Consider the following 48,393-nt stretch of genomic DNA (forward strand, 5'->3'; position numbering starts at 1 on the left):
TCGTTCTGCGCGTCGGGGTCGTGGCGTTCGGCGGGCGAGATCTCGCGTGGCGGCCAGCTGACCGAGCCGTCGTCGGCGACCTTCATGCCGGCGCCGCCCGCCGCGTCGAGGGCGGCGCGCAGTTCGTTCTGCGCGGCACGCATCGTCTCGCTCGCCGAGTCGAGCGCGGTGGCGATGTTGCGGGCCTCCGCGGACGCGGCGCGCAGCACGTTGCTCTGCACGTCGATGCCCCGGATCGCGCCGTCGGACGCCTGGCCCTGCCAGCCGTCCGCGAGTTGCAGCCGCGGCCCGCGCACGCGCGCGTTGTAGTCGCGTTCGACCTGGTCGAGATGGGTCGCCACGCGCCCCCAGACGTCGGCGGCGTTGGAGAGGCCGTCGAATCTCGCGTCCCGCAGGTCCGGCAAACTGACCATGCTCGCCCCCGAGTCGGTGTGGTCGTCGGTCAGCGCGGCTTGGGCAGCGAGCCGGCCACGTTCTGGTCGGCGGCGCTGTAGGAGGCCGCGTTCTTCTGGAGGGTGTCGGCGATGCCGTGGATGTCACCGGCGACCTTGCGCAGCGCGGTGCCCCAGGCGTGGCAGCAGTCGGCGACCGCCCCAGCGGTGTCCCAGCCGTGCAGCTGGCCCGCGACGCCGTCGGCGCAGCCCTCGACCTGCCCGGGGCTGGAGTTCAGGTCGTCCGAGACGCCCTGCGCGGCGCGCGACAGCGCGGTCAGCTCCTCGGGAGTGACGGCGATCTTCGAGCCGGCGTCCGGCTTCGACAGGTCGGGCTGCTTCTGGTAGGTCGGCTTGTCGTAGCCGCCGGCCAGCTCAGCGGCGTCCGTCCACTTCTTCTTGATCCAGGACCCGGCGTCCTCGACCCCGCCGACAACCGGGTCGATGGCGTTGTCCTTGATCCAGGACCCGGCGTCCTCGATGCCGCCCACGGCGGGGTCGAGCACGTTGTTCTTGGTCCAGGAGCCCGCGTCCTCGATGCCGCCCACGGCCGGATCGATCACGTTGTTCTTCGTCCACGACCCGGCGTCCTCGACCGCGCCCACGGTCGGATCGATCACGTTGTCCTTGATCGGGTCGACGACCTTGTCCTTCACGACATCCGTGACGATGTCGATGGGGTTCGGAATGTGCGGAAAGCCAAAGCCCATCACGCGCCCCCGCAGCGTGCGACGCCGACGCCCCGTGCCCCGGCTGCGACGGAGGCTAGCAGCGCGACCGGATGGTCGGGAGAGGTTCCGCTTCTCTTTTGATCACCCAACACCCTTGTGGGAGAAGCGCGTTAACCGAGCAGCCGGCGGATGCGGTCTTCCGGGGCCTCGCCTTCGATGTGCTCCGGCGGGGCGGGCGGGGCGGGCGGGGCGGGCGGGGCGGGCGTGCCGGGGCCGGGCTCGGGGTCGGCCGGGGGTTCCGGCGGGTCGGGCACGGCGAGCGCCGGGGTGTTCACCATGACCGCGAGCGCGGTCGGCGGCAGCGTCGAATTCACGGCCAGCTCGAATCCGGTCCGCGGGTGGGTGGCGACCAGCGCGGCCGTACCGGTGTCCTCGTGGACGGCGAAGTACGCGACGTTCCAGCGCCTGGCGACGGCCTCGTCACGCAGCCGCGTGACGAGGCCGATGTGCTCGGCGAGTGGTACGTCCATCACCTGGGCTCCGGCGGTGTACGCGTAGACCGCCGGGTCCGGGACGCCGTCCGGCCCGTCGCAGGGTGCTCCCTGGATCCCCCGCCAGACCGGCTGCCGGTCAGGCCCGAAGACATCGCCGACGAAATCGACGAGGGGGCGCGCGGTGTCGGCGACTTCGTCCTTGCTCATGGTGCGCATTGCGGCTCCACTCCGTCAGGACTCGGCTTCCCGGTAGCAGGCGGGTGACACGAAGACCGCCAGGTGGCGGGCGACCACGTCGGTACCCGGCGTCACGGCACGCGTCGTCGGCTGAGCCCAGACATGCTGGTTGTCGGTGTCCTTCTCGCCCTTGCGCCCGATCACCTTGATCGCCGCACGGTTGGTATAGGGGATGTCGGTCTCCAACGGACGAATGACGGTGAATCCCACCGCAGGCAGCCTGCTGCGGATCGCCTCGATCTCCTGGTCGATCTGGGCATCCGTCAGCGGCTTGGAGATGAACTGCGCGGTGAACCGTTTGGCTTTTCCGGAGTTGAAGGAGTCGCTCTCCTTGCGGCAGCTTTCGACCAATTCGCGGAAGTCTCGGCTGTCGTCGGGCGGCGGGTGCATGCCGAGTTCGGCGATGTGCGCGCTGCCGCCGAGTGCCGCGTCCAACATGGCCGCGACTTCCTGGCGGATCTGCTGGTCGTTGCGCTTGTGCAGGGACTTCAGGTCCGAGTCCTCGGAGTCGATGATCCCGCAGCCGGCCACAACCAAGCACACCGCCGCCGCAACGGCGCCTGCCGGCACGTACGAACGCCGCGAGCCGGGCCTGGTCATCGCCCTCCCTGGGTCGGGGCGGTGCCCCGGTTGAGGTTCACGTCCTGGTAGTTCCCCACCGTGATCGCCCCGATGTTGCGGATGCTGTCGCTGCCCGGGTCCCAGTAGCCGCTGTGTCCGCTGGTGTCGACGTTTTCGGCGTCGGAGTTCTGCGCGCGGGTGAGCGCGCCGATGATGCGGTTGCTGACCACAGTGGCGTCGTCGCCGCGCTTCCGCTCGGCCGCCTGGGCGGCGTCGGCCGCGGCGGCGTCCGCGGGGGCCGGCGCCTGGCTCGGCGGCCAGCTCACGGAGCAGTCGTCCCCGACCGTGAAGCCTTCTTGACGGGCGGTCTCGAGTGCGGCCCGGAGTTCGGACTGCGCGGCTCGGAACTCCTCACATGCCGAGTCGACCGCGCGCCGACGCACGCGGTCAGCGCCGCGCCCGCGTCCCATCCGGCCAGTTGCCCGGGGACCTCGTCGGTGCTGCCGCGCAGCACTCCGGCCTTCGGTTTGAGGGCGTCGGCGACGTCCCGTGCCGCCTTGGACATCATCTGGAGTGTCTCCAGGGAGACCTTGACCGACGGTGCGTCATAGGAAGACAGGTCGCCGTTCGGGTGAAACGTCGGCTTGGAAGGGCCCTCGGTGACCGCTTCCTTCACCTCGTCGTACGGGTCGCGGGCCTTGTCCCAGGCCCACGACGCCTTGTCCTTCACCCACCCGCCGGCGTCCTCGACCGCGCCCACGGACGGGTCGATCACGTTGTTCTCGGCCCAGGAGCCGGCGTCCTCGACCTTGTCCACCACCGGATCGACCACGTGGTCTTTGATCGGATCGACGACCTTGTCCTTCACGACGTCCTCGACGACGTCGATCGGGTTCGGAATGTGCGGAAAACCCAGACCCATCACGCGCCCCCGCTGCGTGTTCCCCGGCGCCCCGCGCGGCGGTTGCGAGGGAGGCTAGCAGCACGACCGGTTGGCCGGGGGGAGTTCCGGATTTCGCCTGAACGACGAAGTGCCCCGGACCGCAAGGCGGTTCGGGGCACTTCGGCAGGCGGGTGCCTGGGGGTCGGGCGGGGTCAGCGCTCGTCGTTGACCCAGCTCATCATCTTGCGGAGCTCCTTGCCGGTGGTCTCCAGCTTGTGCTCGGCGTCGGCCTTCACGTACTCCTTGTACTTCGGCAGGCCCGCCTTGTACTCGGCCATCCACGCGTTGGCGAACGTGCCGTCCTGGATCTCGGCGAGGACCTTCTTCATCTCCGCCTTGGTGTCGGCGGTGATGATGCGCGGGCCGGTGACGTAGTCGCCCCACTCGGCGGTCTCGGAGATCGACCAGCGCATCTTCTCCAGGCCGCCCTCGTACATGAGGTCGACGATGAGCTTCAGCTCGTGCAGGCACTCGAAGTAGGCGATCTCCGGCTGGTAGCCCGCCTCGACGAGGGTCTCGAAACCGGCCTTGACCAGGGCGGCGGTGCCGCCGCAGAGGACGGCCTGCTCACCGAACAGGTCGGTCTCGGTCTCCTCGGTGAAGGTGGTCTTGATGACGCCGGCGCGGGTGCCGCCGATGCCCTTGGCGTACGAGAGCGCCAGATCGAACGCCTTGCCCGAGGCGTCCTGCTCGACCGCCACGATGCACGGAACGCCGCGGCCCTCTTCGTACTGGCGGCGGACCAGGTGGCCCGGGCCCTTCGGGGCGACCAGGGCGACGTCGACGTTCGCCGGGGGCTTGATGAAGCCGAAGCGGATGTTGAAGCCGTGGCCGAAGAACAGCGCGTCGCCGTCCTTCAGGTGGGGCTCGACCGCCTCGCGGTAGACATCGGCCTGGACGGGGTCCGGCGTCAGGATCATGATGACGTCGGCCTCGGCCGCGGCCTCGGACGGGGTGACGACGCGCAGGCCGGCCTCCTCCGCCTTGGCGCGGCTCTTCGAGCCCTCCAGCAGACCGACGCGCACGTCGACGCCGGAGTCGCGCAGCGACAGCGCGTGGGCGTGGCCCTGGCTGCCGTAGCCGATCACCGCGACCTTGCGGTTCTGAATGATGGACAGGTCGGCGTCGTCGTCGTAGAACAGCTCGGCCACTGGGGTTTCTCCTTTAGACACGAAATGCGGGTCGCGACCCGGCGGCCAGTCTTTCAAAAGTCCGCCGGATCGGTTCCGGTGGTTTGCAGTGTGAGACCGGCCTGCTCACACGGCGCTCCTGGGGCACCCGGGCGGTTGCCCGCCCGGGTGCGGGGGTCACGCGCTGCGCTCGACGGGGCGCAGCGAGCGGTCGGTGATGGAGCGGGCGCCGCGACCGATCGCGACGACGCCGGACTGCACCAGCTCCTTGATGCCGAACGGCTCCAGCATGCGCAGCATCGCGCTGAGCTTGTCGCCGCCGCCGGTCGCCTCGATGGTGACCGCGTCGGGCGACACGTCGACCGTCTTGGCGCGGAACAGTTGGACGATCTCGACGATCTGCGAGCGGGTGTCGTGGTCCGCGCGGACCTTCACCAGCAGCAGCTCGCGCTGCACGGAGTGCGACGGGTCGAGCTCGACGATCTTGAGGACGTTGACCAGCTTGTTGAGCTGCTTGGTCACCTGCTCGAGCGGCAGGTCCTCGACCGCCACGACGATCGTGATGCGCGAGATGTCGGGGTGCTCGGTGGTCCCGACGGCGAGCGAGTCGATGTTGAAGCCGCGGCGCGAGAACAGCGCGGTGATGCGCGCCAGGACACCGGGCTTGTTCTCGACGAGGACCGAGAGGGTGTGCTTGGTCATGATGGGGCTACGCCTTCCCTTGGGTCCCGGTCACTCTTCGCCGTCGCCGAAGTCCGGGCGCTGGTCCCGGGCGGCGAGGATCTCGTCGTTGGACGTGCCGGCCGCGACCATCGGCCACACCATGGCGTCCTGGTGGACGACGAAGTCGACGACCACGGGGCGGTCGTTGATCTCCATGGCCTGCTTGATGGTGGCGTCCAGGTCCTCGGGGCGCTCGCAGCGCAGGCCGACGCAGCCCATCGCGTCCGCGAGCTTCACGAAGTCCGGGATGTGCTTGCTGTGCAGGTCGGTGTTGGAGTAGCGCTGGTTGTAGAACAGCGTCTGCCACTGCCGGACCATGCCGAGGCTGCCGTTGTTGATGATGGCGACCTTGATCGGGATGTTGTTCAGCGCGCAGGTGACCAGCTCCTGGTTGGTCATCTGGAAGCAGCCGTCGCCGTCGATCGCCCACACCGTGGTCTCGGGCATGCCGACCTTGGCGCCCATCGCGGCGGGGACCGAGTAGCCCATGGTGCCGGCGCCGCCCGAGTTGAGCCACGTGTAGGGCTTCTCGTGCTTGATGAAGTGCGCCGCCCACATCTGGTGCTGGCCGACGCCCGCCGCGAAGATCGTGTCCGGTCCGCTGATGGCGCTCAGCCGCTCGATGACCAGCTGCGGCGACAGTGTCCCGTCCTCCGGGACGTCGTAGCCGAGCGGGTAGCGGTCGCGCCAGTCGTTCAGCGCGGTCCACCACGCGGAGTAGTCGCCCTTGCGGCCGCCCTCGTGCTCGGCCTGGACGGCGACCACCAGGTCGGCGATGACCTCGCGGGCGTCGCCGACGATCGGGACGTCGGCGGTGCGGTTCTTGGAGATCTCCGCCGGGTCGATGTCGGCGTGGACGATCGTCGCGTTGGGCGCGAACGTGTCGAGCCGGCCGGTGACCCGGTCGTCGAAGCGGGCGCCGAGCGAGACGATCAGGTCGGCGCGCTGCAGTGCGGTGACCGCGGCGACGGTGCCGTGCATGCCCGGCATGCCGAGGTGCTGCGGGTGGCTGTCGGGGAACGCGCCGCGCGCCATCAGCGTGGTGACGACCGGCGCGCCGGTGAGCTCGGCGAGGACGCGCAGCTCGGCGGACGCGTGGGCCTTGAGGACACCGCCGCCGACGTACAGCACGGGCTGCTTGGCCTCGGACAGCAGGCGCGCGGCCTCGCGGATCTGCTTGGCGTGCGGCCGGGTGACCGGGCGGTAGCCGGGCAGCTCGGGGGTGCCCGTCCAGACGAACTCGGTGGTCGCCTGCAGCGCGTCCTTGGAGATGTCGACCAGGACCGGGCCGGGGCGGCCGGTGCTGGCGACGTGGAACGCGGCGGCGATCGTGGAGGCGATCTCGGCCGGGTCGGTGACCAGGAAGTTGTGCTTGGTGATCGGCATCGTGATGCCGCAGATGTCCGCCTCCTGGAAGGCGTCCGTGCCGATCGCGCCGCTGGGGACCTGGCCGGTGATCGCGACGATCGGCACCGAGTCCATGTGCGCGTCGGCGATCGGCGTCACCAGGTTGGTCGCGCCGGGGCCGGAGGTGGCCATGCAGACGCCGACGCGGCCGGTCGCCTGGGCGTAGCCCTCGGCGGCGTGCCCGGCGCCCTGCTCGTGGCGGACGAGGATGTGCCGGACCTTGGTCGAGTCGAGCAGCGGGTCGTACGCGGGGAGGATCGCTCCTCCCGGGATGCCGAAGACGGTGTCTACACCGGCGGCTTCCAGGGAGCGGATCAGCGCCTGTGCTCCTGTCACCTGCTCAGTCATGGGATTTCGTCTCTTCTCGATCGCGGTCGGCATGTCTCGTCGTGATCGCTGCGGGCATCGGGCTTCCGGGCCGGTTCACCGCAACAAAAAACCCCTCGTGCCGTCAGGCATGCGAGGGGAGGCGCGTGGGCTGTCGGGTGCTCAGCTCACGCGCGCCGTTACTACGAGAATGCGGGTCTGCATGCCCCGACCTTTCCTCCGAGCGTGGGTGCGTGTCAAGCAGCGGCCATTCCGGTCTCATCATACGGACTGGATGTCCATTCTGGGCTAGCCTTGCGGCCTTTGCACGGGCAGTACGGCCGGACGGTGTTCGCCCCGGCCGACAGCCGGTTCGCCGACGCCCCCCAGAGTGCCACGGCGCAGCACCCGCAGCACGCCGTCCTCCTCAAGCGGCCCGGAGTACAGGAAGCCCTGGCCGCGCTGGCAGCCCATGTCGCGCAGGATGACCGCCTGGTCGGGGGTCTCGACGCCGGCCGCCACGAGGGTGAGGCCGAGGTCGAGGCCGAGCCGCACGATCGTCGAGGTGAGCGCGGTCAGGTGCGGGCAGGAGCCGACCTCGGCGACGAACGAGCGGTCGATCTTGAGTGTGTCGATCGGCATGCGGCGCAGGTACGCGAGCGACGAGTGGCCGGTCCCGAAGTCGTCGACGGACAGCCGGACGCCGAGCCGCTTGAGCGCCACGATGCAGTCGATCAGCGCGTCGGCGCCCTCGCCGCGGACGTTCTCGGTGATCTCCAGGGTGAGCGCCTGCGGGGGCAGCGCCGAGCGGCGCAGGACGTTGTCGACGAGCTCGACGAAACCGGCGCCGGTGAGCTGCCGCGCGGGCAGGCTGAGGCTCGCGCCGACGTCGTGGCCCGTGGCGCGCCAGCGGGACGCCTGGTCGACCACCTCTTCGAGGACCCAGCGGCCGAGCGGGGTGGCGGGCGCGTCGGCGCCGCCGGACAGCCGGATGAACTCGGCCGCGCCGACCAGCGCGCCGCGGTCGTCGCGGCGCCGCAGCAGCGCCTCGACGTCGCGGACCCGGCCGGTCGCGAGGTCGACGACCGGCTGGTACATGACGGTGAGCCGCTTGTCGTGCAGCGCGCGGCGCTGCCGGGCCGCGCGCTCGACCCTGCGCACCGCGTCGATGTGCATCTGCGGCGCGTAGACCTCGACGCGGCCCTTGCCGCCGGACTTGGCGCGGTACATCGCCAGGTCGGCGTTGCGCATCAGGTCGGCCGGGTCGATGTCGGGCGTGGAGAACGCGATGCCGATCGACGCGGCGACGCGCACCTCGTGGTCGCCGATCCGGTACGGCGTGGACAGCGTGGCCAGCAGCCGCTCGGCGATCTCCCGGATGGCGTGCGGCGACGCGTCGCCGACCAGCAGCGCGGCGAACTCGTCGCCGCCGAACCGCGCGACGGTGTCGCCGACCCGGACGGCGTGCTCCAGCCGGCGCGCGGCCTGCACCAGCAGCTCGTCGCCGACCGCGTGGCCGCCCGCGTCGTTGACCGCCTTGAAGCCGTCGAGGTCGAGGAACAGCACGGCGACCGTGGGGGTGACGCCGCGGCGCTGCGCGAGGGCGTGCTGGATGCGGTCCTCGAACAGCGCCCGGTTGGGCAGGTCGGTCAGCCGGTCGTGGAACGCGTCGTGCTCGAGCTGGGTCTGCAGCTTGACCCGGTCGCTGACGTCGCGGCTGTTGAGGATGATGCCGTCGCCGTAGCGGTTGACCGCGGACTCGGTGTGCAGCCACGCGCCGGCCGCGGAGCGGATGCGGCACTCGACGCGGGTCATCGAGGGCTGGCCGGCCTCGTCGAGGAAGCGGCGCACCTCGGCCTGGACGCGGGCGTTGTCCTCGGGGTGGATGAGGAGGTCGAGCCGGGTGCCGGCGAGCTCCTCGGGCTCGAAGCCGTAGACGCGGCGGACGGCATGGCTGACGTACTGCAGCACGCCGTCCTTGGCCGCGATCATGATGACGTCGCTCGACCCCTGGACGAGGGAGCGGAAGTGGCTCTCCTGGACCGCGAGTTCCTGCGCCATGAAGACGTTGTCGACGAGCGTGATGCCCTGCCGCAGCACCAGCACGACGAGCACCGAGCCGCCGGCGACCAGCACCACCGGGTCGAGCGCGTGCCCCGCGACGGCGTCGCCGAGCACGCCGGCGGTGCACACGGCGGCGGCGATGTACGGGGTGAGCGCGGACAGCATCGAGAAGGTGCGGTGCCCGCCGCTGGGCGGTCCTTCGGCGGCCGCGTCGTCGCCCATCCACGGCGCGACGGCGAGCAGCACGCTGCCCGCGAACCAGCCCGCGTCGAGCAGTTCGCCCGAGCGGTAGCCGCCGTGCAGCCCGGGGGTGGTCCACAGCGCGTCGCTGACGACGGTGACGGCGAGCGCCACCAGGGCGACGTTGAGCGCCGCGCGGTCCGCGTCGCCCGCCCGGATGCGCAGGCCGAGGACCATGCTCACGAGCAGGATGTCCATCACCGGGTAGGCGAGGGTGAGCGCGATCTTCAGCGCGTCGGACCGGTCGCCGTGCGCGGATCTGGCGAGCGCCATGCTCCAGCCGAGGGTGAACAGCGAGCCGGCGATCAGCCAGCCGTCGAGCACCAGGCACGACCACGCGGCGAGGCCTTGGGGGCGCTGCGCGACCAGCAGCAGGCCGATGATCGCGGGCGGCGCGAAGAACAGGAAGAACCAGTCGGCCGGACCGGGGGTGGGGACGACGGTGCCGAGGACGATCTCGTACCAGCCCCAGATGCCGTTGCCGATCGCGACCATGCACGCGGACAGCCCGAGCAGCGCCCAGGACAGCCCGGTGCGGCCGGGCAGCCCGGCGGCGCGGACCACGCACGACACCGCCGCGGCGCCCGCGGCCGCGGACAGCCCGAAGTCGCCCATGGTGAGCGACACCGCGGGGCTGCCCCAGCCGAGGAGCGCGCCGACGGCATAGGCGAGGCACAGGGGAACGGCGACGGACAGGGCACGCCGCCTGGTACGGGTTCCGGACAAGGCCAGTGGTCACGCCCGCTCGGAGCGCCCGCCGCGGGTCGCTCGGGGGCGGCTGGGACGCGGCTCGCTACGCGCCTGCTGCGCGCGGCTGCTGACGGCGCGGTAGTCCCCCGGCATGGACGGCTCCCCTCCTCGCCCGACCGGATCCGACCGGTCGCGGCGCAGAACTGACGGTTTGGTTACCGACGTCGACGCTGCGGTGCGTCCGCTCGTGTGCCGAGGCCGGCCTGCCCCTCCCGGGCCCGATACTGCGCACCCCTCGGCGTTCCACGATTCGGACGATACACCACTTCAGTTACTGTGTGCTCGCTTCCCAAAACACAGAGTAACTAACTTTCCCCACCCGCACGCCCTGTTCCAGCGAAGTTGTGCCGATGTGCGGGGGCGGGTGCCCGGACGTGCGCAAACGCGCACGCGCCCGCATTTCCGCAAGGTCCCGCCACGCGGGAGACCGCCGCCGCGCCAGCCGATTCGCGCCGTTACCCTCCCCCTGACGAACCTTGGAGGGGACAGTGGCGAGCGCCTCTGCGATACGCGCGCGGTTGCATGGCGCGACCGACGACGGCCCGGCGACGCTGCGCGCGTACCTGACCGTCGCATTCATGGCGGGGTGCGTGATCGTCTTCGCCGCCGAGGTCTACGCGAGGCGGTGGATCAGCGACGACGGGCTGATCGCGGTGCGCCAGGTGAAGCAGATCCTCGAGGGCGACGGGCCCACCTACAACGTCGGCGAGCGCGACGAGGTCAACACGAGCGTGCTGTGGACGTGGATCCTCGTCGCGGCCGGCTGGCTGTTCGGCGGCGACCTCGCACTGCTCGCGGTGTGTGTCGGCGGCCTGCTCTCGGTCGCGGCGCTCGCCGTGGCGCTCGACGCGTCCCGCGGCTTCCAGCGGTCCCGTGGCTCGGACGCGCTGCTGCTGCCGGCCGGCGCGCTGGTGGTGCTCGGCGTCATCCCCTTCTGGGACTACGGGACGTCGGGCCTGGAGACCGGCCTGTGCCTGCTGTGGGCGGCGGGCTCGTGGTGGCTGCTCGTCCGGGCGCGGCCCGAGCACGGGACGGTGCGGCGGTACGGCACGGCGGTCGTCCTCGGCCTGGGCCCGCTGGTGCGGCCCGACTTCGCCCTGGTGTCCGCCGTGTTCCTGGTCGCGATGACGATGCTGACCGGCGTGCGGTGGCGCGGCGGCCTCGCGCTGACGGGCGCCGCGGCGCTGCTGCCGGTGGCGTACGAGGTCTTCCGCGCCGGCTACTACGGCATCCTCGTGCCGATGCCGGGGCTGGCCAAGGAGGCGTCCGGCTCGCACTGGGACCGCGGGTTCGGCTACTTCAACGACTTCCTCGGCACGTACAAGCTGTGGCTGCCGCTCGCGCTGTTCTGCGTGCTGGTCACGCATCTGTACGGGCGCACCCGCCCCGACCGGCGCGAGGCGGTCCTGGTGGCGGCGCCCATCGCGGCCGCGCTGCTGCTGTGCGCCTATGTGGTGCGGGTCGGCGGCGACTACATGCACGCCCGCATGTGGCTCACGCCGACGCTGCTCATGCTGCTGCCGCTGCTGCTCGTCCCGGCGACGCGCCCCGTGGGGGTGATCGTCGCGCTGCTCGGGCTGTGGGCGACGGTCGCGGGGGTGGACGCGCGCACGTCGTACCGCAACATGACGTGGGGCCCGCAGATGATCACCAACGAGCGGGAGTTCGAGGCCGCGTTCTTCGAGGCGCGGCATCCGGTGAACAGCCGGGACCACACCACAGGCGCATGGGGGCGCTACCTCGTCCCGCTGGTGGAGAAGGCCCGGCGCAGTCCCGTTCCGGTGCTGCTCTACATGGCGCACAGCAACCAGACGGACTCCGACTACCTGACGACGATCCCGCTCGCACCGGGGCGCGGGAAGAGCCTCGCGTTCTTCTGGGACAACCTCGGCATGACGGCGGCCATGCTCAAGCTCGACGAGGTCGTCGTCGACCGCAACGGCCTGGCGACGCCGCTCGCCGGGCACCTGCGGCTCGACAAGCCCGGGCGGGCCGGGCACGAGAAGTCGCTGCCGCTGACGTGGGTGCTCGCCAAGTACGCCGACCCGGCCGCGGTGGTCGCGCTCCCCGACGACGCGAACATCGACAAGGACGCCGTCGTGGCCGCCCGGCACGCACTCACCTGCGGGGACCTCAAGGACTTGGTGGACTCCACCGAGAAGCCGCTGACGGCCGGGCGCTTCTGGAAGAACCTGACCGGCTCGTGGGACCGCACGCGGCTTCGGGTGCCGTCCGACCCCTTCGAGGCGGAGCGGACGTTCTGCGGCACGCCGCAGGAGTGACGCCCGGCGGCGGGAGGGCTCGGGGCCGGTCCCGCCAGGTCCCGCCTAGTCCCGGCGCAGGACGACGACGCCTGAGCCCTCCGCGACCTGCCGGAAGCCCTGGCCGCGCAGGTACTCGAGCCAGGTGCGGACCCACTCGCCCTTGCCGTCCCACGAGTCGGCGACGACGTAGCCGGGTCCGGGCAGCACGGTGGGGAAGTTCGTCACGCGGGTCCGGCTGGTCAGCCTGGGCGCGAGGCGTTCGGTACTGCTGACGTCGGCGCCGTCCGGGATCGCGCCGAGAACGCGCTGCGCGCCGCGGACGTCCGAGGAGACCTTCCAGCTCTCGCTGTGCAGCAGGTCGATGAGCGGGAAGTCCCGGCACAGCGTCAGCGACACGGCGAGCGGCACGATCGCGGCCTTGGCCGCGTACCGGCGCAGCCAGTCGCGCCGCGACGCGCGCAGGGTGACGACGGCGTCCGCGAACGCCGCGAAGACGATCGGCATCAGGACCGCGCTGTAGTGGAAGGCGATGCCCCAGTAGTACTGGTTGCTCGACGTGAACCGCCACAGCAGCGTCGGTACGACGAGGGCCAGCAGCGGCGAGCGCAGCGCCAGGAAGCCGGTGGGCAGCAGCAGCGTGAGCAGCGTCATCCACTTCTCGCGCGGGAACAGCAGGTTGTGCGGCAGGTCCAGGACCAGTCGGCCGAGCGGGACGTCGCCCGCGGTGGTGTCGGAGGCGGTGTTCCCGACGTGCGCGGGGCCGCCGTCCAGGCTGCTCCAGAACGGGTAGGTGCCGTGCGCATTGACCGACGGCAGCACGACGAACACCACCAGCGCGAAGGCGACCGCGCCGGCGCCGACCGCGACCGCCGCCCACCGCCACTGCCTGCGCAGCGCCAGCCAGCAGCCCGCCGCCAGCAGCGTCAGCGCCAGGTCCTCCTTGACCAGCACCAGCGGCAGCAGCCACAGCACACCCGCGCGGTACTCGGCCTTGAGGAACCGCTCCAGGCCGAACGCCAGCATCGGCACGGCGAAGCAGACCTCGTGGAACTCGAACGCCACGGCGCTCTGCAGGCCCCACGACAGCGCGTACGCCGCCCCGAACGCGGCGCCGCCGAGCGGGCCGAAGACGCGGCGGCCGATGCGCGTCACCGGCACGACGGACAGGGCGATCAGCAGCGCCTGCGCGACCAGGAGCGTCTGCGGGGACGGCACGAGCCGGTAGAACGGGGCGAGCGTCGCCAGGATCGGGTGGAAGTGCTCGCCGAGCACGTTGAAGCCCGGCTCGCGGATGTCCGAGACGGGCGCGCGGAAGTGCGCGTAGTTGCGCACCACCTGCTCGAACAGGCCCAGGTCGTAGGCGTGCGTCTCCATGCGGCGGTGCTTGAGCAGCGAGTACGTCGCGTAGAGGGTGAACGCGCCGAGCGCGATGACGTAGGGCACGGCCCGCGCCCAGGGCTCGGCGCGTGCGGTGCGCCCGGACGGGCCGGGTACGGGCGCAGGCCGGCCCGGGGGGACGCGGGGACGCGGCGGTCGGGCCGGTGCCGCCGACCCCGCCTCGTCCAGCCGTACCCCGCCGTCGCCGACCTGTGTGGCATCGATGCCCATGCCGCCCCGTTCCTCGTCCCCGGCGGCCGTGCCCGCCCCTACCCTGACCAACCGGATACGGGTCGGACAGGTCACGAGGTTGTCATCCGCGGCTCGCCGGACGCGCGGGGGGAGGGCCTCAGCCGCCGTGCACGATGTTCGCGAGCGGCGCGCCCGTCGCCCAGGCGGTCACCTGGTTCCGCACCAGGCGCATCGCGCGCGGCAGGAACGCCGACGAACTCCCACCCACGTGCGGGCTGATCAGCACACCCGGCGCGAAACGCAGCGGGTGGTCCGCGGGCAGCGGCTCGGGGTCCGTGACGTCGACGGCGGCGGTGATCCGGCCCGTGGACACCTCGGCGAGCAGCGCCTTGGTGTCCACCACCAGGCCCCGCGCCACGTTCACCAGCAGCGCGCCGTCGTGCATGCGCGCGAGGAACTCGGCGTCCACCAGGCCGCGGGTCTCGTCCGTCAGAGGCGTGCACACGATGACGACGTCGGCGGCGGGCAGCAGCGCGGGCAGCTCGCTTATGGCGTGCACCGGCAGGCCGTCCGCCGTCGTCCTCGCGCTGCGCGCGACCCGGACCAGGTCGACCTCGAAGCCCGCGAGGCGCCGCTCGACGGCCTCGCCGATCGCGCCGTAGCCCACGATCACGACCGTCTTGTCGGCGAGCGCCGGATAGAAGCCGTCCCGCCACTCCCCCGCGTCCTGGCCGCGCACGAACGACGGAATGCCGCGCAGCGACGCCAGCGTGAGCGCCACCGCCAGCTCGGCCGTGCTCGTCTCGTGGATCCCACGGCCGTTCGCGAGCACCGCGCCCGGCGGCAGGTAGGGCAGCACGTGCTCGTAGCCGGCGGTCAGCGTCTGCACGAACCGCACCTGCGGCATGTCACGCAGCAGGCGCAGCGGCGCCGGGTCGAACGTGTACGGCAGCACGTAGAACGCGACGTCGTCATGCCGGGTCGGCGGCGCCGAGAAGCCGTCGTAGACCTCGATGTCGAGGCCGGGCGGCAGGTCGCCGAGGGCGGCGGGCTCGTAGGGGATCAGGAGCCGGTCGGGTCCGGCGCCGGCCGGGGGCGTGGGAATGGCCATGCGGGGCACTCTACGAGCGCGGGCCCCGTCGCGCTGCGGCGGCGGCCTCCCCCGCGACGGACCCGACCCGGACGGTGGTGACACATGACGGCAGCCGGACCCGCGCCCGACCGGCGCGCGGCCCGCGGCAGACGCGCACGGCCGGCCGCCGCACTGCTCGCGGCCGCGGTGCTGGCCGCCCTCCCGGGCTGCACCTCGTCCTCCTCCGACGGGGCCAAGCCCGCCCCCGTCGCCGACGGGTCACCCGCCCCGGTCACCCTGCCGCCTGGGCCCACCGCCACCGCGCTCGGGGAGGTCACCGTCACCGGGGACGTCGCGACGGGGCTCGACACGCCGTGGGGCGTCGCGGTCCTGCCGGACGGCGACGCACTGGTCGCGTCCCGCGACACCGGCACGGTGTCCAGGATCCGGCCGGGGACGCCTGGGGCGGTACGGGTGGGGAACGTGCCCGGCGTCGTGCACAACGGGGAAGGCGGGCTGCTGGGGCTCGCGCTGTCACCGGACTTCGCGCGCGACGGGCTGGTGTACGCGTACTACACGACGGCGCACGACAACCGGATCGCGCGGATGCGGTACACCGGGGACACGCTCGGCGCGCCCGAGGTCCTGCTGTCGGGCATCCCGGCGGGCAGCGTGCACAACGGGGGCCGGATCGCCTTCGGCCCGGACGGCATGCTGTACGCCGGCACCGGCGAGTCGGGCGACAAACCGCTCGCCCAGGACCCGGGCTCCCTCGGCGGCAAGATCCTCCGCCTCACCCCCGACGGCGCCCCCGCCCCCGGCAACCCGTTCCCCGGCTCCCCCGTCTACAGCCTCGGCCACCGCAACGTGCAGGGCCTCGCCTGGGACTCGGGCGGCCGCCTCTGGGCCAGCGAGTTCGGCCAGAACACCTGGGACGAACTCAACCTGATCACCCCGGGCGCCAACTACGGCTGGCCGATCGTCGAAGGCCACGCCGGCGACCCCCGCTTCGTCGACCCCCTCGCCCAATGGCCCGTCGCCGAGGCCTCCCCGAGCGGCATCGCCATCGTCGACGACGTCATCTACGTCGCCTCCCTCCGAGGCACCCGCCTCTGGCAGGTCCCCATCCGAGGCACCACCCTCGGCCCCGCCACCGCCTACCTCCAAAACGCCTACGGCCGCCTCCGCACCGTCCTCCCCGCCCCAGGCGGAGGCCTCTGGCTGACCACCAGCAACACCGACGGCCGAGGCACCCCAAAACCCGGCGACGACCGAATCCTCCACCTGAAAACCACCTGAGAACGAGCAGGCGAGCAGGCGAGCAGGCGAGACCAACGACTGCGGCCGCCGACGTGAACCGCCGCGCTCCACGCGGGGACGGGCAGACAGGCGCCTGACCGCAGACGCACACCTGCACCCGAGACAACACGCCCCACCGGAGCGGCCCTCACCGGCATCCGGCGCAGCAGACCTCAGGCTTGCGCGACGGTGGCGCGGCGCGGAACTCGCCGGTACCTGGAGCCGTACGCAGACGGCCCGTGCCGTGCCTCCAGCGCCGAACGCCGCTCACTCGCGCAGAGCGGAGCCCGCCAGGCCGAGTCGACGAGTCGGAACGGCCCACGTCAGCGCGCCGACTCGTCCACACCGTTGGGCCACCTCTCCCGTCCCCGCGCGGAGCGCGCCAGGACGGGTCGGAGTGGCCCTGGCCCGGCGCATGCGGCCGCAAATCGCCTGAGCGGCGCCGCAGCGCGCGGGCCTGTGCGGGCGGGGGCGCGTTGTGCGGGACTCTCCGGTGCCCGGAGCCGTGCGAAGGCGGGCCGTGCCGTCTCCAGCAGCCCACCCCGTCCCTCGCGGAGCGTGCGGCGGGTCAGGCTGAGTCGACGAGTTGGAGGCGGTGGGCCAGGGCGGCGGCTTCGCCTCGGCTGCTTACTTCCAGTTTGCCGAGGATGTTCGAGACGTGGACGCTCGCGGTTTTCACGCTGATGAAGAGTTCTTCGGCGATCTGGCGGTTGCTGCGGCCGTCGACGACGAGTCGTAGGACGTCGCGTTCGCGGGGGGTGAGCATGGGGCCGTCGGCGGGGTCGGGGGCAAGGGGGTCGCGGGGGCCCGGGGTGGTGGGGGTGCCGTCGAGGGGGAGGCGGGCGCGGCGGGCGAGGAGTTCGGTTTCCTCGGTCAGGGGGCGGGCGCCGAGTGCGGCGGCGGCGGTGTGGGCCGCGGAGAGGACGTCGGCGGCGCGTTGGCGGTCGCCGGCGGCGATGAGGGCGGTCGCGAGGCGGCTGCGGACGCGGGCGAGGATGTACGGCTGGGAGTTCTCCTCCCAGGCGGCGACGGCCTGTTCCCACAGGTCGACGGTCGCCTCGCCTTCGGCGCGGGCGAGTTCGGCGCGCAGGTTGACGGCGTGGGCCTCGTCGAGGGCGCAGTCGCGGGCCAGGGCCAGCGCGGCGGTGCGGATCCGCTTGAGGGCGTCCTGCCGGGCCTTGAGTTCGGCGCCGCCGCGCGGGTAGCCGGCGAGTTCGGTGACGTCGCCTTCGGCGCGCGCGGCCTCGACGAGGAGGGGCCAGGCGTAGCGCTGCGCGCCGGCCGGGAAGCCCGCGTTGAGTTCGGCGCGGATGAGTTCGCGGACCTCGGGCAGTTTGCCGAGGCGGCGGGCGACGGCGACCTCGAGCGTGCGGACCGGTATGCGGAACTGCGGTTCGACGAAGCTCGCGCCGGAGATGACGCGGGCCTGGTCGAGGCAGCGGACGGCGCGCGCGATGTCGCCGCGGGCGAGCGCGACCTCGACGTTGAGCCGGTGCGCGTGGCCGAGCGTCTCCGGCTTGGGGTCGTGCTCGAACAGTTCGTCGAGGAGCGCCTCGGCCTCGTCCCATTCGCCGAGCGAGATCAGGCTCTCGGCGAGGTTGCCGATGGAGAACGCGCCGAAGCCCCGTACCAGGCGGTATTCGCGGGCGATGTCGAGCGACCTGCGGGCCGCGTCGACGGCGTCGGCGTGCCGGCCGAGGCCTTCGTAGATGGACGACAGGTTGCTGAGCACGAGGCACATGACGTCGGGCTCGGCGACCTTCTCCGCGATGGCGCAGGCCTCGTCGAAGGTGGCGAGTCCGGCTTCGATGTGCCCGAGGCTGATCTGGAGGTTGGCGAGCGTCTTGAGGATGGTGGCCTCGTCGGCGCGGCTGCCGACCTGCCGGGCGATGGCGAGCGCGTCGCGGGCGGTGGCGACGGACTGCTCGGTGGGGTCGTCGAGCATCTGGTCGCGGGCGATCTGGCCGAGCACGCGGGCGTGTTCGATGGACGGCGGCAGGTCGACGAGGAGGGCTTCTGCCTTGCGGAGTTCGGCCAGGCCGCCGGCGCGGTTGCTCATCCGGAGCAGGTTGGCGCGGCTGGTCCACAGGTGGGCGGCGAGCCGCGGGTCCTGCTGGGGGTCGATGAGGTCGAGCGCCTGGCGGGTGAAGGCCAGGGCCTTGTCGAAGGCGTTGTCGAAGCGGGCCGGCATGATCGCCGCGATCAGTAGGTCGAGCAGGGTGATGCCGGTGAGCTCTTCGGGGTCGGCGACCTGTTCCCACAGTTCGAGCGCGCGTTCCAGGAGCCGGAACTGCTCGCCGAACGCGTAGCGGACGCGGGCCGCTTCGGCGGCGGCGAGCACGGCCGGCAGCGCCTCGGTGGCGCGCCCGGCGTGGTACCAGTACATGGCGAGCCGGCTCGCGTACTCGTCGCTCGGCACGAGGTCGGGCCAGCGGTCGAGGACTTCGGCGTACCGCGCGTACTTGCGCATGCGCTCGCCGGGCAGCAGGTCGTCGCGTACGGCCTCGCGCACGAGCGCGTGCCGGAAGCAGTAGCCGTCCCCGGCCCGGTTGGGGATGAGGACGTGCCTCGACACGGCGCTGCGCAGCGCGTCGTCGAGTTCGGAGGGGCCGAGCCCGGTGACCTCGGCGAGCAGCCGGTGTCCGACGGTGGGGCCTCCGACGGCGGCGAGCCGGACCACCCGCTGGGTGTCGTCGGGGAGTTCCTCGACGCGTATGAGCAGCAGGTCGCGGAGCGTGTCGGAGAGCCCGTCGAGCCGTCCGCAGCGCACGCTGCACGCGAGTTCCTCGACGAAGAACGCGTTGCCCTCGGACTTCTGGTGGATCTGCCGGATGAGCCGGCGCGGCTGCTCCTCGCCGAGGATGCCGCGCAGCTGCTCGCCGACCTGGGCGCGGGTGAGCCGGCCGAGTTCGAGGCGGCGCACGGTGCGGGTGCGGTCGAGTTCGGCGAGGAACGCCCGCATGGGGTGCCGCCGGTCGATGGCGTCGGCGCGGTAGGTGCCGATGACGAGGATGCGGCCGCGGCGCAGCGAGCGGACGAGGAACGAGAGGAGTTCGCGGGTGGACGCGTCCGCCCAGTGCAGGTCCTCGAGGGCGACGATCAGGGTGCGCTGGCCGCCGAGGCGTTCGAGGACGCGCAGCATGAGTTCGAAGAGCCGGGCCCGGTCGTAGTCGCCCGAGGTGTCGCGCGCGTGCGACGCGTTGAGGTGCGGCATGACCCACGACAGGTCCTGTTCGCGGCCCGCGACGGCGGCCTCGAGTTCGTCGCCGAGGACGTCGCCGAGCACCCGCATCGCGGCCGACACGGGCGCGAACGGCAGGCCTTCGGCGCCGAGCTCCAGGCAGCCGCCGAGCGCGACGACAGCGCCGTCAGCGTCGGCCTGGTCGAGGAACTCCTGGAGCAGCCTGGTCTTGCCGACGCCCGCCTCGCCGCCGATGAGCAGCACGCCGGGGACACCGGCGTCCGCCTCCCGTTTGGCCTCGGCCAGGCGCGACAGCTCCGGGAGCCTACCGACGAAGACGGGACTGACGGCGAGTGTGGACACGGGGTCGAGCATGCCATGAGGAAGCGTCACAAAGCCCCTCCATTTCTCCGCAGGCGGAATGCGATCGCGCAGGTCAATGCCGAGGGGCCCAGCCGCGGTACGCCGCGTCCGGGCCCCTCGTCTCCGGTACGGGCCGACCGGCGCTCGGGCGGTCGGCCGTGGTCCGGTTCACACCGCGGGCCGTACTGACCCCGCGACGCCGGCGCATATCCGTGAACTCGCCTCGGCGGCGGCGCGCTCCTGGCGCCGGGCCTCGCGCCGGGCCCGGAGCGCCCGCGCGACGAGCCGCTCGTGGGCCGCGGCCCGGTGCATCTCCTGCTGGCGGATCTGGAAGAGTTCGTACTGGACCATGGTGTCTGGGACTCCTTGTGGTGTTTCCCGGCGGTTCCGGGCATGTCTCAAGGTTCGCGTCCCAGTCGTGGGCGGAGCATGGGGCGGATGCCGCATCTTGCGCCGCGGGCGCGGCGAAGGGCCGCGGCTAAGACGCCCTAAGACGGTCTAAGACCCCGGTGGTCTCTGAGGCCCGTCTGAGGCGGGTCCCGAGGACCTCATATACGGCCCTCCACGTCGCGCACCCCACAGGCAACTCCCCTGTTCACAAGGCTTGGGGGCTGCCATGATGCGCCGCGTGCACGAGTCACACGAGTCATCCGCAGCACCGCCTTCCCCTGAGGAGGGCGTCTTTCTCATCGGGTCGTCTCTTCCATCCGACGCTTCCGAGGACCGCGACGCCGATCCTCCCCGCATACGCATACACACCGGCCCCCTGATGGCGTGGATGGTCATGCTCGGCCTGGTCGCCGGTGCCGGCGTCGGCTACGCCGTACAGTCCGACCGCCCCGCGGCACTGCCGCCGCTGGTCGCGGCGGGCCCGCGCTACCCGCAGCCGCCGGCCGACGCGAAGCCGGTGCAGCTGCCCGCGGGCGAGGACGCGCTCGTCCGCCGCGACGGCGACCTGCGCGAGCTGCTGCTCCCCAAGCCGCCGGGCGCCGCCGATTGGGAGTTCCCGCGCAACATCGACGGCTGGCAGTCGCTTGCCATGAACGCCGACGACACCACGCAGCCCGCCCGCCGCTTCAGCGCGCTCCAGCGCGGCGGCGTACGGCGGATCGCGGTGCGCCAGTGGACGGCGGACGGCGTCGACGTGGACATCCAGCTGCACCAGTTCGGCCGCGACACCAGCGAGGCCAGGGACCAGGCCGAGTACATGGCGCACACCGGCGTGAACCCGATCTACCAGGCGGGCACGAGGCGCGACCTGCCGGGCACGCACCTCGGCAAGCTGTACATCTGGAACCCGCAGGACGGCAGCGAGTTCTACCTGGGCTGCGCGAGCGCCTACCGCGGCGACGTGCTCATGGTGATCTGGTTCCAGGCGAAGTCGCCCATCGACGGGGACAAGGCGTTCGACGTGGCCGTGGCCCAGGCGGCGAAGCTGTGAACGCACGCGTGGTGCAGTGGCTGGTGACGGGGGCGGTCGCCGTCGCGCTGGTGATCGGCCTGGTGGTCGGCGGCATGGCGTACGTGCTGTGGCACGAGGACGGGCCGCCCGCGCCGCGCGCCGCGGTGCCGGTCGTCGAACGCAAGCCGGCCGCCCCGGCCGCGCCGGGGGTATTCGCGTTGCAGCCGGACGGCACGCACCGCGGCGCCGTCGTCGACGGCCTCGCGCTCAACATGGACGCGTGGACGTGGGGCCCGGACGACCAGGAGTTCGGCTCCTTCGGCCCGCTCACGAAGGAGCAGTTGCAGGCGCAGGCGGACCGGCTCGCCCGGCGGATCGGGGCGCCCGGGCTCGACGCGGTGGACGCCGACTGGAAGGCGGCCGCGTTCCGCACGTTCCGGCACCGGTTCAACGGCTTCGACGTCAAGATCGTGATCACCCAGGAGACGCCCGAGGCGGCACGCCGTGCGAATGATGGCGCGAAATCGCTGCTCTCCCGCATGGGTGCGACCGCGTTCGACACCCGAGCCGAGGCCGACGGCGCCTGGTGCTTCGCGCACAAGGGAAAGGACCCGAAGGACCTTGAGGACGTGATGTGCGGCGCCGTGGTCGGCGACACCGTCGTCCGGCTGAGCGGGTCCGGCGCACCGGCGGAGAACGGGAGCGGGCGGGCGATCGAGCCGCACAGCCTCATCGCGGACCTGCTGCGCGCCCAGATCGACCAGCTGAAGCAGACCGGGGGCGCGAAGGCATGAGCATGCACAAGTCCGCCGCTTGGCGGCTCCCGATCGCCCTGCTCGTCCTGGTCGCGGTGGCCACCGCTACCGCCGTGCTGGTCACACTGCCCGGTCGGGAGAAGATGCCCCGGCTCGGCACGAAGTCGGACGGCCGCTACGACTTCCCGCGCCTCGCCCTCCCGCCCGTGCCCGCGCCGACCGTCCAGGACGGCGGCGACCTCGACGCCAAGCAGCTGCACAGCGCCGACCCGCGCACCCTGCTGCTCCCCGCGCCGAAGGGCGCCAGGCCGGCCGAGGGCGGGCCCGCGGCCGGGAGCTGGGTGGACACGACGGCGTTCGGCAAGGCGTACCTGCGCCCCGAGCAGGTCACCCCGCTGGTCAACGACATCGGCGTGCGGAACATCGCCGCGACGTCGTGGCGCACCGCCGACGGTGTGCGCACCGAGATCTACCTGCTCTGGTTCGAGGGCCCGGCCGGGCGCAAGCAGTTCGACCAGGACATCGCGAGCGGCCAGGTGCCGGCCGCGCTCCAGGACGAGTACGACCTGTACGTGCTGCCCGAACCGCTGCAGCGCACCACCGCGGTCGACCAGATCAGCGGCCGGGTCGCCAAACGGCCGGGCGCCGACGGCAGGTTCGCCCGCGTCGCGTACATCGACAACGGCGACATGGCCGCCGTGGTGGTCTCCAGCGGCCCGCCCGGGCTGCCGCGCGTCGGGTTCGACCAGACCGTCACGCTGCAGGCGCAGTTGCTGCGCTTCTGACCGCGCCGGCGCCGCAACGGGCACCGGAACGGCCACCACCACGGCGAAGGGCGCCGGCCCCCGTGAGGGGACCGGCGCCCTTCGGCGTCGTACCGCCGACCGTGTCCGAGTCGACAGGCGTCAGGAGACGCCGAGCTTCTCCAGGATCAGCTCGCGTACCCGCGCCGCGTCGGCCTGGCCGCGCGTGGCCTTCATGACGGCGCCGATCAGCGCGCCGACCGGGCCGAGGTTGCCGGCCTGGATCTTGGCGACCGCGCCCGCCTGGGCGGCGATGGCCTCGTCGATCGCGGTGCCCAGCGCGCCCTCGTCGGACACGACCTTCAGGCCGCGCTTCTCGACGACCGCGTCGGGGTCGCCCTCGCCCGCGAGCACGCCCTCGATGACCTGGCGCGCCAGCTTGTCGTTGAGCTCGCCCGCCTTGACCAGCGCGGCGACCCGCGCGACCTGCGCCGGGGTGATCGGCAGCGCGGTGACCTCGACGCCCCGCTCGTTGGCGTTGCGGGCCAGCTCGCCGAGCCACCACTTGCGGGCCGCGTCCGAGTCGGCGCCGGCCGCGACGGTGTCGACGATCGCGTCGACCGCGCCGGCGTTGACCACCGACTGCATGTCGAAGTCGCTGACGCCCCACTCGGCCTGGAGCCGCTTGCGGCGTGCCGACGGCTTCTCCGGCAGCGTCGCGCGCAGTTCCTCGACCCACTCGCGGGACGGCGCCACCGGCACGAGGTCGGGCTCCGGGAAGTACCGGTAGTCCTCGGCCTCCTCCTTCACGCGGCCCGACGTCGTGGTGCCGTCGTCCTCGTGGAAGTGCCGGGTCTCCTGGACGATCGTGCCGCCCTCGGAGAGCACGGTGGCGTGCCGCTGGATCTCGAAGCGGATCGCGCGCTCCACCGAGCGCAGCGAGTTGACGTTCTTCGTCTCCGAGCGGGTGCCGAACTTCTCGCGGCCGTGCGGGCGCAGCGACAGGTTGGCGTCGCAGCGCATCTGGCCGAGTTCCATACGGGCCTCGGAGACGCCGAGCGCCTTGATGAGGTCGCGCAGTTCGGCGACGTACGCCTTGGCGATCTCGGGGGCCAGCTCGCCCGCGCCCTCGATCGGCTTGGTGACGATCTCGATGAGCGGGATGCCGCACCGGTTGTAGTCGAGCAGCGAGTAGTCGGCGCCGTGGATGCGGCCCGTCGCGCCGCCCACGTGGGTCGACTTGCCGGTGTCCTCCTCCATGTGCGCGCGCTCGATGCCGACGCGGTACGTCTTGCCCTGGACCTCGACGTCGAGGTACCCGCCGAAGGCGATGGGCTCGTCGTACTGCGAGGTCTGGAAGTTCTTCGGCATGTCCGGATAGAAGTAGTTCTTCCGGGCGAAGCGGCACCACTCGGCGATGTCGCAGTTCAGCGCGAGGCCGATGCGGATCGCCGACTCGACGGCGGTGCGGTTGACCACCGGGAGCGCGCCGGGCAGGCCGAGGCAGGTCGGGCAGACCTGGCTGTTCGGCTCGCCGCCGAACTCGGTGGAACACCCGCAGAACATCTTGGTGTTCGTGCCGAGCTCGACGTGCACCTCGAGGCCCATGACGGGGTCGAACGAGGCCAGCGCGTCCTCGTACGACATCAGGTCGGTCGTGCTGCTCACAGTCCCTCGATCTCCCCCGCCGCTTCCTGCTCCTCGCGCAGCGCGCGGATGAGCAGGGCGAAGCCGGTCACCACGGCGGCGGCCGAGATGATCGCGTCGGCCATCTCCAGGCGGTCGTGCTTGCCCTTGGCCTCCTTGATCTGCTTCATGACGCCGATCGCGCCGAACACCTGCATGCCGAGGCCGATGAACTTCCCGGCCTTGCTCTTGGGGGCCTTCTTCTTGGCCATCTGAGTACTCCTGTCGGGGTTCAGAACGTCAGCGGCGGCGGCGTCACAGTGCCGGTGCCTGGTCGAGCAGCGGGGCGCCCCACTTCGCGAGGAAGCCCGCCTCGACCGCGGCGCCGACCTTGTAGAGACGGTCGTCGGCCATGGTCGGCGCGATGATCTGCAGGCCGACGGGCAGGCCGTCCTCGGGCGCGAGCCCGCACGGCAGCGACATCGCCGCGTTGCCGGCCAGGTTCGACGGGATGGTGCACAGGTCGGCGAGGTACATCGCCATCGGGTCGTCGGCGCGCTCGCCGATCGGGAACGCGGTGGTCGGCGTGGTCGGCGAGACCAGCACGTCGACCTGCGCGAACGCGGCGTCGAAGTCGCGCGCGATGAGCGTGCGGACCTTCTGCGCCTGGCCGTAGTAGGCGTCGTAGTAGCCCGACGACAGCGCGTACGTGCCGAGCATGATGCGCCGCTTGACCTCGGGGCCGAAGCCGGCCTCGCGGGTCAGCGACATGACCTCCTCGGCGGAGCGGTCGCCGTTGTCGCCGACCCGCAGGCCGTAGCGCATGGCGTCGAAGCGCGCGAGGTTGGAGGACGCCTCGGACGGCGCGATCAGGTAGTACGCCGGCATCGCGTACGTGAAGTGCGGGCAGGAGATCTCGACGACCTCGGCACCGAGCTCGCGCAGCAGCTCCACGGCCTCGCGGAAGCGCTGCTCGACGCCCGGCTGGTAGCCCTCGCCGCCGAACTCCTTGACGACGCCGACCCGCAGGCCGCGCACGTCGCCGCTGCGGGCGGCGCCGACCACGTCCGGGACGGGGGCGTCGATCGAGGTGGAGTCCTTCGGGTCGTGCCCGGCGATGGTCGCGTGCAGCAGCGCCGCGTCGAGCACGGTGCGGGCGCACGGGCCGGCCTGGTCGAGCGACGACGAGAAGGCCACCAGGCCGTAGCGGGACACGCCGCCGTAGGTCGGCTTGACGCCGACCGTGCCGGTGACCGCGCCGGGCTGGCGGATCGAGCCGCCGGTGTCGGTGCCGATCGCCAGCGGCGCCTCGAACGCGGCGAGCGCCGCGGCGCTGCCGCCGCCCGAGCCGCCGGGGATACGGGTCAGGTCCCACGGGTTGTGGGTGGGCCCGTACGCGGAGTTCTCGGTGGAGGACCCCATGGCGAACTCGTCCATGTTGGTCTTGCCGAGGATGACGACGCCGGCCTCGCGCAGCTTCGCGGTGACGGTCGCGTCGTACGGCGGGACCCAGCCCTCGAGGATCTTCGAGCCGCAGGTCGTGGGGACGCCCTTGGTGGTGAACACGTCCTTGAGCGCGAGCGGGACGCCGGCCAGCGGGCCGAGCCTGTCGCCCTTGGCGCGGCGGTCGTCGACCGCCTTCGCGGCGGCCAGCGCGCCCTCGGCGTCGACGTGCAGGAAGGCGTGCACCTTGCCGTCGACCTCGGCGATGCGGTCCAGGTGGGCCTGTGCCACCTCGACGGCGGAGACGTCGCCGGACGCGACGCGCGCGGCGGTCTCGGCGGCGGTGAGCCTGGTCAGGTCGGCCATGGCTACTGCTCCTCCCCAAGGATCCGCGGGACGCGGAAACGCTGGTCCTCGGCGGCCGGCGCACCGGCGAGCGCCTGCTCGGGGGTGAGCCCCGGGCGGATCTCGTCGGGCCGCATGACGTTGGTCAGCGGCAGCGGGTGCGACGTCGGCGGGATGTCGTCGGCGGCGACCTCGCCGACGCGGGCGACCGCGCCGATGATGTCGTCGAGCTGGGTGGCGAGGTGGTCGAGCTCCTCGGCCCCGAGCTCCAGCCGCGACAGCCGGGCGAGGTGGGCGACCTCCTCGCGCGTGATGCCAGGCATGCAGCGATTCCTTATGGGGGTGGCTGGGGAATTGTTCGGTCCCCGCCATCCTAGTTCCCGGCACGTTGCGGGCCGATTTCATATCCGCCCCGCCGTGCCGCACGTCGCCGGTCCGCGCCGCGTTCCGCGCGTCGTCGCGCGTTATCCGGTCACCCGGGTCGGGTGGTGCGGCGGGCGGGCGAGGTCGGTGACCTGGCCCTGGCGCGGCTGCTCGGGGGCGCGGCGCTGCGGCGCCATGCGGGCGCCGACGCCGTGCCGGACCAGCCACGCGGTGGCCTCGTCGCGGGGCAGCGCGCGGGCGATGAGCCAGCCCTGCGCGCTGTCGCAGCCCAGGTCGCGCAGCCGGTCCCAGGTCGGCTCGTCCTCGACGCCCTCGGCGACGACGCGCAGGCCGAGCGAGTGGGCGAGGTCGACGGTGGAGCGGACGATCGCGGCGTCCTCCTCGTCGGAGGTCAGCCGCGCGACGAACGAGCGGTCGATCTTTATCTCGCTCACCGGTATGTGCCGCAGGTGCACGAACGAGGAGTAGCCGGTGCCGAAGTCGTCGAGCGAGAGCCGGACGCCGAGCTTGCGCAGCGCGTCCAGGCTGTCGGCGGCGCGCTGCGGTTCCTCGAGCAGCACGCGCTCGGTGATCTCCAGGTGCAGCGCGCCGGGCGGCACGCCGTAGCGCAGCAGGCCAGCGGCGACGGTGTCGGCGAACGCGGGCGCGTGGATGTCGCGGGCCGACACGTTGACCGCGACCGGCACGTCGATGCCCTCCTTGTGCCAGCGCGCGACCTGCGACAGGGCCTCGTCGACGACGTACCGGGTGAGCCGCGGCATCAGCCCGGTCTCCTCGGCGAGGTGCACGAACTCCTCGGGCGAGATGTAGCCGCGGTCCGGGTGGCACCAGCGCACCAGCGCCTCGCAGCCGTCCACGCGGCCGGTCGTGAAGGACACCTTGGGCTGGTAGTGGAGTTCGACCTGGTGGACGTCGAGGGCGCGGCGCAGGTCGCCGAGCAGCAGCAGCTTCTCGCGGGTGTTGACGTCGCGCGCGGGGTCGTACAGCTCGACGCCGCTGCGCATCCGCTTGGCGAGGTACATCGCGACGTCGGCGTACTGGAGCAGGCCCTGCATGCCGGTGGCGTGGTCGGGGAAGACGGCGACGCCGACGCTGACCTCGATGTCGAGGGAGAGGTCGTCGAGTTCGAACGGCTCGCCGAGCACCTCGACGACCTGGCGGGCCAGCGACATCGCGACCCGGTTCGCGGTCAGCGGGCCGGCGTCGGAATCGGCCGGATACAGGTCGGGGACGAGCACCGCGAACTCGTCGCCGCCGAGCCGCGCGACGGTGTCGCCGCTGCCCACGACGCTGAGCAGCCGGCGCCCTACCTGCTGGAGCAGGCGGTCGCCGGCCAGGTGTCCGAGGGTGTCGTTGACCTCGTGGAAGCGGTGCAGGTCGAGCAGGAAGAGGGCGACCTTGCCGCGGCCGCCGGACTCGCGCAGCGCGCTGTCGCCGCGTTCGAGCAGCAGCCGCCGGTTCGGCAGGCCGGTCAACGCGTCGTGCCGCACCTCTTGTTCGCGGTCGAAGCTGACCCGGGTGCTCTGGTAGAGGCTGTACAGGGGTATCGCGAACAGCGGCAGCACCCACGGGCTGGTGTACTCGACGATCGCGATGAGCGGGGCTATGCCGATGAGGGCGCCGTGCGCGATGCACCGCGACCGCATCTCCTCGCGGGCCAGGGTGCGCGCCCGCATGCCGCGCCAACTGGCGCGCAGCAGCCAGCCGATGCCCTGCGACACCATCACCAGGCAGCAGCCGGCGGCCAGGACGACGGGCAGTTCGATCGCGGCGAGGTGCCGCGGCGTGCCGCCCTCGGGGCGTATTCGGCACAGGTGCAGCACGAGGTCGGCGGCGACGAAGGCGAGCACGTAATGGCCGACGGTGTACGCGATGCGCCACAGCGAGTCGCGGCGTATCAGCCCGGCGAGGGCGACCGGGATGGTCTGCCACAGCGCGGCGAGCACCCAGCCGTGCACCAGCAGCAGGCCGTAGGTGACGGCGACGGACGGCATGGCGCCGGGCACGTACAGGCCGCGCCGGGTGAGGCCGGTGTGCACGCCGTCGAGGACGACCAGCGCCAGCATGATCCAGACACCGGGGTCGCGCAGCGGGACCGGGTCCCGGCCGCTGAGCGCGAGGTGCGCGACGGCCGCGACGAGAACGAGGTTTCCGATGCCGCCGACCGCCACGGCGTTGGCGACGAAGTGCCCGGGGCGCGCGACTCGCGACAGATCCGTTCGTCCGATCCGACGCATGCACATGCTCCCTGCGGCTCTACCGGGCGGTTCCCCGTCCGGCGGGCCGGACTGCCCGGCCGCGGCAAGGGGTACGCAAGACGTTCCGCGACCGGGCGGCAAGCCCGGCGCGAACCGGGTTCCCGATCAGGGTAGGACGCGGATCGTGAAGTGGGGAGCTTTATCGCCAAGGTCGAATCGGAACACTGCCTTCCGTTTCCCTTGCCGCACACGGCACCTGACGGTGCGTCAGGTGCCGTGACCCGCTCCGGGGCGGCGGCCGGTCAGCCCTCCGCGGCGGCCTCGTCCGCGGATTCCGGGGTCTCGCCGGCCCGCGCCGCGACCCAGGCGCGCGCCGCGTCCGGACCGTCGGCGAGCAGCACCGCGAACCCCTCGTCGTCGAGGACCGGCACGCCGAGCGCGACCGCCTTGTCGTATTTCGAGCCCGGGTTGTCGCCGACGACCACGAAGTCGGTCTTCTTCGAGACCGACCCGGTCACCTTGGCGCCCTCGGCCTCCAGCGCCTCCTTGGCGCCGTCGCGCGTGAAGTTCACGAGCGTCCCGGTCACCACGGTCGTCAGGCCGGTGAGCGCGCCGGGGACCTTCTCCGCGCCGCCCTCGTCGACGAAGCGGACGCCGGCCCGGCGCCACTTCTCGATGATCTCGCGGTGCCAGTCCTCGGCGAACCACTCGACGACCGCCTCGGCGACGATCGGGCCGACGGTGTCGACCGCCGCGATCTCCTCGGCGGTCGCGTTCGCGAGCCGGTCCAGGTCGCGGAACTCGGCGGTGATCGCGCGGGCGGTGGTGTCGGAGACGTGCCGGATCGACAGCGCCGTGAGCACCCGCCACAACGGCTGCTTCTTCGCCGCCTCCAGGCCCTCCAGCAGGACCTCGACCGCCTTCTTCGGCTCGCCCTGCTGGTTCGCGAAGAACGACATGACCTTCTGCTCGCCGGTCTCGTCGTCGACCTTCGGCATGCCGGTCTTCGGGTCGCGCACCAGCACCTTGATCGGCAGCAGCTGCTCGACGGTCAGGTCGAACAGGTCGCCCTCGTCGCGCAGCGGCGGCTCGGCCGGCTCCAGCGGCTGGGTCAGCGCGGTGGCCGCGACGTAGCCCAGCCCGTCGATGTCGAGCGCCTTGCGGCCCGCGAGGTGGAAGACGCGCTCACGCAGCTGCGCCGGGCACGAGCGGGCGTTCGGGCAGCGCAGGTCGACGTCGCCCTCCTTCATCGGCCGCAGCTCGGAGTCGCACTCGGGGCAGTGCGTCGGCATCACGAACGCCTGCTCGGTGCCGTCGCGCAGGTCGACGACCGGGCCGAGGACCTCCGGGATGATCTCGCCGGCCTTGCGCAGCACGACCGTGTCGCCGATGAGCACGCCCTTGGCCTTGACCACGTCCTGGTTGTGCAGCGTCGCGTAGGCCACGGTGGTGCCGGCCACCGTGACCGGCGCCATCACCGCGTACGGCGTCACCCGGCCGGTCCGCCCGACGTTGACCTTGATGTCGAGCAGCTTGGTGTTGACCTCCTGCGGCGGGTACTTGAAGGCGATCGCCCAGCGCGGCGCCTTCGAGGTCGCGCCGAGCCGGCCCTGCAGCGGGATCTCGTCGACCTTCACCACGACGCCGTCGATCTCGTGCTCGACCGAGTTGCGGTTGTCGTCGAAGTACCGGATGAACTCCTTCACCTCGTCGACGGTCTTGACGACCTTGTTGTGCCGCGCGGTCGGCAGGCCCCACGCGCGCAGCTTGTCGTACGCGTGCGACTGGCAGTCGATGTCGAAGCCGCGCCGGGCGCCGATGCCGTGCACGATCATGTGCAGCGGCATCTGGGCCACGGTCCGGGGGTCCTTCATGCGCGCCACGCCCGCCGCGGCGTTGCGCGGGTTCGCGAAGGGCTTGTCCCCGTCCTCGACGCGCTTGGCGTTGAGGTCGGCGAACTTCGCGATCGGGAAGTAGATCTCGCCGCGGATCTCGACGAGCTCGGGGATGTCGTGGCCGCCGTCGTCGCGCAGCCGGACCGGGATCTCGTCGATGGTGCGGACGTTCGCGGTGACGTCCTCGCCGGTGCGGCCGTCGCCGCGGGTCAGCGCGCGGACCAGCTCGCCGTTCTCGTACAGCAGGTTGATCGCGAGGCCGTCGATCTTCAGCTCGCACAGGTAGTGGAACTCGGCGCCCGCGAGGTCCTTGTGCAGCCGGTCGACCCACTCGTCGAGCTGCTCGTCGTTCATCGCGTTGTCGAGGCTGAGCAGGCGCTCGACGTGGTCGACCTTGACCATGTCCGCCGCGGGCGCGCCGCCGACGGTCTGCGTGGGCGAGTCGGGGGTGCGCAGCGCCGGGTACGTCTCCTCGATCGCCTCGAGTTCGCGCATCAGCGTGTCGAACTCGGCGTCGCTGACCGTCGGGGCGTCCTTGACGTAGTACCGGAAGCGGTGCTCCTCGAGCTCCTTGGCCAGCGTCACCGCCCGCTCGCGCACCTCGGCGGGGATGCCCTCGGCGTCGGTCAGGTCAGCAGCCACGTCGTCAACCTCCAGCGGTACCGGTGGTCCGGCGAATTATGTCCGTTACGTTGTATCTCATCCCTCAGGCGCCTCGTACAGCACCTGGGCCGCCTCGACACTGTGCTTGAGCACCCGGCGGACCCACGCCGGATCGGCTCCGGCCAGACCGCACGTCGGTGTGACGACCACGGCCTCGCCCAGTGCCTCCGGACGGAAACCCAGCCGCCTCCACAGCGCCTTGACACCCCTGACGGTACCGGCCGGGTCTGACAGCGGCCGCGCTCCCACACCGGTGTTTCCCCTGGTCGTGGCGCGGTTGGCCACACGGTTGGAGGGCGCCTGCGGAGCCGTCGACGGGATGACCCCGAACAGGAAGCCGACGCCGTCCTCGACCGCTTCGCCGATCTCCTCCTCGTCGCGGTCCCGCAGCAGTGTGAAGTCCAGCGACACCGCCCGCACCCCGGCCTCGCGCAGCAGTCCGACCGGTACCCCGGGCGCGCAGCTGTGCACGACGGTGGGGACGCCGACCGCGTCGACGACGGTGCGCAGGTGTTCGCGCACGACCGCCTTGTCGACCGCGCGCAGCTTGCCGAACCCGCTCGCGGTCGGCACGGTGCCGGACAGCACGGCGGGCAGCGCCGGCTCGTCGAACTGCACGACCAGCTCGGCCCCGGGCACCCGCTTGCGCAGGTCGGCGACGTGGCCGCGCAGTCCCTCGGCGAGCGACCCGGCCAGGTCGCGGCACGCGCCCGGGTCGGCCAACGCCTTGTCGCCGTGCACCAGTTCGAGGGTCGCGGCGAGCGTCCACGGGCCGGCCACCTGCACCTTGAGCGGGCCGGTGTACTCCTGGGTGAACTCCTCCAGCGCGTCCAGGTCCTCGCGCAGCCACGACACGGCCCGCCGGTGGTCGCGCCCCGGCCGGTCGGTGAACCGCCAGCCGGACGGCTGGACCTCGGCGTACAGGTCGACGAGCAGCCCGGCGCCGCGCCCGGTCAGGTCCGCCCCGACGCCGCGCTCCGGCAGCTCGGGCAGGTGCGGGAAGGCCGGCAGCTCGCCGACGATCAGGCGCACCGCCTCGCGCACGTCGGTCCCCGGCAGGGATCCGACCCCGGTCGCGCTGCCCGGGGCCCAGGGGTAGGTCTTGGTGCTGTCGCCGCTGCTGGTCACGGGGAGAGGGTACTGACCGCGCGCCCGCGTACGCCGGTCACCGGGCCGCCGCGACCCGCTCGGCCTGGCGCCGGGCGAGGTCGGCGGCGGGCGCCTCCGCGGTGTGGCCGACGTGGTCGGTGCGGGTCAGGACGACCAGGGTCGAGCCGGCGCGCACGACGGTGACACCGGCGGTGGCGGCGGACATGTCGGCCGGGTGGGTGGCCAGCAGGAAGGAGAAGGCCTCGTCGCCGATCGGCGGCGCGCCGGCCGGGGCCGGGGCGGGCAGGGCGGTGAGTTCGTACCGGGTCGCGCGGCCGCCGGACCAGCCCGTCGACGTGTGGCAGTTCGGGAGCGCGCGGCGGGCCGCCGCGACGAGGCCGTCGAGGGTGCCCGGCGGGTAGGCGGCGAGGTAGACGGCGACCGGCACGTCGGGGCCCGCGGTCGGGCGCGCCACGAGGCGGGTGTCGGCGAGGGGGCGGCCGGGGCCGTGTGTGTCGAAGGCGGCGGCCAGGTCGAGCAGCGGCTGGCAGGCCCGGTCGTCGGTGACGGGCGAGCCGGTGTCGGAGCGTTCGGTCACCGGCGCGGCGGTGAACCCGGGCGGCGCGTCGGCGGCGGTCAGCCGGGCCGCGGTCAGTTGCGCGGCGGTCAGCGGAGGCGCGGACGGGTGTGCCCCGACCCCGTGTTCGTCATCGTCGTCGCACCCGACACCCAGCAGCATGGACGGCATCAGCACCGCCGGGATCAGCACCCGTCTTATCGCCCCCACAGGGCAGCCCCCGTTGCTCTCCGTGACGCGGATCGGGAACGCTAGCAGAGGACTCCGGACACAACCAGGCGGTGGGATCACGGTGTTCGTCACATCGCGCCCCGGACGCCGACGAGCCCGGACCGCAGGATGCCGGTCCGGGCTCGTCGACGTAGGGGTGTGGGTCGGCCGGGTGGCGGCCGGTGTGCGTCGGTCATCCGTCGGGCGGCGTCGGCGGTCGGGCGACGGCCGCGGGTTACGCGGCGAAGGCCTCTCCGACGCTCTTTCCGATCTCGCGGCGCATCAGGTAGAAGTCCGGATTGTGCGGTGCGGCGCCGTGTTCGAGCGTGTAGCCGCTGCGGAGTTCCGGGCCGGCCTCGGCCTGGCGGCCGGGGAACAGCCGGGCGAGCAGGGGTTCCGCGGCGATCAGGTCGTCGCGGTCCGCGAGGTTGATCCAGCGTTCCACGTACGCGGGCGGCTGCGCGGGCTGCGGGCGCACCCAGTCGTCGATCACGGTGTCGGGGCCGAGCGGCGAGCCGAGCGTGATCAGCAGCGGGAGCGGGCGGCGCAGCCGGTGCGCGACCTCGTACGCGACGACCGCGCCCAGCGAGTGGCCGATCACCACGCGGGTGTCGAAGCCGATGTCGGCGGCGACCCGGTCGAGGACGCGTGTGCGGGTCTGGTCGTCGGTCAGGTAGCGGGTGAGCTGGGCGAGCGCCTTGGTGACGAACCCGCCGGCCGAGCCCGGCCCGTCGGCGGCGAACCACTTGAGGCCTGAAAGCCCGCAGGTCGGGGACAGGACGACGGTGCGCCCGGTCTGGTCGGGGCCGCCTTCGAGGCGGGCGATCTCGCGGGCGGCCCGCTGCCGCTCGGGCGGGGCGGAGCTGCGCGCGGCGGCGCGGTCGAGCCATTCGCGGCCTATGCGGTCGGCCATCTCGTGGCGCAGGTCGCCGACGTCGGGGCCGTCGGGCTGCGACGGGTGGCGGCGCATGACGTCGCCGTAGAAGGCCATCCGCGCGTCGATGCCGCGCCGGGTGTGGCGGTACTTCCACAGCCGGTCGGCGGTCTCCGGGTAGCCGGCGGCTTTCACACCGCGGGCCAGCCGGGGCAGCCACTCGTCCTCCAGGCTGCGGGCCGACCTGAACTCCTGTGCGATCCCGTGCACCAGCACGATTGCGGCCATCGCTCCCCTCCCAAGCCCCCGAGTCCCGAAAGTCCCAGCCGGCGATACGACCCGGTCGGCGCGGGGAACGCGGGCCGGAAAGTCGTTTCGCTACCTACTCTTACCCAGCCAGTCACCGAAGTTGCCTTCTGAGTAACGAGAGATCTGCCGATCACCGGACGGCGTCGCGGCGGTGTTGCCTCGGGGTTTCGTTCCCCGCAGGCACCCGGTCGAAGCGGACCGGCGCGAAGCGGTCTGGAGGCCTCGCCTGCCCGCCGGTAGCGTGCGAGCGGCGCTCGCGGCGGGCCGACCCGCCCCGCGCCGGTCCGTTCCGTGCGGTCACGGGAGGTCGAAGTGCCGGATGACGTACACCACTTCGCTCGCGCGGCGGAGGTCCGCGCGGCGCTCGACGACGTCCAACGGTTCGCCGGTTCGTTCATGGAGACCGGCGCGCTGCCGGCCGCGGACGAGGTGCTGCGGTCCGCCGAGCCGTTCGTCCGGGCCACGGCGGCGCGGCTGGTCGAGGACGCCGTCGCGTTGTCGGCCGGCGGCAAGCCGGTCGACCTGGTCGCCGCGGTCGCCGATCCGTTGCCGAGTGCCGTGACCGCGCACGCGCCCGGGTTCCCGGTCGTCGGCCTGAGCGACGCGCACGCCACCGAGGCCGCCCGGGACCTGATCGGCAACTGCCTGCACACGTTGGCCTCGTGGCCGGAGCTCTACACGACGCTCCGCAACGACCGCGGGCTGCTGCCGGTCGTGGTCGAGGAGTCGCTGCGTTTGGACACGCCGGTGCGGCTGCTCGGACGGGAGACGCTCGCCCCGGCCGAGGTGGGCGGCCGCCCGCTGGCCCCCGGCGACCGGATCGTGCTGGACCTCGCGGCGGCCAATCGCGACCGGGAGGTGTACGACGACCCGGACACGCTGCGCCTCGACCGCGCGCGGCCGCACGACCACCTGGCGTTCGGCGCCGGCCCGCACGCGTGCCCGGGTGCCGCGCTGGCGCGCACCCAGGCGCTCGCGGTACTGGCGGAACTGTGCGACCAGGTCCTGGAGTTGCGGCTGGTCGACGACTTCGTCCCGGACCCGAGCCCGGTGTTCTGGGCGAACGGCCACCGCACGCTGCCCTGTGTCCTGACCCCGTGGGAGGCCTGATGCTCGACCGGTTCGGCGAGGAGGCGGCGCGGGACGCGCTGCCTCCCGCGACGCACGCCTATATATCGGGTGGCAGCGGCGACGAGGTGACGTTGCGCGCGAACGTCGAGGCGTGGCGCGGTCTCGCGCTGCGTCCGCACGTGCTGCGCGACGTCGCCGACATGGACCTGCGCACCGAACTGCTGGGCGTGCCGGTCGCCGCGCCGGTCGCGATCGCACCGACCGCGATGCACCAACTCGTGCACCCGGACGGCGAACTCGCCACCGCGCGGGCTGCTGGAGACGCGGGACTGCTGCTCGCCGTCTCGATGTTCGCGAACCACTCCTACGCCGACGTCGCGCGGGCTGCGGAGGGTACCCCTTCGTGGGCGCAGATGTACCTGTTCCGCGACCACGGGCTCTCCCGCGAACTCGCCGAAAAGGCCGGGGAGTCGGGCGCGCGTGCGGTGGTGGTGTGCGTGGACGGCGCGGCGGTCCCGCGCCGATCGCGGTTCGCCAAGGGGGCGTTCGCTCCCCCGGACGACCTGCGTTTCCCCAACCTCGCGCACGTCGGCGGCCTGACGACCGCGATCACGGGGTTCGACCGCGGCATGACGTTCGACGACATCGGCCGCTTCGCCGAGTGGTCGGGGCTCCCGGTGGTGGTCAAGGGTGTGCTGCGGGGCGACGACGCGGCGCGCTGCGTCGCCGCGGGCGCGGCCGCGATCGCCGTCTCGAACCACGGCGGACGGCAGTTCGACGGCTGCGCGGCCACGGCCGGGGTGCTGGCCGAGGTCGTCGACGCGGTGGCCGGGCGCGCCGAGGTCTACGTGGACGGCGGGATCCGCAACGGCGCGGACGTGGTCAAGGCGCTGGCGCTCGGCGCGCGGGCGGCGTTCGTCGGCCGTCCGGTGCTGTGGGCGCTGGCGGCGGGCGGTGTCCCGGGGGCGGCCGAGTACCTGCGCGAACTGGTCGCGGACGTGACGCGGGTGCTGGCGTTCACCGGCTGCCGCACCCCGCACGAGGCGACCCGCGACCTGGTGCGGGCGGGGCCGTGACGTTCGTGACCCGTTTCGGCAGCGGCGGGTGAGGCCGTGTCGGGGCGTGGGGCGCGGCCGTCAGGCCGCCCCCGCACCCGCCTCCGCGCGGACCGTCGCGTCGATCGTGGCCGAGCCGACCACCCGGGTCCCGACGTACAGCACGACGGCCTGGCCGCGTGCGACGCCGCGCATCGGTTCGCGCAGCCGCACCCGCACCGAGGCGCCGTCCTCCGCGATCTCGGCGACCGCCGGGTACTCGTCGCCGTGCGCGCGCACCTGCGCGGTGCACTCGAGCACGCCGGTCGGCGCCTCGCCGCACCAGCGCGGGCGGATGCCGGTGAGCTCGCTGACGTTGAGCGCCTCGGCGGGGCCCACGGTGACGGTGTTCGTGACCGGGGAGATGTCGAGGACGTAGCGCGGCTTGCCGTCGGCGGCCGGGGTGCCGATGCGCAGCCCCTTGCGCTGGCCGACGGTGTACGCGTAGGCGCCCTCGTGCTCGCCGATCTTGGCTCCGTCGGCGTCGACGATGTCGCCGGGCGTCTTGCCGAGCCGGGTGGCGAGGAACGCCTGGGTGTCGCCGTCCGCGATGAAGCAGATGTCGTGGCTGTCGGGCTTGCGCGCGACGGCGAGGCCGCGGCGCTCGGCCTCCTCGCGCACCGCGTCCTTGGTGTCGGCGCCGAGCGGGAACAGCGCGTGCGCGAGCTGGTCGGCGTCGAGCACGCCGAGCACGTACGACTGGTCCTTGCCGTGGTCGGCGGACCGGTGCAGCTCGCGCCCGGCGGGGCTGTCGACGATGACCGCGTAGTGGCCGGTGCACACGGCGTCGAAGCCGAGTGCGAGGGCGCGGTCGAGCAGCGCCGCGAACTTGATCTTCTCGTTGCAGCGCAGGCACGGGTTGGGGGTGCGGCCGGCCTCGTACTCGGCGAAGAAGTCCTCGATGACGTCCTCGCGGAACCGCTCGGCGAGGTCCCACACGTAGAAGGGGATGCCGATGACGTCGGCGGCCCGCCGCGCGTCCCGCGAGTCCTCCAGCGTGCAGCAGCCCCGCGCGCCGGTGCGGAACGACTGCGGGTTCTGCGACAGCGCCAGGTGGACGCCGGTCACCTCGTGCCCGGCCTCGTGCGCGCGGGCGGCGGCGACCGCGGAGTCGACGCCGCCGGACATGGCGGCGAGCACCCTGAGCTTGCGCGGGGTGTCCGGGGTTTCGGGGGTGGCGGCGTGATCAGTCATGGCCCATCCAGGGTACGGGGTGCCCGGGGCCGCTCTCCCCGGAGTTTCGACCTGCCCCGCGCTCACCGCCGCTGCGCGGTCAGGCCGGCCATGCGGGCCCGGGACACGACGGGCCCGATGGCGTCGATCAGCTCGTCGACCTCGGCGGCCGTCGAGGTGTGGCCGAGGCTGAAGCGCAGCGAGCCGCGGGCGCGCGCGCCGTCGGCGCCCATCGCCAGCAGGACGTGGCTGGGCTGGGCGACGCCGGCCGAGCAGGCGGAGCCCGTCGAGCACTCGATGCCGCGCGCGTCGAGGAGCAGCAGGAGGGAGTCGCCCTCGCAGCCCGGGAAGGAGAAGTGCGCGTTGCCGGGCAGCCGGTACGCCGGGTCGAGGCGGGGGTCGCCGTTGAGGGCGGCGTCCGGGATCTCGTCGACGACGCGGCGCACGAGGCTGTCGCGCAGCGCGCCGACGCGGGCGGCGTATTCGGGCTGCTCGCGGACGGCGATCTCGGCGGCGGCGGCGAAGGCCGCGATCGAGGGGGTGTCGAGGGTGCCGGAGCGCACGTCGCGTTCCTGGCCGCCGCCGTGCAGGACGGGGACGGGGGTCATGTGCCGGGCCAGCACCAGCGCGCCGCAGCCGAGCGGGCCGCCGAGCTTGTGCCCGGACACGGTCATGGCGTCCAGGCCGGACGCCGCGAAGTCGACCGGGATCTGACCGACCGCCTGGACGGCGTCGGCGTGCATCGGGACGCCGAACTCGTGCGCGACCGCGACCAGCTCGGCCACCGGCTGCACCGTGCCGACCTCGTTGTTCGCCCACATGACGCTGACCAGCGCGACGCTGTCGGGGTCGCGGGCGATCGCGGCGCGCAGCACCTCGGGCGCGACCCGGCCGTCGGCGTCGACGTCCAGCCACTCGACGTCGGCGCCCTCGCGCTCGACGAGCCACAGGATCGGGTCGAGGACGGCGTGGTGCTCGACCGGGGAGGCGAGGATGCGGCGTCGGGCGGGCCGGTCCTGGGTGCGCGCCCAGTAGACGCCCTTCACCGCGAGGTTGTCGGCCTCGGTGCCGCCCGCGGTGTAGACGATCTCGCTGGGGCGGGCGCCGAGCGCCTCCGCCAGGATCTCGCGGGACTCCTCGACGACGCGTCGGGCCCGTCGTCCGGAGGCGTGCAGGGACGACGGGTTGCCGAGGACGGTGAGCTGTCCGGTCATGGCCCGGACGGCTTCGGCGCGCATCGGAGTGGTCGCCGCGTGATCGAAGTAGGCCATCGCACTGCGAAGTCTAGTGGCGGGCGGTTGGGCGCACCCCGGGTGGCCGTACGGTGCCGTACGACCGGCGGGTGCACGGGGCGCGCGGGGGTGCGCGAAACGGGGCGCCCGGCGAAAAACGGGCGGCCGGGCCGCGGCGCTCACCCGCTCCCGGGCGGCGCCGTCGCGGGCTGCTCCGCTTGCGGACGGCCGCGTTCCGCTCTGCCCAGTCGGTCTGCCGGCCGCGGCCTGCGGCCGCGCCGCCGTGTCCCGGGCGGTCGCCCGTACCGCGGGCCCGGCGGCAGGAGGCGGTCGAGCGCGTCCCGCAGCGCCCGCCGGCGCGCCGCGAGGTAGCCCTCGGCGGGCGCGGGCGGCCCGGTCACGTCGTAGGTCAGCGGCTGTTGGATCTCCCACACGCATGGTGCAACGCAGGGCATGGCATTTGGGGTACGCCGGCGCCGCACAGTTCGCCGACACGTGCGGCGCGGGCGGAGGCGTCGGGCACGCGTGGCGGGAGACGGGTGGGCGCGGACCCGGTGTCCGATACGCGCGACGATCGCCCCGGCTTCCGGACGGATTCCCGTCCCGTCACCCGGATCACTCGTAGTGCTCGAACACCGCCGAGTTGCGCCGCCACGCGCGCGGCGCGCGCCAGCCCCGCCAGATCGCCAGCACCCGGAAGCCGAACGCGAACAGCGCCGCGAACGTCGCGGTGACCGCGTTGAACGTGTCCGTCTCGATGAGCACCGCGACCAGTCCCGCGCCGAGCAGCGCGGGCACCGTGTAGATCTCCCGGTCCCAGCGCAGCAGCATGGGGATCTCCCGGGCGAGCACGTCGCGTATCGCGCCGCCGCCGACCGCGGTGGTCACGCCGAGCGCGGCGGCCTGCACGGGCCCGAGCCCGTACGCGAACGCCTTCGCGGTGCCGGTGACGCAGAAGAGCCCCAGGCCGGCGGCGTCGAACACGTCGATCGCGCCGGAGATCCGCTCGACCTGCGGGTGCAGGAAGAACACGACGGCCGCCGCGGCCAGCGGCGTCGAGAAGTAGCCGATGTCGGTGAACGCGGCGGGCGGCACCGCGCCGATGATGAGGTCGCGGATGACACCGCCGCCGAGTGCCGTGACCTCGGCCAGCAGCACGATCCCGATCACGTCGAAGTTCTTCCGTACCGCCATCAGCGCACCGGCGACGGCGAACACGAAGATGCCCGTGAGGTCGAGGACCTGCTGCACGGTGTCGCTGTAAATCTGGGAGATCTCGGCTGGCGGCATGGCGGAAATTGTGCCCTGTCCGCCATTCGGACCCCGGTATAGCCTCACGCCATGGATGCCCGACTGCGAGCCCTTTGCGAACTGTCCCTCGCCGAAGCCCGCGAGATGGCCGGCCTGCACGAGTACGACGGGCGGGTCCAGGACCTGTCCCCGGACGGCGTCCGCGCGGGCCTGTCCGGGCTCGGCGGCGGCGCCGGCGCCGCGCCGCTGGAGGACCCGCACGACGAGGCGCACCTCGCGGCGTTCGAGGAGCACGCCCGCGTCTACTACGGCGAGCTCGAACTGCACCGCCGCGACCCGCGCGTGCACCTGAACAACCTCGAACTGGCGTTCTACGACAAGGCGTACGCGCCCGCCGAGGAGCGTGCCGAGGCCCGCGCGCGGCATCTCGCGCAGTGGCCCGAGGTCGTGGACATGGCCGTCGCGTCGCTCGACCAGGTCTCCGCGCCCGTGGCCGACGCGCTGCTCGGCGCGGCGCGCGGGCAGCGCGCCGCGGTCCGGCCGGAGGACGGCGAGGCCGGCGAGCGTGCGCTCGCCGCGGTGGAGCGGCTGGTCGCGCACCTGGAGCGGGCGGCCGAGCACGGCGACCCGAGCTCGGCACTGGGCGCGCCCGCGCTGGCCCGGCTGATCGGCTCGGGCGACGCGGTGGAGGTCGACCTCGGGCGGCTGGCCGAGCAGGCCGACGCCGAACGCGACCGGCTGACGGCGATGCTGACCGACGCGTGCCGGGCGTACGACCCGTCCCGCAGGCCCTCGGAGATCGTGCCGGAGCTGCTGGCCGACCACCCGGACGCGGACGGCGTGCTCGCCGAGGCCCGCGCGCAGACCGCCGAGGTCATCGCGTTCAGCCGGGAGAAGCGGCTCGCGCCGTACCTGGACGGGGTGTGCGAGGTCGGTCCGGCGCCCGAGTCGATGCGCTGGGCGATGGCGATGATGTCGTGGAACGCGCCGTACGAGGACGAAGCGCCGTCCTGGTACTTCGTGACCCCGCCGGACCCGTCGTGGCCTGCCGACGAGCAGGAGGAGTGGCTGACGATCTTCAGCGCCACGACCCTGCCGGCGGTCACGGTGCACGAGGTGGCGCCCGGGCACTTCGCGCACGGGCGTGCGCTCCGGCGCGCGGCCACGCCGGTGCGCCGGGTGCTGCAGTCGTCGGCGTTCGCCGAGGGCTGGGCGCATTACATCGAAGAGGTCTGCATCGAGGAGGGCTTCCGCGAGCACGACCCGCGGTTCCGTATCGGCGTCGCGCTTGAGGCGCTGGTCCGGGTGACCCGGCTGGCGTCGGCGATCGGCCTGCACACCGGTGCGATGGACGTCGAGGAGTCCACCCGGCGGTTCATGGCGGACGCCCACCTCGCGCGCGCCGGCGCGGCCAGTGAGGCGCGCCGCGGCACGTTCGACGCGAACTACGGCTGCTACACGTGGGGCAAGCTCGCGCTCCTCGACCTGCGCGAGGAGGCCCGCACGGCGTGGGGCGACGGCTTCAGCCTGGAGCGCTTCCACACCGCGCTGCTCGACCTGGGCAGCCCGCCGCTGGGACTGGTCCGCACGGCGGTCGAGCGCGGCTGACGGGAGCGGCGCGAACGCGGTCAGGCCCCCGGGTTGCCGTACGGCGGCTGCCCGGGGGCCTGCGGCGGGTACTGCTGCGGGTACTGCTGCTGCGGGTACTGCTGCTGCGGGTACCCCGGCGGTGCGTACTGCTGCGGGTACTGCTGCGGGTACTGCTGCTGCGGGAACCCCGGTTGCACGTACGGCTGCTGCCCGTACATCTGCGCGACGCCGGCCTGCCACCACTGCCAGATCGCCGCGAGCTTCGCGTCGAACTCCGGGTCGCGCTGCCCGAGCGCGCTGATCGGGACGCGGATCCGCTTGCGCTTCCCGCTCGTGAGCGTCAGCCGCACGTACCGGCCGCCGAGCAGGCCCTTGCCCTCGACCATCGCGATCTCGCCCCATGCCCAGGACTGCTGCGTGAAGCCCTTGGCGACCAGACCCCACGGGGTGAGCGTCGTATGGAAGCTCGCGAACCAGAAGTAGTAGACGAACTGGATGACGCCGACCGCCAGCGGCACCACACCGACCGGACTCAGCCCGAGCGCGACGTTCAGCGCGCCGAGCGCCAGGAACACACCGCCGAGGACGAGGAACATCACCCGCTGCTGCGGCGCCAGCACCATCCGGATCTCGTTCACGCGCGGAACTCTCCCAGACGGTTCGGCTACAGGAAAGGCCGGGTCTGGTCGCGCATCCACGCCGCGACCGGGTCGAACGGGTCGTCGAGCGCCACCGAGGACATCGAGATGCCCTGGAGCGCCGCCGACGCGCGGCCCATGGCCGCCTTCATGCGGTCGACGGTCGCCGGGTCGTTGTCGGCGAGGCGGATGCCGATGACCAGCCGCGGCGGGCCGAGCGCGGGCTCGACGTACGCGCGGTGCGCGGCACGCACCACGCCGCTGCGGCCCAGCTCGCCGGCGAGCAGCGTCCAGAACGCCTGGTCGTCCAGCGCCGGTTCGCCGACCCGCAGGGGGCCCGGCATGAGGTGTTCGAGGCCGCCGACGATCCGCCGCAGGTCGAGGTACGGGACACCGACGCCGCCGCCCTGCATGTGCGGGTTCAGCCACAGCCCCCACTTGTCGGGGTAGAGCGTGCCGGCGATCTCCATGACGGCGTGGACTTCCCAGCCGCGGTCCCAGCCGCTCTCGCGCAGCTGCTCCTCGGAGGTGAAGCAGGGCGCGTAATGGGCGCCGTGCACTTCCATGTTCCCGTACTGCGCGTCGGGGCTGCCGGGCTCGCCCTGCCACAGCAGCATCCACACGTGGCCGCGGGACAGCCCCTCCAGCAGGCGCTCGTATGCCTCGTATCCCTGCGGCGCGACCTGCCGCAGTGCGTGCTCGACCTCGTTGGCGGGAAACGCCACGATGCCCTCCCCTTGCCCTGCGTGACGACGTCCACATGGTAGGGGCGGGCTGCGTCCAATGGGTGATCGAGTCGGTCCGCAAGGCGCGGCAACCGCACAATCGGCCAAGCGTGTCGAACGCTCATCGTATGGCTCGCCCCAGCCCGCGTCCCCGGGCCCGCATCGCCGGCAGAGCCGCCGCGGTCGCGGCGGCCGTGCTGCTGTGCGTGCTGGCGGCGGGCACCGACCTGTTCGGCGGGCACGCGTCCGAGGCGCCGGCGACGGTCGGGAACGAGCACTCGGGAGGCGGCTCCGACGAGGGCGGGGCGTCGGACGACGGCCCGGGACGGCGGTTCCTGCCGCACCCGCCCGTGCCGCCGGTCGGCGTCGTGCCGGCGCCGGACGGGCAGCCGTCTGCGTCTTGACGCCACCGACGCCACCGACGCCGCCCGCGTCGGGGACGGATCAGGGCCGCTCGTAGAACGGCCGCACGCTGTCGAGCATCCAGTCGCCGATCGGGTCCTGCGCGAGGTCGATGAGCACGAGGCTGACCGGCCACGGCGCGCCGGTCCGGCCGACCGCGCGCTCCAGGGCGCCGACCGCGGCGCGCCGGTCCTCCTCCTGCCAGCGGTCCAGCTCGATGCCGATGAACAGGCAGGGGGCGTCGTTCTCGACCACGCCCAGGGCGCGGCGGGCGGTCAGCACGACGGGGGTCACGGCGAACTCCTCGGCGGCGGCCGCGAGCAGCACGTACGGCTCCTCGGCCGGGCTCGGCTCGGCGAGCGTGACGCGCGCGCCCATGCGGCCCGCGCCGGGCATGCGGGCCAGTTCGAGGACGCCCTCGGGCGGTATCGGGATGCCGACCTCGCCGCCCGGGTTGACCGCGAGCCCGACGTGCGGCGGCAGCCCGCGCGCGAACTCGCGCACCGGCGCGACGGTGCACGGCATCGGGCCCGCAACGCGGCGGAACTGCTCCTCGGAGCTGAACACCGGGACGTACGGCATGCCGCCGATCTCCGTGGTGGGCAGCGTCAGTTCGGTGTCCGCGGGGCCGCCGCCGGCCGGCAGCGGGACCCACACCTCGGCCTCGGCGAGCGCGTCGATGAGCTCGCCGGTGCGCGACGCGTCCTGCATCGCCGCGACCAGGCACTGCTCGACATAGTTCGCCGGGAAGGCCACGCGCCACCTCCGAGTGCGGGTCCGCGGACCCGAGTGCGTCTGGGATCTCGTCCCCAGCCTAGGGGCGCGCACAAGCGTGTGCGGCGGGGGCCCCGCCACCCCCCCCCGGCCCCCCCCCCAACCCGGTGGCCCCCCCCGTGAACGGCACACCCCGGCGGGGACCCGGCATCCCGCCCGGGTCCCCGCCGCACACGGTGTCGCAGCGCGCTTTACGGCAGCAGCTCGGCCTCGAGCGAGATCGGCGCGCCGGTGAGCGCCTTGCTCACGGGGCAGTTCTCCTTGGCGTTCTGCGCGAGGTTCGCGAAGTCCTCCTTGCTGATCCCCGGGACGCGGGCCTTGACGGTCAGCACGATGCCGGTGATGCCCTCGCCGGGCTGGAACGTGACGTTCGCCTGCGTCTGCACCGACTCCGGCGGCGTGCCGGCGCCGGCCAGGGCGTGCGAGAACGCCATCGAGTAGCACGCCGAGTGCGCCGCGGCGATGAGCTCCTCGGGGCTGGTCTTGCCGTTCGCCGCCTCGGCGCGCGAGGGCCAGGACACCTCGTAGGTGCCCACCCCGGAGCTGTCGAGCGACACGGTGCCGGACCCGCCGATGAGCGCGCCCTTCCAGTCGGTCGTCGCGGTGCGCGTGGTCGCCACGGGCGAACCTCCCTGTACATGCGTTGGTTGGACGCGACCCACGCTAGCAACGCCACCCCGGCCGGGGGACTTGGAAAAACGTCCGACACGCGTCCCACAGCGGACCCCGGGACCGATAGCATGCGCCAACAACTTCACACCGGCCCTCGACCCCATGCGGGAGAGCCTCCGGCGTGCCCCCGCCTCGCGGCGGGCGTGCGGCGGGGCGCCGAAGGAGCAATTCCTCCCCGGAAACTCTCAGGCCCAAGTACCGCGTGGGTGAGGCGACTCTGGAAAGCAGGTCCCGTGCGCGCAGCGCGGCGGGGCCTCACCCACGGTGCAAGCGGCGGACCGTCCGATCCCTCGGAGCGGCCGCGCGTGAAGCTCTCAGGTCCATGACAGAGGGGGAGGCGACCCATCCGACCGTGCGGTGCAGCCGCACGTTGTTCAGGGAGCCCTCCTTCGTGGACCACCTGTTCCATCCCGTACCCCGTCCGGTCTCCGGTCTCGTCCCCGTGCCGTCCGCCGGGCCCGCCGTGTGCGCGCCCTCCGGCGTGCGGCGGTCCGCCACGCCCGCGCGCGTGCGGACGACAGCGGACGAACCGGTACGAAATCATGGCGTTCGGGACCACCACACCCGCGAGGAGTCCAGCCGATGACGTCCACCGCCTCGGTCGAGCGCCGTACCCCGCTCGACGCCGTCCACGACGCGCTCGGCGCGACGATGACCGACTTCGCGGGCTGGCGCATGCCGCTGCGCTACGGCAGCGAGACCGCCGAGCACCGCGCGGTGCGCGAGGCCGCCGGCCTGTTCGACCTCACCCACATGGGCGAGATCACCGTGACCGGCCCGGAGGCCGCGCGCGCCCTCGACCACGCGCTGGTCGGGTACGTGTCGAAGATCGGCGTCGACCGCGCCCGCTACACGATGATCTGCGACGAGAACGGCGGCATCCTCGACGACCTGATCGTCTACCGCACGGGCGAGACGGACTTCATGGTCGTCGCCAACGCGTCCAACGCCGCCGTCGTCGCCCGCGAGCTGCTCGCCCGCGCGGCCGGCTTCGACACCGTCGTCACCGACCGGTCCGAGGAGTACGCGCTGCTGGCCGTCCAGGGCCCCAACGCCGTCAAGATCCTGGCGCCGCTCACCGACCTCGACCTGGACGTCGTGAAGTACTACGCCGCCGACCGCGCCGTCGTCGCGGGCGTCGACGTGCTGCTCGCCCGCACCGGCTACACCGGCGAGGACGGCTTCGAGCTGTTCTGCGCGCCGGGCGACGCGGTGCGGCTGTGGGAGGCGCTGCGCGAGGCCGGCGACGGGCACGGGCTCATCCCGGCCGGGCTGTCCTGCCGCGACACGCTGCGCCTGGAGGCCGGCATGCCGCTGTACGGGCACGAGCTGACCACCGCGCTCACCCCGTACGAGGCCAACCTCGGCCGCGTCGTGCGCCTGGACAAGCCGGAGGGCTTCGTCGGCTCCGAGGCGCTGGCCGCCCGCGAGAAGGAGGGCCCGCGCGCCACGCTCGTCGGCCTGCGCTCGCCGGGCCGCCGGGTGCCGCGCGCCGGGTACGCCGTCCTCGACCCGGAGACGCGGGAGCCGATCGGCGAGATCACCTCCGGCGCGCCGTCGCCGACGCTGGGCGCGCCGATCGCGATGGCGTACGTGCCGCTGGACCGCGCCGAGCCGGGCACCCGTCTGGCGGTGGACGTCCGCGGCACCGCCGAGCCGGTCGACGTGGTCGCCCTGCCGTTCTACAAGCGGGCCTGACCCCGCCCTCCGATTTACCGACAAACCGCAGCAAAATCCCCTGAGGATCAGGGGAGCCCGCACTGAATGGAGAATGGACCTGTGAGCGCACCCCAGAACCTGCTCTACAGCAAGGACCACGAGTGGCTGACGACGGACGGTAACCCGGCCGTCATCGGCATCTCGCAGCACGCGGCCGACGCCCTCGGCGACGTGGTCTTCGTCCAGCTCCCCGAGGTCGGATCGCGGGTCACCGCGGGCGAGCCGTGCGGCGAGCTGGAGTCGACCAAGTCCGTCAGCGACATCTTCGCCCCCGCCGACGGCGAGGTCGTGGAGGTCAACGAGGCGGTCGTGAACGACCCGAGCCTGGTCAACTCCGACCCGTACGGCGACGGCTGGCTGATCAAGGTGCACCTCGACACGCCGGCCGCCGAAGTCGACGGCCTGCTGTCCGCAGACGAGTACACCGCCTTCACCGACACCGGCGCCTGACCGCGCCCGAGGAGCTGACCTACCGTGACGATCCTGGACCGTCCGCTGGCCGAGGTGGACCCTGAGGTCGCCGCCGCCGTCGCCGACGAGCTGCACCGCCAGCAGTCCACCCTGGAAATGATCGCCTCCGAGAACTTCGCGCCCGTCGCGGTCCTCGAGGCACAGGGCTCGGTGCTGACCAACAAGTACGCCGAGGGCTACCCGGGCCGCCGCTACTACGGCGGCTGCGAGTACGTCGACGTCGTCGAGAACCTCGCCATCGAGCGCCTCAAGGCGCTCTTCGGCGCCGAAGCCGCCAACGTGCAGCCGCACTCGGGCGCGCAGGCCAACGCGGCCGTGTACTTCGGTCTCCTCGAGACCGGCGACACCGTGCTCGGCCTCGACCTCGCCAACGGCGGGCACCTGACGCACGGCATGAAGCTCAACTTCTCCGGCAAGCAGTACAACGTCGTCTCCTACAAGGTGGACGAGGCCGGACTGGTCGACATGGCGGAGGTCGAGCGGCTCGCCAAGGAGCACCGGCCGAAGATGATCGTCGCGGGCTGGTCCGCCTACCCGCGGCAGCTCGACTTCGCGGCGTTCCGCCGGATCGCCGACGAGGTCGGCGCGTACCTGTGGGTCGACATGGCGCACTTCGCGGGCCTGGTCGCGGCGGGGCTGCACCCCAACCCGGTCGAGCACGCGCACATCGTCACCACGACGACCCACAAGACCCTCGGCGGCCCGCGCGGCGGCGCGATCCTCGCCAAGGAGGAGCTGATCAAGAAGATCAACTCCGCGGTCTTCCCCGGCCTCCAGGGCGGCCCCCTCGAGCACGTCATCGCCGCGAAGGCGGTGGCCTTCAAGGTCGCCGCCGGCGAGGAGTTCAAGGACCGCCAGACCCGCACCCTCGCCGGCGCGAAGCTCCTCGCCGAGCGCCTGCTCCGCGAGGACGCGGCTGCGGCCGGCATCAAGGTCCTCTCGGGCGGCACCGACGTCCACCTGGTGCTCGTCGACCTCGTCGACAACCACCTGAACGGCCGCGAGGCCGAGGACCGCCTCCACGAGGTCGGCATCACCGTCAACCGCAACGCGGTCCCCAACGACCCGCTGCCCCCGATGAAGACCTCCGGCCTCCGCATCGGCACCCCGGCCCTCGCCACCCGCGGCTTCACCGACGAGGACTTCGCCGAGGTCGCCGACGTCATCGTCGAAGCCCTCAAGCCCGACTACGACGAAGCCAAGCGCGCCACCCTCAAGTCCCGCACCGAGGCCCTGGCCGCGAAGCACCCGCTGTACCCCAACCTCTGACGCGAGTGGCTCGCCTCACGGGGTGAGCCGGTCTCGACGAGGTGACCCCAAGGGCCCGCACCCCCCGGTGCGGGCCCTTCGGCGTCCCACCCCC

Annotated in this window: 42 protein-coding genes and 1 riboswitch (1 of these 43 running past the window's edge); of the genes, 12 read left to right on the plus strand and 30 right to left on the minus strand. The window is 72.8% G+C overall.

Annotation, left to right across the window (positions count from 1 at the left end; genetic code table 11):
• From QI554_RS24685 to QI554_RS24730, 10 genes are all read right to left on the minus strand, one after another.
• Positions 1–413 carry the start of an alpha/beta hydrolase gene (locus QI554_RS24685; RefSeq protein ID WP_281472415.1) on the minus strand. The gene continues 1,285 nt to the left of window position 1, outside the view, so the window shows 413 of its 1,698 coding nt (coding positions 1–413); it begins with the start codon at positions 411–413; its stop codon lies off the left edge, out of view.
• Positions 414–442: 29 nt separating this feature from the next.
• Positions 443–1,141 carry a WXG100 family type VII secretion target gene (locus tag QI554_RS24690; protein ID WP_281472417.1) on the minus strand — a complete coding sequence of 233 codons (699 nt, stop codon included), beginning with the start codon at positions 1,139–1,141 and terminating at the stop codon, positions 443–445.
• Between the two features lie 131 nt (positions 1,142–1,272).
• Positions 1,273–1,803, minus strand: coding sequence for a hypothetical protein (locus QI554_RS24695; RefSeq protein WP_281472419.1), 531 nt, complete (start codon positions 1,801–1,803; stop codon positions 1,273–1,275).
• A 24-nt stretch (positions 1,804–1,827) separates the two neighbouring features.
• On the minus strand, positions 1,828–2,433 hold the full coding sequence (locus QI554_RS24700; RefSeq protein ID WP_281472421.1) for a hypothetical protein: 606 nt from the start codon (positions 2,431–2,433) through the stop codon (positions 1,828–1,830).
• Positions 2,430–2,720, minus strand: a complete 291-nt coding sequence (locus tag QI554_RS24705) for a hypothetical protein (protein WP_281472422.1) — start codon at positions 2,718–2,720, stop codon at positions 2,430–2,432. Before QI554_RS24705 ends, QI554_RS24700 begins: the two co-directional genes overlap by 4 nt.
• A complete protein-coding gene (locus QI554_RS24710) occupies positions 2,717–3,316 on the minus strand; it encodes a hypothetical protein (RefSeq protein WP_281472423.1) in 600 nt (199 codons plus the stop codon). The genes QI554_RS24705 and QI554_RS24710 overlap by 4 nt, the downstream gene beginning before the upstream one ends.
• Positions 3,317–3,489: 173 nt before the next feature.
• Positions 3,490–4,488 (minus strand): ketol-acid reductoisomerase, encoded by a 999-nt coding sequence (ilvC, locus tag QI554_RS24715; protein WP_281472425.1) that lies wholly within the window; start codon positions 4,486–4,488, stop codon positions 3,490–3,492.
• A 156-nt stretch (positions 4,489–4,644) separates the two neighbouring features.
• A complete protein-coding gene (gene ilvN, locus QI554_RS24720) occupies positions 4,645–5,169 on the minus strand; it encodes an acetolactate synthase small subunit (protein ID WP_281472427.1) in 525 nt (174 codons plus the stop codon).
• Between the two features lie 30 nt (positions 5,170–5,199).
• A complete protein-coding gene (locus tag QI554_RS24725) occupies positions 5,200–6,978 on the minus strand; it encodes an acetolactate synthase large subunit (protein WP_281472429.1) in 1,779 nt (592 codons plus the stop codon).
• Between the two features lie 234 nt (positions 6,979–7,212).
• The gene (locus tag QI554_RS24730) at positions 7,213–9,933 is read right to left on the minus strand and encodes a putative bifunctional diguanylate cyclase/phosphodiesterase (RefSeq protein ID WP_281472430.1); all 2,721 of its coding nucleotides are present in this window, start codon (positions 9,931–9,933) and stop codon (positions 7,213–7,215) included.
• A gap of 512 nt (positions 9,934–10,445) precedes the next feature.
• Between QI554_RS24730 and QI554_RS24735 the strand changes: the two genes are divergently transcribed.
• Complete coding sequence (locus QI554_RS24735; RefSeq protein WP_281472432.1) at positions 10,446–12,239, plus strand: arabinofuranosyltransferase AftB family protein; 1,794 nt, start codon at positions 10,446–10,448, stop codon at positions 12,237–12,239.
• A gap of 45 nt (positions 12,240–12,284) precedes the next feature.
• Here QI554_RS24735 and QI554_RS24740 read toward each other — a convergent pair whose 3' ends face one another.
• Positions 12,285–13,829 carry a DUF2079 domain-containing protein gene (locus tag QI554_RS24740; protein ID WP_281472433.1) on the minus strand — a complete coding sequence of 515 codons (1,545 nt, stop codon included), beginning with the start codon at positions 13,827–13,829 and terminating at the stop codon, positions 12,285–12,287.
• A 118-nt stretch (positions 13,830–13,947) separates the two neighbouring features.
• Positions 13,948–14,901 (minus strand): 2-hydroxyacid dehydrogenase, encoded by a 954-nt coding sequence (locus tag QI554_RS24745; RefSeq protein WP_281472434.1) that lies wholly within the window; start codon positions 14,899–14,901, stop codon positions 13,948–13,950.
• 84 nt (positions 14,902–14,985) lie between these two features.
• On the opposite strand from QI554_RS24745, the gene QI554_RS24750 reads away from it, so the two are divergent.
• Complete coding sequence (locus QI554_RS24750) at positions 14,986–16,161, plus strand: PQQ-dependent sugar dehydrogenase (protein WP_281472435.1); 1,176 nt, start codon at positions 14,986–14,988, stop codon at positions 16,159–16,161.
• A 568-nt stretch (positions 16,162–16,729) separates the two neighbouring features.
• Here QI554_RS24750 and QI554_RS24755 read toward each other — a convergent pair.
• Together QI554_RS24755 and QI554_RS24760 are read right to left on the minus strand one after the other, a co-directional pair.
• Entirely contained in the window at positions 16,730–19,735 is a 3,006-nt protein-coding gene (locus QI554_RS24755; RefSeq protein WP_281472436.1) for a helix-turn-helix transcriptional regulator, read from the minus strand.
• 138 nt (positions 19,736–19,873) lie between these two features.
• Entirely contained in the window at positions 19,874–20,056 is a 183-nt protein-coding gene (locus tag QI554_RS24760) for a hypothetical protein (RefSeq protein WP_281472437.1), read from the minus strand.
• Between the two features lie 418 nt (positions 20,057–20,474).
• On the opposite strand from QI554_RS24760, the gene QI554_RS24765 reads away from it, so the two are divergent.
• Genes QI554_RS24765 through QI554_RS24775 form a run of 3 tightly spaced genes read left to right on the plus strand, consistent with a single transcriptional unit; the run spans position 20,475 to position 22,647 of the window.
• Positions 20,475–21,146, plus strand: a complete 672-nt coding sequence (locus tag QI554_RS24765) for a hypothetical protein (protein ID WP_281472438.1) — start codon at positions 20,475–20,477, stop codon at positions 21,144–21,146.
• Positions 21,143–21,901: a hypothetical protein gene (locus QI554_RS24770; RefSeq protein WP_281472440.1), complete on the plus strand. Its 759-nt coding sequence runs from the start codon at positions 21,143–21,145 to the stop codon at positions 21,899–21,901. The genes QI554_RS24765 and QI554_RS24770 overlap by 4 nt, the downstream gene beginning before the upstream one ends.
• The gene (locus tag QI554_RS24775) at positions 21,898–22,647 is read left to right on the plus strand and encodes a hypothetical protein (RefSeq protein ID WP_281472442.1); all 750 of its coding nucleotides are present in this window, start codon (positions 21,898–21,900) and stop codon (positions 22,645–22,647) included. The genes QI554_RS24770 and QI554_RS24775 overlap by 4 nt, the downstream gene beginning before the upstream one ends.
• A gap of 120 nt (positions 22,648–22,767) precedes the next feature.
• Here QI554_RS24775 and gatB read toward each other — a convergent pair whose 3' ends face one another.
• The 9 genes from gatB to QI554_RS24820 form a co-directional block, all read right to left on the minus strand.
• Positions 22,768–24,273, minus strand: a complete 1,506-nt coding sequence (gene gatB, locus QI554_RS24780; RefSeq protein ID WP_281472444.1) for an Asp-tRNA(Asn)/Glu-tRNA(Gln) amidotransferase subunit GatB — start codon at positions 24,271–24,273, stop codon at positions 22,768–22,770.
• Complete coding sequence (locus tag QI554_RS24785) at positions 24,270–24,503, minus strand: hypothetical protein (RefSeq protein ID WP_281472446.1); 234 nt, start codon at positions 24,501–24,503, stop codon at positions 24,270–24,272. Before QI554_RS24785 ends, gatB begins: the two co-directional genes overlap by 4 nt.
• Before the next feature lie 43 nt (positions 24,504–24,546).
• Positions 24,547–26,040, minus strand: coding sequence for an Asp-tRNA(Asn)/Glu-tRNA(Gln) amidotransferase subunit GatA (gene gatA, locus QI554_RS24790; protein WP_281472448.1), 1,494 nt, complete (start codon positions 26,038–26,040; stop codon positions 24,547–24,549).
• Between the two features lie 2 nt (positions 26,041–26,042).
• Positions 26,043–26,342 (minus strand): Asp-tRNA(Asn)/Glu-tRNA(Gln) amidotransferase subunit GatC, encoded by a 300-nt coding sequence (gatC, locus tag QI554_RS24795; protein ID WP_281472450.1) that lies wholly within the window; start codon positions 26,340–26,342, stop codon positions 26,043–26,045.
• A 141-nt stretch (positions 26,343–26,483) separates the two neighbouring features.
• Entirely contained in the window at positions 26,484–28,640 is a 2,157-nt protein-coding gene (locus tag QI554_RS24800; protein ID WP_281472452.1) for a putative bifunctional diguanylate cyclase/phosphodiesterase, read from the minus strand.
• Between the two features lie 263 nt (positions 28,641–28,903).
• Positions 28,904–31,138 (minus strand): NAD-dependent DNA ligase LigA, encoded by a 2,235-nt coding sequence (gene ligA / locus QI554_RS24805; RefSeq protein WP_281472454.1) that lies wholly within the window; start codon positions 31,136–31,138, stop codon positions 28,904–28,906.
• Positions 31,139–31,195: 57 nt separating this feature from the next.
• Positions 31,196–32,287: a methionine synthase gene (locus tag QI554_RS24810; RefSeq protein WP_281472456.1), complete on the minus strand. Its 1,092-nt coding sequence runs from the start codon at positions 32,285–32,287 to the stop codon at positions 31,196–31,198.
• 37 nt (positions 32,288–32,324) lie between these two features.
• Complete coding sequence (locus QI554_RS24815; RefSeq protein WP_281472459.1) at positions 32,325–33,035, minus strand: hypothetical protein; 711 nt, start codon at positions 33,033–33,035, stop codon at positions 32,325–32,327.
• Positions 33,036–33,270: 235 nt separating this feature from the next.
• Entirely contained in the window at positions 33,271–34,197 is a 927-nt protein-coding gene (locus tag QI554_RS24820; protein ID WP_281472461.1) for an alpha/beta hydrolase, read from the minus strand.
• 333 nt (positions 34,198–34,530) lie between these two features.
• Between QI554_RS24820 and QI554_RS24825 the strand changes: the two genes are divergently transcribed.
• Positions 34,531–35,328: a cytochrome P450 gene (locus QI554_RS24825; protein WP_281472463.1), complete on the plus strand. Its 798-nt coding sequence runs from the start codon at positions 34,531–34,533 to the stop codon at positions 35,326–35,328.
• Positions 35,316–36,365 (plus strand): alpha-hydroxy acid oxidase, encoded by a 1,050-nt coding sequence (locus QI554_RS24830; RefSeq protein ID WP_281472466.1) that lies wholly within the window; start codon positions 35,316–35,318, stop codon positions 36,363–36,365. Before QI554_RS24825 ends, QI554_RS24830 begins: the two co-directional genes overlap by 13 nt.
• A 60-nt stretch (positions 36,366–36,425) precedes the next feature.
• On the opposite strand, the gene mnmA is transcribed toward QI554_RS24830, so the two are convergent.
• The 3 genes from mnmA to QI554_RS24845 all read right to left on the minus strand — a co-directional run bounded on the left by mnmA (position 36,426) and on the right by QI554_RS24845 (position 40,078).
• The gene (mnmA, locus tag QI554_RS24835) at positions 36,426–37,577 is read right to left on the minus strand and encodes a tRNA 2-thiouridine(34) synthase MnmA (protein ID WP_281472468.1); all 1,152 of its coding nucleotides are present in this window, start codon (positions 37,575–37,577) and stop codon (positions 36,426–36,428) included.
• Positions 37,578–37,639: 62 nt separating this feature from the next.
• Positions 37,640–38,827 (minus strand): cysteine desulfurase family protein, encoded by a 1,188-nt coding sequence (locus QI554_RS24840; RefSeq protein ID WP_281472470.1) that lies wholly within the window; start codon positions 38,825–38,827, stop codon positions 37,640–37,642.
• A 576-nt stretch (positions 38,828–39,403) separates the two neighbouring features.
• A complete protein-coding gene (locus QI554_RS24845) occupies positions 39,404–40,078 on the minus strand; it encodes a trimeric intracellular cation channel family protein (RefSeq protein WP_281472472.1) in 675 nt (224 codons plus the stop codon).
• A 51-nt stretch (positions 40,079–40,129) separates the two neighbouring features.
• Between QI554_RS24845 and QI554_RS24850 the strand changes: the two genes are divergently transcribed.
• On the plus strand, positions 40,130–41,647 hold the full coding sequence (locus QI554_RS24850; protein ID WP_281472474.1) for a DUF885 family protein: 1,518 nt from the start codon (positions 40,130–40,132) through the stop codon (positions 41,645–41,647).
• 20 nt (positions 41,648–41,667) lie between these two features.
• On the opposite strand, the gene QI554_RS24855 is transcribed toward QI554_RS24850, so the two are convergent.
• Both QI554_RS24855 and QI554_RS24860 read right to left on the minus strand, forming a co-directional pair.
• Positions 41,668–42,267 (minus strand): hypothetical protein, encoded by a 600-nt coding sequence (locus tag QI554_RS24855; RefSeq protein ID WP_281472477.1) that lies wholly within the window; start codon positions 42,265–42,267, stop codon positions 41,668–41,670.
• A 26-nt stretch (positions 42,268–42,293) separates the two neighbouring features.
• Positions 42,294–42,992, minus strand: coding sequence for an enhanced serine sensitivity protein SseB C-terminal domain-containing protein (locus QI554_RS24860; protein ID WP_281472479.1), 699 nt, complete (start codon positions 42,990–42,992; stop codon positions 42,294–42,296).
• A gap of 128 nt (positions 42,993–43,120) precedes the next feature.
• Between QI554_RS24860 and QI554_RS24865 the strand changes: the two genes are divergently transcribed.
• Entirely contained in the window at positions 43,121–43,396 is a 276-nt protein-coding gene (locus QI554_RS24865; protein ID WP_281472481.1) for a hypothetical protein, read from the plus strand.
• A gap of 40 nt (positions 43,397–43,436) precedes the next feature.
• Here QI554_RS24865 and QI554_RS24870 read toward each other — a convergent pair whose 3' ends face one another.
• A complete protein-coding gene (locus QI554_RS24870; protein ID WP_281472483.1) occupies positions 43,437–44,150 on the minus strand; it encodes an enhanced serine sensitivity protein SseB C-terminal domain-containing protein in 714 nt (237 codons plus the stop codon).
• Between the two features lie 209 nt (positions 44,151–44,359).
• On the minus strand, positions 44,360–44,788 hold the full coding sequence (locus QI554_RS24875; RefSeq protein WP_281472485.1) for an OsmC family protein: 429 nt from the start codon (positions 44,786–44,788) through the stop codon (positions 44,360–44,362).
• Positions 44,789–44,935: 147 nt separating this feature from the next.
• Positions 44,936–45,051, plus strand: a riboswitch (glycine riboswitch).
• Positions 45,052–45,422: 371 nt separating this feature from the next.
• On the opposite strand from QI554_RS24875, the gene gcvT reads away from it, so the two are divergent.
• The 3 genes from gcvT to glyA all read left to right on the plus strand — a co-directional run bounded on the left by gcvT (position 45,423) and on the right by glyA (position 48,299).
• Complete coding sequence (gene gcvT / locus QI554_RS24880; RefSeq protein ID WP_281472487.1) at positions 45,423–46,538, plus strand: glycine cleavage system aminomethyltransferase GcvT; 1,116 nt, start codon at positions 45,423–45,425, stop codon at positions 46,536–46,538.
• A gap of 81 nt (positions 46,539–46,619) precedes the next feature.
• Positions 46,620–47,009, plus strand: a complete 390-nt coding sequence (gene gcvH, locus QI554_RS24885; RefSeq protein ID WP_281472488.1) for a glycine cleavage system protein GcvH — start codon at positions 46,620–46,622, stop codon at positions 47,007–47,009.
• Positions 47,010–47,033: 24 nt separating this feature from the next.
• Complete coding sequence (gene glyA / locus QI554_RS24890; protein WP_281472490.1) at positions 47,034–48,299, plus strand: serine hydroxymethyltransferase; 1,266 nt, start codon at positions 47,034–47,036, stop codon at positions 48,297–48,299.
• Positions 48,300–48,393: the final 94 nt, after the last annotated feature.

The sequence above is a fragment of the Yinghuangia seranimata genome (genome assembly GCF_029953285.1).
GTDB classification, from domain to species: Bacteria; Actinomycetota; Actinomycetes; order Streptomycetales; family Streptomycetaceae; genus Yinghuangia; species Yinghuangia seranimata.

Excerpts from the sequence above, each read along its gene's own strand:
- QI554_RS24690 (WP_281472417.1), bottom strand. The coding sequence starts at position 1,141 with ATGGGCTTTGGCTTTCCGCACATTCCGAACCCCATCGACATCGTCACG.
- QI554_RS24695 (WP_281472419.1), bottom strand. The coding sequence starts at position 1,803 with ATGAGCAAGGACGAAGTCGCCGACACCGCGCGCCCCCTCGTCGATTTC.
- QI554_RS24700 (WP_281472421.1), bottom strand. The coding sequence starts at position 2,433 with ATGACCAGGCCCGGCTCGCGGCGTTCGTACGTGCCGGCAGGCGCCGTT.
- QI554_RS24710 (WP_281472423.1), bottom strand. The coding sequence starts at position 3,316 with ATGGGTCTGGGTTTTCCGCACATTCCGAACCCGATCGACGTCGTCGAG.
- ilvN (WP_281472427.1), bottom strand. The coding sequence starts at position 5,169 with ATGACCAAGCACACCCTCTCGGTCCTCGTCGAGAACAAGCCCGGTGTC.
- QI554_RS24725 (WP_281472429.1), bottom strand. The coding sequence starts at position 6,978 with ATGCCGACCGCGATCGAGAAGAGACGAAATCCCATGACTGAGCAGGTG.
- QI554_RS24740 (WP_281472433.1), bottom strand. The coding sequence starts at position 13,829 with ATGGGCATCGATGCCACACAGGTCGGCGACGGCGGGGTACGGCTGGAC.
- QI554_RS24745 (WP_281472434.1), bottom strand. The coding sequence starts at position 14,901 with ATGGCCATTCCCACGCCCCCGGCCGGCGCCGGACCCGACCGGCTCCTG.
- QI554_RS24750 (WP_281472435.1), top strand. The coding sequence starts at position 14,986 with ATGACGGCAGCCGGACCCGCGCCCGACCGGCGCGCGGCCCGCGGCAGA.
- QI554_RS24760 (WP_281472437.1), bottom strand. The coding sequence starts at position 20,056 with ATGGTCCAGTACGAACTCTTCCAGATCCGCCAGCAGGAGATGCACCGG.
- QI554_RS24765 (WP_281472438.1), top strand. The coding sequence starts at position 20,475 with ATGGCGTGGATGGTCATGCTCGGCCTGGTCGCCGGTGCCGGCGTCGGC.
- QI554_RS24775 (WP_281472442.1), top strand. The coding sequence starts at position 21,898 with ATGAGCATGCACAAGTCCGCCGCTTGGCGGCTCCCGATCGCCCTGCTC.
- QI554_RS24785 (WP_281472446.1), bottom strand. The coding sequence starts at position 24,503 with ATGGCCAAGAAGAAGGCCCCCAAGAGCAAGGCCGGGAAGTTCATCGGC.
- gatA (WP_281472448.1), bottom strand. The coding sequence starts at position 26,040 with ATGGCCGACCTGACCAGGCTCACCGCCGCCGAGACCGCCGCGCGCGTC.
- gatC (WP_281472450.1), bottom strand. The coding sequence starts at position 26,342 with ATGCCTGGCATCACGCGCGAGGAGGTCGCCCACCTCGCCCGGCTGTCG.
- QI554_RS24800 (WP_281472452.1), bottom strand. The coding sequence starts at position 28,640 with ATGCGTCGGATCGGACGAACGGATCTGTCGCGAGTCGCGCGCCCCGGG.
- QI554_RS24820 (WP_281472461.1), bottom strand. The coding sequence starts at position 34,197 with ATGGCCGCAATCGTGCTGGTGCACGGGATCGCACAGGAGTTCAGGTCG.
- mnmA (WP_281472468.1), bottom strand. The coding sequence starts at position 37,577 with ATGACTGATCACGCCGCCACCCCCGAAACCCCGGACACCCCGCGCAAG.
- QI554_RS24840 (WP_281472470.1), bottom strand. The coding sequence starts at position 38,827 with ATGGCCTACTTCGATCACGCGGCGACCACTCCGATGCGCGCCGAAGCC.
- QI554_RS24845 (WP_281472472.1), bottom strand. The coding sequence starts at position 40,078 with ATGCCGCCAGCCGAGATCTCCCAGATTTACAGCGACACCGTGCAGCAG.
- QI554_RS24850 (WP_281472474.1), top strand. The coding sequence starts at position 40,130 with ATGGATGCCCGACTGCGAGCCCTTTGCGAACTGTCCCTCGCCGAAGCC.
- QI554_RS24865 (WP_281472481.1), top strand. The coding sequence starts at position 43,121 with ATGGCTCGCCCCAGCCCGCGTCCCCGGGCCCGCATCGCCGGCAGAGCC.
- gcvT (WP_281472487.1), top strand. The coding sequence starts at position 45,423 with ATGACGTCCACCGCCTCGGTCGAGCGCCGTACCCCGCTCGACGCCGTC.